We start from the raw sequence: 57,671 nt of genomic DNA, 5'->3' as shown, positions 1-57,671 counted from the left end.
ACGCTGGCTCCCGAGCGGACGCCTCCGCTCGGAGCCGGCCCCGAGGTGATGGCGATCTGGAACCTGTGCGCGGGCGGCTACCTGTCGGTCGCCGAGGTGGCCGGCCACGTGGGACTGCCGGTGGGCGTGGCCCGGCTGCTGCTGACCGATTTAGCGGAGCAAGGCCATCTGCTGCGCCGCGCCGAGCCGCCCCGGGCTCAGAACGTTGACAGAGCGACCCTGGAGAAGGTTCTGAATGGACTCCAATCCCTCATCGGCTGAGACGGCCCCTGGATCCATCTACGTCTCCAGCGCGGTGACCAACGCCGCCAAGATCCTGGTCGTCGGCCACTTCGCGGTGGGCAAGACGACCTTCATCGGCTCGCTGTCGGAGATCACTCCGCTGCGCACCGAGGAGAAGATGACCCAGGCGTCACTCCACGTGGACGACCTCAGGGGAGTGACCGACAAGACCACCACCACCGTGGCCCTGGACTTCGGCCGTCTGACGCTCAGCGACGACCTCGTGCTGTACCTGTTCGGCACGCCCGGACAGCAGCGCTTCATGCAGCTGTGGGAGGACATGGCCCGCGGCGCGCTGGGCGCGCTGCTCCTGGTCGATCCCGCCCGGCTGGAGGAGACCTTCCCCGTCATCGACCTCATCGAGCGCTACGGCCTGGAGTACGCCATCGCGGTCAACAGCTTCGAGGCGGGCACGGCGTACGCGGAGGCGGAGGTGCGCGAGGCCCTCGACCTCCTCCCGGACACCCCCGTCGTCTACTGCGACGCCCGTGACCGGCAGTCCTCCGCCCGCGCGCTGATCGCGCTCGTGCGGCATCTGCTCGCCCGAGCCGCCTGACACCCCCGTTCGCCCGGACCCCTCGGCCCGGAGCCACCAGAAGGAACACCCCCATGGACCGCCAGTCAGCCCCCGCCGGGGCCAGATGCCCCCTGTACGACCCCGAGTTCGCCGCCGACCCGCAGCAGGTCTACGACCGGCTGCGCGCCCAGGGCCCGGCCGGACCGGTGGAACTCGCGCCCGGCGTCGACGCCACCCTGGTCGTCGGCCACGAGATGGCGCTGCGCGTGCTGCAGAACACCACGCTCTTCGCCCGGGACGCCCGCCGCTGGAAGGCGCTCAACGAAGGACGGATCGGGCCGGACAACCCGGTGCTGCCGATGATGGCGTACCGGCCCAACTGCCTGTTCACCGACGGCGCCGTGCACCTGCGGCTGCGCAAGGCCGTCACGGAGAGCCTGGCCCGGCTGAACATGACCCGGGTCCGCCGCGACGTCGAGCCCCTCGCCGACTACCTCATCGACCAGTTCAGCGAGCGCGGCCGGGCCGACCTCCTCAACGACTACGCCAAGCTGCTGCCGCTGCTGCTGTTCAACAAGCTCTTCGGCTGCCCCGCCGACATCGGCGACACCCTCACCAGCGCCATGTCGGCGATGTTCGACGGCAACGACGCCCAGCGCGCCAACGAGGACATCTCCGCCTGCCTCATGGAGCTGATCGCCCTCAAGCGGCGCCGGCCCGGCGACGACGTCACCTCCTGGCTGATCCAGCACCCCGCCGGACTGACCGACGAGGAACTCAAGGACCAGCTCGTCATCCTCATCGGCGCCGGCGTCGAACCCGAGCGCAACCTGATCGGCAGCGCGCTGCTCCTGCTGCTGTCACCCGGCGCGACCGGACGCGACTCCGGGATGCTGATCGAGGAGGCGATCGACCATGTGCTGTGGAACCAGACGCCCATCGCCAACTACGCCACCCACTACCCGGTCCAGGACGTGGACCTCGGCGGAGTGGTGGCCGAGGCGGGCACCCCGGTCGTGATCAGCTTCGCCGCCGCCAACAGCGATCCGGCGCTGGCCGAGGCCCGCCGGACCCACAGCAAGGGCGCCCACCTGGGCTGGGGAGCCGGCCCGCACGCCTGCCCGGCCAAGGACCCGGCGCAGGTCATCGCCGTCACCGCGGTCGAGAAGATCCTCAACGCGCTGCCCGACCTGACCCTGGCCGCCCACGAGAAGGAACTCCAGTGGCGGCCGGGCCCGTTCCACCGGGCGCTGGTCGCGCTGCCCGTGACCTTCAGCCCCACCCCGGCCACCCGGATGACCTCCGCGCTGCGCGGCCGTGGCGTCCCGGCCGCCGGGGAGCAGCCGCCGCCCACCGCGCCGGCGTCCGCCGCACGCCAGGAAACCGCCAGGAAGAAGGGCTTCTGGAGCAGCTTCCTCGACATCTTCCGGGTCTGACGCGCCTGCCCCGGGTCCCGGCGCCGGTCACGGAGTGGGCCCCCGCTCCCCGGCCGGCGCACGGCCGCGCTCCGACGACCCGTCAGGCGCCCTCTTCCTCCGGCTCGCCCGCCACGATCACCCGCAGCTGCTCGGAGATCTCCGCGCGCGCCTCGGCGGGCACCCCCGCGTCGGTCACCAGCGTGTCCACCTGGTCCAGCGTGGCGAAGGAACTCAGGCCCACCGTGCCCCACTTGGTGTGGTCGGCGACCACCACGACCCGGCGCGCGGAGTGCACCAGACGCCGGTTGGTCTCGGCCTCCGCGAGGTTCGGCGTGGACAGACCGGCCTCCAGCGATATGCCGTGCACGCCCAGGAAGAGCAGGTCGAAGTGGAGCGCGGCGATCGCCTGATCGGCCACCGGTCCCACCAGCGAGTCCGACGGAGTGCGCACCCCGCCGGTCAGCACCACCGTGGCCGCCCCCTGCCGCTGCCCCGAGGTGCGCTGCGCCGCGTGGAAGACGTCCGCGACCCGCACCGAGTTCGTCACCACGGTCAGGTCGGGGACCTCCAGCAGATGCCGCGCGAGCGCGTACGTCGTCGTACCGCCGGACAGGGCGATCGCCGCGCCCGGGGCCACCAGGCGGGCCGCGGCGCGCGCGATCTCCTCCTTGGCGGTCGGCTCCAGCCCCGACTTCGCCTCGAACCCCGGCTCGTGCGTGCTCGCCTCGACCACCGGCACCGCACCGCCGTGCACCTTCTCCAGCATCCCCTGGCGGGCGAGCGCGTCCAGATCGCGGCGGACGGTCATGTCCGAGACGCCCAGCTTGCGGGTCAGTTCGTTGACCCGTACCCCGCCCCGGCGCCGGACCTCGTCCAGGATCAGGGCGCGGCGCTGCTCCGCGAGGAGGTTCTGATTCTCGCTCACGTACGCTCCGGTCCTTTCGCCGCCAACCGATCCGACACGCCCGGCGCACCGGCTCCCACCAGGAACGTCCACCCGTCGGGCGGTGCGCGGGCGTCCCATCTTTCCACGGCGCCGCCCCAAACGCGTCACCGCCCGCCGGACCGTCCGCCGTGACCCGCGTTCGAGGAGATTCCGTGACGACGGGTGCGCGCGGCCCCCGGACCGGAGATCCTGACACCCGCACCACACAAGACGTCGGGGCGTCACGGGGGATGTGCGAGAACAGTGGAACGCGCGCAGGACCGCCCAGCGGGGCGGCACGGGGACCGGTCCGCAGACCACCGGCGGCACGAGGGCCGGCCCGGGGACGGCGACGAGGGGTACGGGGGCCACGGGGACCACGCGGGCGAGGTGGACCGTACGGCCGGGCGGCCGGGGCGGTCGGAGACCGATCTGGAACTGCTGGTGCACGGAGTCGGCGGCACCACGCCCGACGCCATGCTCGGCGACCCGCGCACGGTCCGGGTCGCGGGCGACGACACCGCCGCCGTCTTCCGGCGCACCGCGGACGCCGAGGACCCCAAGGACGCCGGAGACACCAAGGACGCCGGGGGCGCCCCGGCCGGGCGGGAGTCCCGCGACGGCCCGGTGCAGGAGGCGTACGTCTGGTGCAACCTGACCTCCGGTGACGGCAGCCGCGCGCTGTGGCTGTTGCTGCTGCCGTTCATGGTCGTCAACCTGGCCCACTGGATGCGTCCCGCCGCCTCGGACCGGCCCCGCACCGTCCGGCTCTACGGCCTCCTGGTACGGCTGGCCGCCCTCACCCTGACCGTGCTCCTGGTCGCCGCCGTCTGCGAGGTCGCCCTGGACCTGGTGGCCTGGCAGTGCGCGGGCGTCCCGGCGTGCGCCCGACGCCACTCATGGCTGGGCTTCCTGGCACCCTCGGCCCCCGGCGCACCCGCCGGGTCCGGCGGCTGGTGGAGCGCGCCGGGCCGCCGGCTGGCCCTCGCCGCGGTGCTGCCGGTCGCGCTGACCGCGCTGCTGTGGTACCTCTCGCACCGCACCTGGGCCGCCTACGAGTCCCAGCAGCCGGTGTCCGCACCGGAACCCGGCCCGGACCCCGACGCGCCCGGCCCGGACCCCGACGCATCCGCGCCGGACCCCGACGCCTCCGGGGCGGACCCGCACGTCAGCGCGCTGGCCCGGCCCGGCTTCTGGTACGGGCGCCGGCTGGTCTCCCGGCTGCGCGCGGCCCACACCGCGGCGGGACTGCTCACGGTGGCCGCGGCCGTCACCACCCCGGCCGCCCGCTTCGACCACCGGCCCGGCGGCCCCGAGATCCTGGACGCCCTCGGCTGGGCCCTGACCGCGGCCCTGCTCGGCTGGGCGCTGGTGGTGGTCTGGGTGGTCTGCCGCCGGGGCCGCAGCGAGCACCGGCTCGACCAGCGCCTCGACCGGCACCTCGTCCGCTCCCTCAAACTGGGCGCGCTCGCCCTGCTGCTGCTCGCCGCGGTCTACGCCGGCTGGTCCCGGCCCGGCTGGCGGTCCACCGGCCGGCTGCCCGGCGACCCGGCCTTCGGCGCCCTCATGCTGGCCCAGGTGCTGCTCGTCGTCGCCCTCGCCGCCGTCGCCCGGCTGCTGTACCGGCGCCGCCCCGACGCGCGCGCCGGGATGCGGGGCCTCGGCGGACCCGCCGTCGCCCTGCTCGCCTGCGCGCTGGGCGGGGTCATGTCCGGCGGTCTCGCCCAGCGCGTCGCCGACTGGCTGGACGGCACCCGCTCCCTGCTCACCGGACCGCCCGTGCTGCTGACCTGGCAGGCGTCCGCCATCCCGCTGTTCCTCGCGGTGCTGCTGCTCCTGGCCGTCCGGCTCGCCGCGCGCACCGCCCGGCTCGCCCGCGCCGAACGCGCCCGCGTGCGCCGCGAGCACCCCGGCGAACCCGAGGACCCGTCCCGCACCCGCGCCATCGCGCACGCCCGCGCCATGGCCACCCTCACCGACCGGATGCCCCTCGTCGTCGGCGTCCTGACCGCCACCACCCTCCTGCTCGGCGCCTTCTCCCTGGCCGGCGCCCTGAGCACCGGCGAGACGCCCGACGGCGCGGCCGACCGCACCCCCCACCTCGTCCGGGCCCTGGCCGAGACCTCCCAGGCGCTGGGTTCCTGGCTGGTCGGGGTCGGCTTCCTGCTCTTCGTGACCTGGGGCAGGCGGGCCTACAAGGACACCTCGGCCCGGCGCACCATCGGCATCCTGTGGGACGTCGGCACCTTCTGGCCGCGCGCAGCCCACCCCTTCGCGCCGCCCTGCTACGCCGAGCGCGCGGTGCCGGACCTGACCTGGCGCATGGTCACCTGGACCCGGCGCACCGGAGGCCGGCTGGTGCTGTCCGGGCACTCCCAGGGCAGCGTCCTCGCCGCCGCGGCGGCCTGGCAGCTCCCGCCGTCCGTGCGCGCCCGGGTCGCCCTGCTCACCTACGGCTCCCCGCTGGAGCGCCTGTACGGCCGCTGGTTCCCGGCGCACTTCGGCCCGCCGGCGCTCGCCGCCCTGCACCGCGACATCGCCTGCTGGCGCAACCTCTACCGCCGCACCGACCCCATCGGCGGCCCGGTCCACGTGTCCGACGGCACCACGCCGGACGTCGACCACGAGCCCCTGCCCGACCCGCGCGGCTACGGCCGCACCTCCGACCACCCGCTCCCGGCCCCGATCCTCGGCCACTCCGCCTATCCGTCGGACCCCGTCTTCACCCGCGAACGCGCACGCCTCCTCACCCGCCTGCGCCCCGGACTCCCCGGCCAGCGCCCGGACCCCGGCCGGCCGGATTCCTGACCGGCCGGGCTCCTGACGGACCGGACTCCCGGCCGACGGCGGGAGCGGGACGAGACCAGGAAAGTCGGCTAATCAAGTTTTACTAGTTGCGTAGAGCGGTATACGCTCTCGGCACGCGCCACTAGACAAACTTGACTAGCAAGCCCCGAAGGAGCCCGCATGACCCACCTGCCCGACACCGGATACACCCCGACCGCCGAGGACCGCGCCGGCCTGGACGCCTGGTTCGCGGAGTACGACGCGGCGAGCGGCCGGCGTGACGTCCCGCGGATGGCGGACATGGCGGTGTTCCCGCTCAACCTCGTCAGCGACGACTCCGCGGGCGACGGCCGGGCGGCGCAGTGGGACCGCGAGCGGTTCCTCGCGACCATGAGCGGGGTGATGGGCGAAGGGGACCAGGACATCACCTTCGAGTCCACCCGGACACCGGTGTTCCTGTCCTCCTCCATGGCCGTGGTCTTCACGGACTCCACCATGACCGCCGACGGCCACTCCCAGCGGCTCCGTTACGCCGACATCCTGCTCAGGCGCGACGGCGAGTGGGCGTTCCAGACCATGATCCAGCCCGGCTGGGGAGACAACCTGTAGCACCGGCGAACGGCCCGGGACATCCGCTCCCGGGCCGCTCGGGCCGCTCGGGCCGCTCGTGCCGCTCAGGGCAGCTCCGGCAGATCCTCCGCGTACAGCAGGGACAGGTCGTCGGTGCTGGGGTCGGGGAGCTGGGCGACGCGGCTGGCGTGCCGCTCCACCATCGCCTCGAACGTCTGCCGGGCCGTACGGCCGTTGCCGAACGCCGGACCCTTCGGCAGCGCCGTGAAGTACTTCAGCAGCGCCTCGGACGCGCCCGGCGCCAGCCGGTACTCGTGCTCGTCGGCCTGCTGCTCCACGATCCGCAGCAGCTCCTCGGGGCCGTAGTCGCCGAAGGTGATGGTGCGGGAGAAGCGGGACGCCACACCCGGGTTGACGGAGAGGAAACGCTCCATCTCCGCGGTGTACCCGGCGACGATCACCACCACCGCGTCCCGGTGGTCCTCCATCAGCTTCACGAGCGTGTCGATGGCCTCCCTGCCGAAGTCCCGCCCGGCGTCCTCCGGGGAGAGCGCGTACGCCTCGTCGACGAACAGCACACCGCCACGTGCCCGTTCGAAGGCGTCCTGGGTGCGGATCGCCGTGGAACCGATGTGCTCCCCGACCAGGTCGACCCGGGACACCTCGACCAGGTGGCCCTTCTCCAGCACGCCCAGCGAGGCGAGGATCTCGCCGTACAGCCGGGCGACCGTCGTCTTGCCGGTGCCCGGAGAGCCGGTGAAGACCAGATGCCGCTTGACCGAGGCGGCCTTCAGGCCCGCCAACTGCCGGCGCCGGCCCACCTCGATCATGTCGGTCAGCGCCCGCACCTCGCGCTTGACGCTCTCCAGGCCCACCAGCGCGTCCAGTTCGCCGAGCACGTCCTTCGACGTCCGCGCCGGCGGCACCGGCTCCACGGTGCCGCCGGACGGTTCCGGCTCCGCCGCCCGCTGCCCCGGGAACGCGCCGAGCAGACCGCCGGCCGGCGGCACCGTCTGCACGGCCGGCTCCGGCAGCGCGGGCGTCCGGGGCCCGCCGCTCTCGTCGCTGGTGCAGTCCTCCGCGACCGGACCCGTGCCGGAGCCGGCGTCCGGACCGCCGTCGGCGAACTCGTACCCCCCGCGCGCGCACCGCTCCGTACGGCATCTGCGCAGGGTGGTGCGGCAGCCGTCGATGATGTGGAAGCCGTAGCCGCCGCTGCCGGTGACCCGGCAGTGCAGGAAGCTGCCCCGGCCGCCCGCGGAGACGTAGAAACCGGCCTCGGCGGGCGAGTCGACGGTGCACCGCTCGACGGTCGGGTCGGCGCCCTTGGTGACGATCACCCCGGTCTGCGTGCCGTCCAGGGTGCAGTTGTTGAGCGTGCCGCCGCTGCCGTGGTCGCGGAACCAGGCGCCGGTGGCCGCGTCCCTGATCCGGCAGTCGTCCAGTTGCGCGGTCGCCCCGTCGCTCACCGACACGGCCGTGTTGCGCACCTGGGACAGGTCGCTGTCGACGACGTCCGCGCGGGAACCGCGGTCCAGGACGAACAGCGCGTCCGGCACGTCGTGCACCCGGCAGGAGTCGAGCACGGCGGTGGCCCCGTCGCTCACCCACACCGCCGGATAGTCACCGGTGCTGTCGAAAATCTCGCACTGGTTGGCGTCCACCCGGGTCCCCGGGTCCCACACCGACAGGCCGTTGCGCCCGAACCGGCGGACCGTCGTCCGGGTCAGCGTCAGCACCGAGCGCGAGCGCAGGTCGACCGCGTTCTCCGGGATGTCGTGCAGGCGGCAGTCGGCGAGCGTGAGCACCGCGTCGGTGTCCAGGGTGATCCCGTCGGCGGTGGTGCGGTGCACATCGCAGTCGGTCAGATGCGCGGTCGCCCGCTGGGTGACCTGCACCCCGGAGCCGCGCACCTCGTAGATCTCGCAGCCCACCGCCTCCAGCGCCGAGTTCTCGCCGGTCGCGGTGATCCCGGTGCCGGAGGCGTGGTGCACCCGGCAGCGCTCCAGACGCGGATGGGCGCCGCCGCGGACCGCCACGCCCGCCTGCCCGGCCGCGACGACCTCGCAGTCCTCGAACACCCCGCCGGCGCCGTCGAGCACGGCGATGCCGACACCGGCCGGATTGTCGACGGTGCACCGGCGCACGGTCGGACGGGCCCCGCCGCGCACCTCGATGCCGACGGCGGACCGCGTGACGATCCGCACGTCCATCAGCTCGGGCGTGCCGTCCTCCACCAGCAGCGCGGGCGCCGCCGCGTCCTGGCCCTCCACGTGCACGTCCTGCACCACGGCCGAGGCCCGCACGGTGAGCGGCACCCCGTCCGGGGGCGCGATCCGCACCGAGCCGGCCGAGCCCTCGGACCCGCGCAGGGTCACCGCCCGCTGGACGACGAGGTTCTCCCGGTAGGTGCCGGGGGCGATGGTGAGGACGTCGCCGTCGGCGGCGGCCTCCAGGGCGGCGGCGAGCGAAGCGTACTCACCCGTGCGGCGCCGCCACCGCGATGTACCGGTGTGCGTCACCTGGACCGTGCCCTGTGCCATGGCGTTGCTGTGCCCCCACCTCGTCGTCCTGATGGCCCGCCGCCCGTCGGCGCGCTGCCGCCGGTGTCCGGACCGCGGCCCTGCCCGGACCGCGACCGTGCCCGCCCGCGGGCGTGAGCGCGTTCGCGGGCCGGCGCCGACAGCGCTTCGGCCGGTCCACCGTAGCGCGTGCGTGCGGCCCGGCCGACCACGGCCGCGGGACCGTCAGCAGCCGGTGCCCGCCTTGCCCCAGTCCGGGCCCGCCCGCTCCCACGCCTGGTCCCAGCGCGCGTACCGCCGGCGGACCAGGCGCCACACGGTCAGCCGCCTGCCGGTCTCGACCAGGGCCGCGGTCAGCAGGGCCGCGCCGAGCCCCGCGAGCACCGCGTGGGTCATCGCCGTCGCGGAGTCCAGCGGGCGGGTCGTTATCCGGCCGCTCGGATCGGTCCAGAGCCGGAAACGGTCGCCCCGGTGCGGCGACTTCAGGTCCGAGAGGACCTGGCCGTGCCGCGCGGTGCCGTCCGGCCCGGTCCAGTACGCCAGCACCCGGCTGCGGGTCGTGCTCCCGGAGGCCGTCTCGGGGTCGACCTCCGGCAGCGCGCCGCCCGACTGCCGGACCACGGTGGCCGTGACGAGCCGGCGCGCGTGCTGCTGCTGCCGCGCCGACCGCTGCAGCGAGTCCTGGGCGGCGGACCCGGCCAGCCAGCCCGTCACCGGCGCGACCACGGCGATCAGCAGCAGCGCGACGAGGGCCGCCCACGCCTCGGCCAGATCGGTCGCACGGCGCAGCGGATTGCGCCGCCAGCGCCACAGCCCACTGAGGGCCCGCATGTCCCCACCCCCTTCCGGTCCGTCACCACCCCGCGGCGGCGCTCGTCCCGGACCGGACCGGGAGCAAGCGGCGTCATCCCCGCCGTGGTGACCGACGCACGCGGCGTCCCACGCATTGCTCACCGTCCCAACGACCGGGACCGCGCCCCGGGTTCCCGGCCCGGCGCATCAGGACCGGCCGGCCGCCAGGGCGTCGCTCTCGGCGGCGTCGAGCACGCGCACCGGGTCGCCGACGGTGAGGGTGCCGGGGGAGAGGGGAACGAGGTTCAGCCCGAACAGCAGCCTGCCGCCGGTGCGGCGGTGGCGTGCCAGGGTGTGCAGCGGTTCCCGGCCGCGCGCCGCGGTGTCCTGGTCGGTGGTGGTCACGACGCACCGGCCGCTCGGCCGGGCCGCCCGGAAGACCACCCCGCCGACGGAGATCCGTCTCCAGCGGTCCTCGGCCCAGGGCTCGGTGCCGGCGACGACGACGTTGGGCCGGAACCGGTTCATGGGCAGCGGGCCCTCGTGGGCGTACGGCCCGGCGGCTATCAGGGAGTTCAGCGCGTCGAGCGAGGCGGCCGTGGTGACCAGCAGCGGATAGCCGTCGGCGAAACTCACGGTCTCACCGGGCAGGGCGTACTCCGGGTCGACCGGGCGGCGGACGGCCGGGTCGTCCATGTGGACCAGGCGGACCTCGGCGCCCAGGAAAGCGCCGCACCAGGCGTGCGCGGCCGCGGCAGCCGGGACGCCCGCCACCTCCGTGCCGAACACGTGCACCGGCACGGTCGCCGCCGGCTCCGGCACCTCGACCGTCAGCGGCTCGCGGCCGGGCGCGGACAGCCGGACGCCGCCGCCGGCCAGAGGCTCGGCGGCGGTCAGCGCGAGGCGCGGCTGCTCGCGCTGTGTGACGACCTTTCCCCCGTTGTCGATCAGCGTCCAGCGCCGGTCACCGGCCAGGCCCCAGGGCTCCACCACGGCCGTCCGGGGCGACACCCCCCGCAACGCCTTGACCGGATGGACGTGGATCGACTGCACCGTGGCGTTTCCCATGCCGTCCATCGTGCCAGGCGGCACCGACAGCCGGGACGCGCCTCAGTAGCCGCGGTACTGCTGGTTGTTGTACGGGTCCTGGTAGGGAGCCGGCGCGGGCCGCGGCGCGGCCGGACGCATGGCCTCGTACCCGGCGCCCTGCGCCGTCGGCCGCTGCTGCTGCTGCGGGGCCTGCGGGCCGGGATAGCCGCGCGGGGCGCTCGCCTGCTGCGGGATGTACGCCGTGGGAGCCTGGTGCATCGCATGCACCGGTGTGGGCTGCTGGGTCTGCGGGTAGCCGTAGCCGTAGGCGGGAGGCTGCTGGGGTGCCGGGGCCGCCGGGAGGGCGGGCAGTGCCGACGGCAGGGCGGGCAGGGCGCTGCCCGTGTCGTAGGCGGCGGGGACCCGGATCGGGGCGATCTGCGGGGTGCCACGCTCGGCCACGAGCGAGTCGTAGATCGGGGTGTCCGGGAAGGAGGCGGAGTAGTAGCCGCCACCATAAGTGGAGCGGGGGGAGGTCATGGCACATAAGTTAAGCCCACGATGTGCTGGTTGGGGAGACCGATAAGACGGTTGTTTTCCGTGTCGTCGGGAGCCTGGTATCCCCAATCCGAGCGAACGCGGCAAAAAGGGACGCCAGGCAACGTTTGGATCGTGTAAAGGCCGAGTTCCTCCCGGGTTACCGGCGGTTGGCCGCCGATCTTCCTGTGCCGCTGCCGGACGCGCGCCGTCCCCGGGAATAGGTTGTGCGGGTAGGGACGGCACGGGCCCGCCACGGCCCGCGCCGGCAGGCGAACCCGCGAGCCGATACGCGATGGGGGCGGACATGTCCATGCCGAAAGGATCGAACACACCGGTGCCGGCCGCGGCGCTGCGCGTCGAAGTGAGCCGGGGCTCCGGACCCGGGGTGCCGGACGCCGACGCCTCGGCGCTGCTGCTCGTCTCCGGGAAGGTGCGCTCCGACGCGGACTTCGTCTTCTACAACCAGCCCGTCCACCCCTCCGGCGCGGTGCGCCACGAGGGCAAGCGGACGGCCGGCGGACGGGTCACCGAGACCCTGCTGGCCGACCTCCCGCGCGTGGAGGGCGCCATCGACCGGATCGTCCTCGCCGCCTCCGCCGACGGCGGCACGTTCGGACAGGTCCCGGACCTCCGCATCGAGGTGACCGACGCCGCCTCCGGCCAGGTGGTCGCCCGCTTCGACAGCACCGGCGCCACGGTGGAGACGGCCTACGTGCTCGGCGAGTTCTACCGCCGCCAGGGCGGCTGGAAGTTCCGGGCCGTCGGCCAGGGCTACGACAGCGGGCTCGAGGGACTGGCCACGGACTTCGGCATCACCGTGGACGAACCCCAGCACGCCGCACCACCGCCGGCCCCGGCCACCCCGCCGCCCTCCGCGACTCCGCCCGCCCCGCCGAGCCCCGCGACCGCGTCCGCCCCGCCGCCCTCTACAGTCCCGCCCGCCCCCGCCCCCGCCGCCCAGCCGGTCCGTCTGTCCAAGGTCACGCTGACGAAGGCGGCCCCGTCCGTCTCCCTGACCAAACAGGGCGGCACCTCCGGCGCGATGCGGGTGAACCTCAACTGGCAGTCCCGCACGCAGTCCACGGGCTGGGCCAGCCGCTGGGGCGGCCGGGGCAACGTCGACCTCGACCTGTGCGCCCTGTACGAACTCGCCGACGGCCGCAAGGGAGTCGTACAGGCCCTCGGCAACGCCTTCGGCTCGCTGAGCCGGCCGCCGTACATCCATCTCGACGGCGACGACCGCACCGGAGCCGTGGCGAGCGGCGAGAACCTCACCATCAACCTCGACCACCGGGACGACTTCCGGCGCATCCTCGTCTTCGTCACCGTCTACGAAGGCGCCCGCTCGTTCGCCGACCTGAACGCCACCGTCACCCTCCAGCCGCAGCACGGCGCGCCCATCGAGTTCTCCCTGGACGAGTGCACCGTCGCCTCCCCGGTCTGCGCCCTCGCCCTGATCACCCACACCGGCGACGACCTCGTCGTCCGGCGCGAGGCGCGCTATCTGGTACCGGAACGCGGATCGAGCCCGCAGCGGACCATAGACCGCGCCTACGGCTGGGGTATGAACTGGACACCGGGCCGCAAGTGACCGGGCCGGTCCGGCCGTGAGCCGGGAGGTGGTCGGGGCCGGACGTGAGCCGGGAGGTGACCCGGCCGGGTGTGACCCGGTCGTGCGCGGCCGGGCTCAGCCCTCCTCGGGCACGGCGTCCGGGCGGGCGTAGGTGCGGCCCTTCCACGCCGCCCCGCGCCCCCGGTAGTGCTGCACGGCGGAGTCCACCGTCATCAGCAGGTACAGGAGCGCGGTGAACGGCAGCAGCGGGGCGAGCCACCACGGCTGCCGGTAGTAGCGCAGCATCGGCAGATACGTGCCGGCCAGCACCGCCCACGCCGCCGCCCCGACGAGCGCGGTCACCGTACCGCCGCCGGCCGCGCCCACGGCCACGGCGGCCGGCGGCACCAGGTACACCAGCGCCAGCCCGGCGACCGTGCCGAGCAGCAGCAGGGGGTTGTGCCGAAGCTGGGCGTAGGCGCTGCGCGAGACCATCCGCCACAGGTCGCGCAGGTGCGGATAAGGGCGCACGCTGTCCACCCGGTCGGCCAGCCCCAGCCAGACCCGGCCGCCCGAGCCCTTCACCGCGCGGGCGAGCGCCACGTCGTCGATGACGGCGTGCCGGATGGCGTCGGGGATACGCGCCTGCCGCGCCCTGTCCGCGCGCAGCAGCACACAGCCGCCCGCCGCCGCGGCCGTGCGCGAACCCGCGCGGCCGATCCACCGGAAGGGATACAGCTGCGCGAAGAAGTACACGAACGCCGGCACCACCAGCCGCTCCCACCGGCTCGCCACCCGCAGCCGCGCCATCTGCGACACGACGTCGAAGCCGCCGGTGCGGGCCGCCGCCACCAGCTCGCGCAGACTGTCCGGCGCGTGCGCGATGTCCGCGTCCGTCAGCAGCAGGTACTCGGGGTCCCGCGCGCGTGCCAGCCCGATGCCGTACCGCACCGCCCACAGCTTGCCCGTCCAGCCCGCCGGCGGCTCACCGGGCGACGCCACCGTCAGCGGCAGCCCGCCGTGCCGCCGGGACAGCTCCCGGGCCAGCTCCCCGGTGCCGTCCGTGCTGCCGTCGTCCACCAGGAAGACCTCGGCCCGCCCCGGATAGTCCTGCGCCAGCAGCGACGGCAGGCTGGCGGGCAGCACGCCGGCCTCGTCCCGGGCCGGTACGACCACACAGACCGGGGGCCACTCGTCCGGCTCCCGGCGCGGCGGCAGACGGACGTCCGTGCGCCAGAAGAAGCCCTGGCCCAGCAGCAGCCAGGTCCAGGCGGCCAGCGATACGACAGTGATCCACAGGAAGGCGCTCACGGCCGAAGTCTGCCCCACCCGAACGGTGTGCGAGTGCCCATCGTCTATCGTGAACAGGTGAAGATCGCGCTCATGGACTCCGGAATCGGCCTGCTGCCCGCCGCTGCCGCGGTACGTCGACTGCGGCCCGACGCGGACCTCGTGCTGTCCTGGGACCCGGACGGCATGCCCTGGGGCCCACGCACCCCTCAGGACATCACCGAGCGTGCCCTCGCCGTCGCCGCGGCCGCCGCCGCCCATGAGCCCGACGTCCTGATCGTCGCCTGCAACACCGCCTCCGTGCACGCGCTGCCGGCGATGCGGGCGCGCTTCGAACCGCGACTGCCGCTGATCGGCACCGTCCCGGCGATCAAGCCGGCCGCCGCCGGCGGCGGACCCGTCGCGATCTGGGCGACCCCGGCCACCACGGGCAGCGCCTACCAGCGCGGACTGATCGAGCAGTTCGCCGACGGCGTCGCCGTGACCGAGGTGGCCTGCCCCGGTCTCGCGGACGCCGTGCACCACGCGGACGAGACCGCGATCGACGCCGCGATCGCCTCGGCCGCCGCCCGCACGCCCGACGACGTGACCACGCTCGTCCTGGGCTGCACCAACTACGAGCTGGTCGCGGAGCGCATCCGTACCGCCGTCCAGCAGCCCGGCCGCCCGCCGCTCGTCCTGCACGGCACCGCCGGAGCGGTGGCCGCCCAGGCCCTGCGCCGGATCGGCGTGGCACCGGACCCGGCCGCGCCCGCCGACGGCGGCTTCACCGTGCTGCTCAGCGGCCGTGAGGCGACACTCCCCGACACGGCGCTGTCCTACGGCGAAGGCCGCTTCCTGCGCTCCGCCAGCCCGGTGCGCTGACCGGCGGGGCCGAACGGCGGACCAGCCCACCGCGCCGGACCCGGGCCGGCCGGCCCGCGCCACGGCCTACCGGAGCGCCGAAACCTGGGTAACCTCATAAACATGAGGGACCACCCCGACGCCGACGACGAACGCCTCCCGGACGTCTGGACGGGACGGGCCACCAACCGCGTCCAGTGGCTGCTCGCCATGGTCGGAGCGGCCTGCATGGCGCTCGGCATCGAACTGGCCGTCGACTCGGCCTGGACGTCCGGCATCGCCCCGCTCGCGATGTCCGTCGTGGGCTGCATCGCGGCCGGCCTGCTGGTGCTCTTCGGCACGCTGGCCTTCGTACACGTCGATCTGAAACTCGACAGGGAATCCCTGGAAGTGCGCTGCGGTCACATCGGGCTGCCGCGCCGCCGCATCCCGCTCTCCCATGTGGCCGGCGCCGACTTCACCGCCCTGGTCACGCCCCGGCACTGGGGCGGCTGGGGCTACCGCTGGCGCCCCGAGAAGGGCACCGCCGTCGTCGTGCGCCGCGGCGAGGGCATCGTGCTGCGCCTGTGGGACGGTCACACGTTCACGATCACCGTGGACAACGCGGAGGCCGCGGTACGGGCCATCCGGGACCGCCTGGGCACGATCCGGCCGGGAACGGCGGGCTGACGCGGACGCCCGCGTTCCGGGGATTCGCGCCTGCTTGCGCCCGGTTCCGGCGGCGCGTCCCACGCCCCGCGTCCGGCTTCCGGCTTCCGGCTCTTCGGCGGTACGGCGCGCTCAGCGGCCGGGGCGCGTGCTGTCCGGCGCTGTTAACGGACGTGCCGTGGCCCAGCCCGCGAGGAGTCCGGCGCCCGCCGTCACCGGCGTGAAGCTCAGCGCGTCGCTCACCGACGCGAGGACGGCCAGCGCCGTCAGGGCCGCGCCCGCGGTGAGGGCGACCGGTGTGGAGCGAGGGGTGCGCCACAGCGCGTACAGCAGCCAGCAGAACACGGCGGCCAGCAGCAACACCCCGACCAGACCCTGCTCCGCCGCCTGCTGCAACGGGGCCGAGTGCGGTGTGCCCTCGGCGGGCGGCGCCGGCGAGACGACTCCGCCCAGCTCGCCGAACCGGCCCGGGCCGACTCCGAGACCGCTGTGCCGCTCCGCCAGCCACAAGGCGTCCCGCCACCTCGGCACCCGGTGCGCGGTGAACCGGCCGTCGAGCGCCCCGGCGATCCCCACGGGCAGCGCGTCCGCGGCGACCGCCCAGAGCGTGACCACCGCCAGGCCCGCCGCCACCGCCAGCCCCGCCAGCCACGGGCCCCGGCCGCGCGCCACGCCCGCGGCCAGCGCGCACAACAGGACGACCGCCCCCGCCCCGCAGCCCGCCACCGACCCGAGCGCGATCCCGGCCGGCACCGACGCGCAGGCCAGCCCGCCCAGACCCAGCCGCAGCGCAGGCCCGCCCGCCGCCCAGGCGGCACAGCACGCGGCCCCGGTGGCCAGCGCCAGCAGCGCGGCCGTGGCACCGGCAGGCCCGAGCGGGCCGGCGTACCAGGGGCCGGGTGAATACGAGGGCAGCGCCACGGCCAGGGCCAGGCCCGCCGCCGCACCGGCGCAGGGCGCGGCCACCGGCAGCAGCGCGCCGGAGACCCGGCCCGCCGCAAACCCGGCGGCGACCGCGAGCACCGCAAGCAGCATGCCCTCGGGCCGCCCGTCGTGGACCGCCGCGGTGATCAGCGACCACGCGGCACAGGCCCCGAGCAGGATCATGCCCGTCCCGTCGGAAACGTTTCTTCGTGTCTCGCAGACCTCCGCACCGTACGCACCGGTCACAGACTGCGTCCCCGTCGACCCCACCCGCCGCCCCTCGTACCCCGTCCCCCGACCTGTGGCAGGCCACGGCCGCGGGCCGGGACCGGCCGCGCCGCCGAGACTGGGCACACCGTAACGGCTCCCGACCGCTTCGGGGGCGAGAAGCGGAGAAACGGCACGATTCCGCCAGGTAACCGACACCGTTTCCGCCTGGCACGGGCAGGCTCGCGCACCAGCGTCGAGCACCACGCCGGCCTTCCGGGCCCGGCACTGGGCACCCGCCGGCGGTGACCCGCCGGATACCCCGCTCGACGGGCGCTCACCGACGGACGACCGCGTCGGTCTTCCGGCCCCGGTGAACGGCCGCTCACCAGCGATGACCGCCGATCGACCGGTGTCCGGCCGTGCTGTCGGCGGTGGCGTGCACCGCCGTACACTCACCCGGGTGACCGTCACCGCACCTTCCGTGGACCAGCCGGACCGGCTCGGGCCGCGTCCCGCCTCCACCGCCCGCCGTGGCCGATTGCTGCGGCTGGTCCCGGCCGTCGCCTCCGCCCTGTGCGGCGTGCTGCTCTACGTCAGCTTCCCGCCGCGGACCCTGTGGTGGCTGGCCCTGCCCGCCTTCGCCGGGTTCGGCTGGCTGCTGCGCGGCCGGAGCTGGAAGGCCGCCCTCGGCCTCGGCTACCTCTTCGGGCTGGGCTTTCTGCTGCCGCTGCTGGTGTGGACCAGTGTGGAGGTCGGGCCCCTGCCCTGGGTGGCCCTGGTCGCCATCGAGGCGCTCTTCGTCGCCCTCGTCGGGGTGGGCGTCGCCGCCGTCTCCAGGCTGCCCGCCTGGCCGGTGTGGGCCGCTGCCGTGTGGACGGCGGGCGAGGCGGCACGCGCGCGCGTGCCGTTCAGCGGGTTCCCCTGGGGCAAGATCGCCTTCGGTCAGGCGGACGGCCTGTTCCTGCCGCTCGCCGCGGTGGGCGGCACGCCCGTGCTCGGTTTCGCGGTCGTCCTGTGCGGATTCGGCCTGTACGAGGCCGGGCGGCTGTTCGCCGCCCGGCGGCGGACCCGGACCGTACGGCGCGCCGCCGCTGCCGCCGCGCTGCTGAGCGTCGCCGTACCGGTGGCGGGCGCGGTCGCGGCCCGCGCGCTGGTGAGCGACGAGGCGGAGGACGGCACCGTGACCGTGGCGCTCATCCAGGGCAACGTGCCGCGCGCCGGACTGGAGTTCAACGCCCAGCGGCGGGCCGTGCTCGACTACCACGCGCGCGAGACGCACAAGCTGGCCGCCGACATCAGGGCGGGCAGGACCGCCAGGCCCGACTACGTCCTGTGGCCGGAGAACTCCTCCGACCTCGACCCCTTCGAGTATCCCGACGCCGCCGCCGTCATCGGACAGGCGGTCCAGGACATCGGCGTGCCGGTCTCCGTCGGCAGTGTGGTGGAGCGGGACGGCAAGCTGCTCAACGAGCAGATCCTGTGGGACCCGGTCAAGGGCCCGACGCAGACCTACGACAAGCGGCAGATCCAGCCCTTCGGCGAGTACCTGCCGCTGCGCCGGCTGGTCGGCGCGATCAACAAGAACTGGACCGACATGGTCCACCAGGACTTCAGCCGGGGCGACGGACCGGGCGTGTTCGACATCGGCGGCACGAAGGTGGGCCTGGCCACCTGCTACGAGGCCGCCTTCGACTGGGACGTGCGGGACACGGTGACGCACGGCGCGGAGATGATCTCCGTGCCGAGCAACAACGCCACCTTCGACCGCAGCGAGATGACCTACCAGCAGCTCGCCATGTCCCGCGTCCGCGCCGTCGAGCACAGCCGGACCGTGACCGTGCCGGTGACCAGCGGCGTGAGCGCGGTCATCATGCCGGACGGACGGATCACCCAGAAGACGGGCATGTTCGTGCCCGCCTACCTGGTCCAGAAGGTGCCGCTGCGCACGTCCACGACGCCGGCCACCGAGCTGGGCGTCCTGCCGGAGATCGCGCTCGTGCTCCTCGCCGCGGGCGGCATCGGCTGGGCGATCGGATCCGGCCTGCGCGCCCGGCGCACCGGCGACGCGTAGCGGACCCTTCCGGTAGCGCCGCCGTCGTTCCACCGCCGTATGCCCGTACGGCGGTGTGACTGTCATATGACCGTACGGCAATGTGACCGTCGTACGCACCCGAACCGGCCGGGTGCCGTCCGGCGTTCCGACTAGGGTCTGATCATGGCCATTCCCGAATTCCTCCGCACCCTCAGGGCCTCCGCCGGACAGCAGCTGATGTGGCTCCCCGGAGTGACCGCGATCGTCTTCGACGACGACGGCAGGGTGCTGCTCGGCAGGCGCTCCGACACCCGCAAGTGGTCCGTGATCGGCGGCATCCCCGAGCCGGGGGAGCAGCCCGCGGCCTGCGCGGTGCGGGAGGTCCAGGAGGAGACGGCGGTGCACTGCGTGGTCGAGCGGGTGGTCCTGGTCCAGGCGCTGCCGCCGGTCACGTACCCCAACGGTGACGTCTGCCAGTACATGGACATCACCCTCCGCTGCCGGGCGGTGGGCGGCGAGGCCCGGGTCAACGACGACGAGTCACTGGAAGTCGGCTGGTTCGCGGTGGACGCGCTGCCCGCACTGCACGAGTTCGCCCTCTTCCGGATCAAGCAGGCCCTGTCTGATGCACCCACATGGTTCGACCCTATGACTCTCGGCTGAAGTATGGGTGGGCACCATATGTGGTGACCGTGGGGTTCCACTTAGGGTCGGCCCATGACCTCGTCCCTCCCGCTGCCCGGACCCGGCGCCCCGCCTCAGCCCCTCGCTCTCGACCTCGACGGCCGGACCGCACTCGTCACCGGCGCCGCCAGCGGCATCGGCCGCGCCTGCGCGCTGCGGCTGGCCGCCGCCGGGGCCGAGGTGCGCGCCGTCGACCGGGACGCGGCCGGCCTGGCCGAGCTGGCCCGGCAGGCCGAACGGACCGGCGGCCTCACGGGCACCGTCGTACCGCGGGTCGTGGACCTCACCGACCTGGACGCCGCCGAACGCGCCGCCGCCGGCACGGATGTGCTGGTCAACAACGCCGGGCTGCAACTCGTACGGCCCATCGAGGAGTTCCCGCCCGAGGTGTTCCACACAGTGCTCACCGTGATGCTGGAAGCACCCTTCCGCCTCATCCGCGGCGCCCTCCCGCACATGTACGCGCACGGCTGGGGCCGGATCGTGAATGTGTCCTCCGTCCACGGTCTGCGCGCCTCGGCCTTCAAGTCCGCCTATGTGGCCGCCAAACACGGTCTGGAAGGACTGTCCAAGACGGCCGCACTGGAAGGTGCCGCCCACGGTGTGACCTCGAACTGTGTGAATCCCGCCTATGTGCGCACCCCACTGGTCGAGAAGCAGATCGCCGACCAGGCGGAGGCCCACGGCATCCCCGAGGAGCGCGTGCTCTCCGACATCCTGCTGAAGGACAGCGCGCTGCGGCGGCTCATCGAACCCGAGGAGGTCGCCGAGGCCGTGGCCTACCTGTGCAGCCCGCAGGCGTCCTTCGTCACCGGCACCTCGCTCGTCCTCGACGGCGGGTGGACGGCCCACTGACCGGCCCGGCAGCTCCGGCTCCGGGAGTTATCCACAGGGCTGCCGGACCGGGCGGCCGATACGGAATCCTGTGACCATGTCCCGCGATCATCTCCAGCCGGCACTCAACGGCAGCGCCGAGGCGCCGTACCTCGGCCTGCTGGCCCGTGACGCCTCCGTCGAGGCCTATGAGCAGCCCGTCCTGCTCGCCCGGGCCGCGGGCGCACCGGCCGGCCGGATCGCCGCGCTCGAAGAGGCCAGGGCGCTGGCCCTGCGCGTGCGCGCCGAGCTGGAGGGACGCCGGCGGCGCGAGGCGGAGCTGTCGGCGCTCTTCGAGACCGCCCACGACCTGGCCGGACTCCGCGACGTGGACGCCGTGCTCCAGGCGATCGTGCAGCGCGCCCGCTCGCTGCTCGGCACGGACGTCGCCTACCTCAGCCTCAACGACCCCGTGCGCGGCGACACCTATATGCGGGTCACGGAGGGCTCCGTCTCCGCCCGCTTCCAGCAACTCCGCCTCGGCATGGGCGAAGGGCTCGGCGGGCTCGTCGCCCAGACCGCGCGGCCGTACGTCACCGACGACTACTTCCGGGACGGCCGCTTCCAGCACACGCGTACCATCGACGCCGGCGTCCGCGACGAGGGCCTGGTCGCCATCCTCGGCGTCCCCCTGATGCTCGGCCCGCACGTGATCGGCGTCCTCTTCGCGGCCGACCGGCGGGCCAGGGTCTTCGAACGCGAGCAGATCGCCCTGCTCGGCTCCTTCGCCGCGCTCGCCGCGGCGGCCATCGACACCGCCAACCTGCTCACCGAGACCCGCTCCGCCCTGGCCGGCCTGGAGCGCGCCAACGAGATCATCCGGGACCGCAGCGCCGTCATCGAACGGGCGTCCGAGGTGCACGACCGGCTCGCCGAACTCGTCCTGCGCGGCGGCGGGGTCCACGACGTGGCCGCCGCGGTCTCCGAAGTGCTCGACGGAGCAGTCGAGTTCACCGAGGCGGCCGCGGCGCCCGCCGCACCGCTGGAGGTCTCCCGCGCCGGGGGTCATGCCGTACGGCACGGCAAGGACTGGATCGCCGCGGTGGCCGCGGGCGGTGAACTCCTCGGCGCCCTGGCCCTGCGCGGCCACCCCGGTCTGGACCCGGTCGACCAGCGCACCCTGGAGCGCGCGGCGATGGTCACCTCCCTGCTGCTGCTCGCCCGCCGCTCCGCCGCCGAGGCCGAACAGCGCGTGCGCGGCGAGCTGCTGGACGACCTGCTCGACGTGCGCGACCGGGACCCGCGCCTGCTGCGCGAACGCGCCAGCCGCCTCCAGGCGGACCTGGACGCCACCCATGTGGTCCTCGCCGCCCGTCTCGACGGCCCGGCGGCCGACGCCGACGAGGAGGCCGCGGCCCGCCGCCGGCTGTGGTCGGCCGCCTCCCACCTCGCGGCCACCCGGCGCGGTCTCGCCGCGGCCCGCGACGGCGGCACCGTCCTGCTGCTGCCGCTGGACACCGGCGCCACCGCCACGGAGGTGGCCCGCCGCACCGCACGCGACCTGGGCACGGCCGTCCACCAGCCCGTCACGGTCGGCGCCTCCGCACCCGTCACCGACCTGGCCCGGCACCCCGAGACGGTGGCCGCCGCCTACGCGGAGGGCCGCCGCTGTCTGGACGCCCTGCGCCTGCTGGGCCGGGCCGGGGACGGCGCGGCGGCCGAGGACTTCGGCTTCCTCGGCCTGCTCCTCGCGGGCGAACGGGACATCGCCGGGTTCGTCGAGCGGACCATCGGCCCGGTCGTGTCGTACGACGAGCGGCGCGGCACGGACCTGGTGCGCACCCTGGACGCGTACTTCGAGGGCGGGATGAGTCCGGCGCGCACGAAGGACACCCTCCACGTCCACGTCAACACGGTGGCGCAACGGCTGGAGCGCGTGGGCCGCCTGCTCGGCGCGGACTGGCAGAGCCCGGCCCGCGTACTGGAGATCCAGCTGGCCCTGCGACTGCACCGCCTGGCCGCACCGGCACGACGCTGACCGGCCCCGCGAGCCCGGGCCGGTCGGCGGCGTGGGCTGTGGGGCCGGTCGGTCTGCGGTGTGGGCTTTGGGGCCGGTCTGACGTGGGCTGCGGGCCGGTTGGCAGGGGCTAGGGGTCGCGGGGCCGGTCGCGGCAGTGGCTCGGGGCGCGGGGCCGGTCGCGGCAGTGGCTCGGGGCGCGGGGCCGGTGCCGCCCCTCCCGCCGGGGCGGGCAGGGGGCAGGTGGTCAGACGGTCCGGGCCTCGGTGGCGGGCGCCGCGCCGGCGGGCTCACCGTCCTCGCCCTCGACGCGGGCGAGATCCCGGTGCCGTGTCTCCCGGGACAGGGTCACCGCGACCAGGGTCAGCACGACGGCGGCGATCACATACAGCGCGATCGGGGTGGAGCTGTCGTAGTCGGAGAGCAGCGCGGTGGCGATCAGCGGGGCGGGCGCGCCGGCCGCCACGGACGCGAACTGCGCCCCGATCGACGCACCCGAGTACCGCATCCGGGTCGCGAACATCTCGGCGAAGAAGGCGGCCTGGGGCGCGTACATGGCGCCGTGCAGCACCAGCCCCACGGTCACGGCCAGGATCAGGTACCCGAACGAGCCGGTGTCCACGAGCGCGAAGAACGGGAACATCCAGAGCCCGACACCGGCCGCGCCCAACAGGTACACCGGCCGCCGTCCGACCCGGTCGGACAGCGCGCCCCAGGCCGGGATGACGGCGAAGTGCACGGCGGAAGCGATGAGCACGGCGTTCAGCGCGGTCTGCTTGGAGACGCCGGCGGAGGTGGTGGCGTAGACGAGGATGAACGCGGTGATGACGTAGTAGCTGATGTTCTCCGCCATCCGGGCGCCCATCGCCACGAGGATGTCCCGCCAGTGGTGGCGCAGTACGGAGACCAGCGGCGGCTTCTCGTCCGCCTCGTCCCGGCGCGCCTCGGCCCGCTCCAGCGCCTCCTTGAAGACGGGCGACTCGTCGACGGACAGACGGATCCACAGCCCGACGAGCACGAGCACCCCGGAGAGCAGGAACGGAATCCGCCAGCCCCAGGTGCCGAAGGCGTCGTCGGACAGTACGGCGGTGAGCAGCGACAGCACACCGGTCGCGAGCAGTTGCCCGGCCGGCGCGCCGGTCTGCGGCCACGAGGCCCAGAAGCCGCGCCGCCGCGCGTCCCCGTGCTCCGACACCAGCAGGACGGCACCGCCCCACTCGCCGCCGAGCGCGAAGCCCTGCACCAGCCGCAGCAGGGTGAGCAGTACGGGCGCGGCGGCCCCGACGGTGGCGTGCGTGGGCAGCAGCCCGATGGCGAACGTCGCCCCGCCCATCAGCACGAGGCTGAGCACCAGCAGCTTCTTCCGCCCCAGCCGGTCACCGTAGTGCCCGAACACGAGCGCCCCCAGCGGGCGGGCCGCGAATCCGACCGCGTACGTCAGGAACGACAGCAGCGTCCCGACCAGCGGATCGGAGTCCGGGAAGAACAGCTTGTTGAACACCAGCGCGGCGGCGGATCCGTAGAGGAAGAAGTCGTACCACTCGATGGTGGTCCCGATGAGGCTGGCGGCGACGATGCGCGGCAGGCTCGCCGGGGGTGGGGGAGCGGTGGTCGGGGATGCCATGTGCGCCACTTCCTCGTGTGCGGTGGGGACGGGTGGGTGTCGGCACACGGTAGGAAGACGCAGGTCAGGGGCACATGTGGTGGGACACCATAGTTCGGGGGGCAGCTATGCGTGCTGCCACCATGCCGGGGCGGGGGAGGGCGGTGCTGGCCGCCGCACCGTTCAGCCGGGCATGGACCGTCGGGCGCCGATAGCCGGCCAGGCAATGGGCATGTGAGTCCTCTCGAGGATCACTTCCAGTACTCGCTACACCCTGGGACCCACCGCTGCGAACAGTCAACGAACGATCTGTCCGGGATACTGAAGATGATCTCCTGCTCCGGGCGCTTGGGGGTGCTCTCGGCGACAAAGGGCTGTCCGCCGTTGGTGATGACGACCGAATGCACCTCCGTGTCCGTGTGCGTATAGCGAGCTCTGAGGTTGAACGTGCACCGCGCCGTCCCCGTTGCTACTTCGAGTCTCACCAGCCCCGGTGACTGGGTACCACCGATAGCGATCCCGTGGCGCGAGAAGTACGGCTTGCCTGCGTCGGGTGCGTCGTGGTCGGTGTTGATCGGGGTTTTCGGGCGAGAGTCCAGATCCAGCAGCAGGCCGGCCGCACTGACCTCGCCCTGACTGGGGAACCTGATGACGGTCTTTGCGGTGGGGATGTCTCCGCATCGCACGTTCATCGCTTCAAGGCCGTTGATGGTCAGAGCGTCGTCCTTCTCGCTGTGTATGTTCAGCTGGTAGACGCTCGCGGTGGCGAGCATAGCGGTATCCCATGATGGCGCGTTCACGCGTCGCGCCTTGCGTTCCGCCATCATCGAGTCGAAGTCCTTGATGTCTTCTGGATCCTGCATATTGAGTGCGATGAGCTTGCGCAGCTCGGCCGACGTGAAGGGACGGTCGATGAGGAGATCGGGTTGGTACTCGTCTTCAGCGAGACGCTCCACGACGACTGTGAAGGGTGCCCTGGTTTCGTCGAAGCGGGACTGAGCCGCTTCGTCTTGACGCATGTGTTCGTCGGCTCGCCACCAGTTCCAGAGGTCCCCGCCCCACAAAGTGAGCACGGATAGAGAGACGGTCACTGCAACCACCAGGGCCACATACCGCCACCGTTTCCATCCCGTCAGTGCCCCGGCGCCAGGTGCGAGAGTTTCTGCGACGCCACTCGCGAACGTGTCCTGAGTGGAAGGTGGCGTTGTTGCGGCAGCAAGCGGCGCCGCCGGAGCTGTAGCAGGGGGTGTGGCTTGAGGCGGATCGCTGCCTGGAGTGGTGGGTGTCGTCAACGTTCTCCCCCCTGACTGCCGTCGGTTTGCCAGGCAACAGGGTGGCAGAGCGCTCAGGAGGATGAATGAATTCCGGACACGGGGACCTTGCCCGGGGCCCGCGTTGAAGCGACGGCGTCCGCTGTCTCACCGCGATGTACCCGCAGCTCTGGTGGCCGAACTGTTGCGCCGCTTCTCGACTTTCTCGCGGTGCAGGAGGGACTCATTTGGCAAGCGAGGCGGCGGCCGAAGCATTCACCCCCGGGCTCCTGAACCTCGACTTGCCGGATCACGTATCCATCGGTGGCCAGCTCGAAGCAGAACCAGATGACTTCTCCCCGGCAGCGACGTGGTCGCGAAGCCGGGCAGCGGAGTCGCCGGCAGCGAGGGCTGTTCCGATGTCGAGGATGGCGTGGATGCAGCGGCGGCCGTGGGCTCCGTAGCTACCCGTTCCGACGCTCCCGTGCTGACTTGCTACTGGCTGATAGTGCATGCTCCCGCCACCCCCCTCATTGCCTCGCGAACCGCCCCCTCAGAAGTTGATCCCGACTGAGTCGGCAGCACCAGTGACCGAACCTTCGGTCATCATTTGCGTGGCGAACCCGGATATTGCGCCTGGAGGCGGGGTGCCGATGGTGACGATCTTGCTGTACTCGATTCCCTTCTGCGTGAGAATCCCCACCACCTGGTCGAAGAGATTGACGATGAGGGATCCGCTGTCGCCGCTTTCTGCAAAGATCGGCTGATTGACTACGTCGTCGGTATAGATTTCGAATGAATTAGGAGGAGTGCCGATCCCGAGCGGCTGTAGACCCACCGCACTCACACGGCCGGTGGTGAGCAGTGTCCTCTTGCCCCGCTTCCGCACTGCATCTCCCAATGCAGCCCGAGACATACCGCTATAAGCTCCGATATCAGCGATGGCCCCATCGATGGCGATGGCATCGTCGAACGTGAACACAGCCGTATCGGTGGCGTCTTGCCAGCGGTGGAGTCTACCGATCTTGCGGTTCAGGCCGGGCTGGTATATCGGGTCCCCTTGGGCGATGTTCACTGACTCCGTGCTACTCGCGATTACGTGCGCGCAGGAAACCCCGACTCGCCCACCGAACATCGCGTCGTTCGCAATGCCACCCAAGGTGCCGCCAGCAGAGAGGAATCCACCATGTTCCGCCTTCACGGTGCCTCCACCGATCACGGGGTCGTAGGTGGTGTCGTCCGCCAATGGAGTGAAGTCGCGTTGTACAACCGTGACGGGGAAAGGGGTGTCGGCCGTCAGGGCGTCCAGCTGACTGGGCACGTTGTCCCCGTCAGTGACCAAGACCCGAATGGCGACTTCATCCGTCAATTCGACCCCATCCTGGCGAAAGCCGATATCTACGCCCGCCACGCCAGGCAGGAAGGGCAGTGCCTGCCGCAAAAGGGTGGCAAGCGCATCCTTGGCTGCCAGCATCTCAGGTGATACGTCCATTCCACCGCGACCTTTCTCCGCTCATACCGGATGCCGTCGGCAGGGGAAGAAGCCGCATTTTTCTGCCGAACACTCCTGGCGCTCCTACATCCTGAACATCGCACCCGGCCCTGGCCCGGACTGACTGAACAGCAACCGCATATGCCTATAAGGCATACTCCTCCCGCGCCCATCACGCCCACCTGCACGCCGGTCGTCCCTGAGTCCGGAGCGCAGAAAGGATGTCGTCCGCGGCGGGCCGATGCGGAAGAGTCGTGAGTGCACAAGACGATTGCGGCTGTGGCGCCATTCCGCGCGGCCGGCCATCGCGTGGGCCGACAAGAACCCCGCTTCCAAGGGTTTCGCAGCATACGGTCGCCTGCAACCGGAGGGTCGGCCCTCGTCGTTGGGCGGGTTCAGCGGCCTCGGGACCGAGCCGAACGGTCAGGAGGTCGTCCGGTACCACCTACATCTCCGCCGAGGCTCGCTCCGCAGACGTCGAGAACGCCCGCCGTGAGGGCGACCGGGCCGCCGCCGGGGCCGTCCAGGGCGAACAACGGGAAGTGGACCCGCTCGCCACCGACTTCTTCTTCCACTCCGGCCCGGTTGCGGGCTGGCTCGACGACGTTCACGAGCACACGCCGCACCCTGCTCCCGGCCGACGAGACGGCCGGCGGCTGGCCGACCGCCCACGCCGTCCAGCTCGCCGCCGCCGGCCTCTGCGTTCTCGGCGCGCTGCCACCCCTGGCCGATGTCGGCGTTCTCGTCCTCGCCGAGGTCCGACGGCTGCTTCCGCACGTCACCTGCCGGTCCCCGGATCAGGCGCCGACCGAACAGATGAGCCTGTCGCGCCGACTCCTGGGCAGATGGGCAGACGATTCTCTCGATGGCCCGGCGTGACCCCGGGAGCCCCGCGCCATGGACACCCTGGCTCACTTGCTCACCGGGCCGTCCTGCGAGCCGGCGTTGATCCTGAACGGGAGCGGCGGCGCTCTTGCGTCAGTACAGCGGTCCGCAAGCGCGTGGAGCCGGCGGTGAGGTGTGCGCTGCTCGTGCAGGGGCTGTCTTTCTCGTTGTTCGTGATCAGTCCTGGTCGGCCTGGGTGATGGCCGTGTGCAGCAGCGCGGCCATCGAGCGGCCGGCCACGCGCAGCGGTTCCCGATCACGGGCGGCCCGGCTGAGCATGAAGGCTCCCTCCAGCATCATGACCATCGAGTACGCGAGGGACTGCGCCGTCTCCGGTTCGGCCACCCAGCGGCCGAACCACCGCGTCGCCGTACCGACCCACTCCTCGAAAACCTCCGCCGTCGCGACCCGCAGCACCTCATTGTTGTTCGCGACCTCCAGAGCCACCGTCCCGATCGGACATGCGTCGGCATAGTCGGTCGACCGCCCGGTACTGGTCGTCTGGGCGACCGAGGACTGGCTGATGCCGCGTGAACACGGCCCCCGGCTGGCCGAGCTGTACCCGCAGGGCCGACTGGTCGAAATCGCCGACTCGTCCACCCTCATTCCCGAGGACCAGCCCGAGCGACTCGCCCAAGTACTCACCGACTTCCTGATCCACACCGGAGCAGAGCCGGCCCGGCACGTCTCCTGAGCGCGGGGGCGGCAGGCGGAACCGGCAGCCGCTACCGCCCTCCCAGCATGTGGTAACAAGACACGTGCCTCACTGATGACGACCAGCCTGCTCCACCCCCCTCTCACTCGGTACAGCGCTCTGGCGGCAGCCCGTTCCCGAATCCGCACCACGGATGCGAGGGCGACGATGACCACGGCCTGGCCGCCCTGGCGGCTGCGCGCCGCCCGCCCGCCCGTGCACACCGGGGATGCTGTCCGCGCTCGCCTGCCTGGTCCCGGCCGCCGCGCCCGCGCCCGGCCGGCTGGCGCTCGAGGTCCGGCCTCGCCGCCGAATCCGAGGCCACCGCCGACCTCGCCGCCCTGCTCACCAGTGCCATGGACAACGCCAACGAGCGCAGGAAGCCCCGTCGGGGCAGGGTGACCGAAAGGTCCCTTGCCCCGACGGGGCTCGGTCGGCCGGGCGGCGGGTTACCGCTGCCCGGCGGAGGCCCGTGCTATGTGTGACGCTCTCCGGCTCAGCCGAAGTTCACGTCACTGCACCACATGTACGCCTGGTCGAGGTGCGAGGCCTGCCAGATCGTGAACAGGATGTGGTGTCCGGTGTAGCCCGAGGTCTGGACGGGGAACGTGATGTCCTGCGCCGGGGCGAAACGGCCGGTTTGCGTGATGAAGTCGAGGTTGCCCCAGCCCAGGGTCTGGGTCTTGGGGTTGAAGCCCTGCTTGCTCACGTAGACCTTGAAGTAGTCGGCACCGTGGGACGCCTGGTCGTACAGGTGGACCGAGAAGTTGTTGCCGACGGTGGTGGTTTTCCACGGCCCGGGCTTGTCCAGGCTGGCGTTCCTCGAGAGGTTGTTGCTGCAGAGCGTCCCGTCGGGGGTCCGCGCCTGGAACTGGCCACCGAGGCCGTCGCGGAGCGCGCTCATCCAGTTCCACATGGTGTCGGGGTTGGCCTGGAAGGCCTGCCAGCACATGGGGTCCTCGGTCTGCATGGCCGGGTTCGTGTGATTGCTGCCCCACGTCTTCCAGCACTGGTACGCGCGGGAGGCGGGGTCGACGATGGTGCCGTGAGCCTGGGCGGGGGCCGACCAGGTCAGTGCGCCGACAACCACGGCGAACAGCATGGCGAGCGCCTGGAGAGGCCGGCGCAGGGGCGACCGCGAACGCCCGGTTAACGGAATCTGTTTGCGCATGTGGGGGGAACTCCTTCCAGTTGCACAGCTATGGGAGCGCTCCCAACGGTAGGACTTGTGAGTGAAATGTCAATGAAAAGAACGGAGTTGCTCGCAGGAGTAGGCAACGAGCCGGGAGCCGGGAGCCGATCCCGGGACCGGACGGCGAGGATGTGCCGCGGCGTCACGTGTCGCACCAAGAAGTGCAGCGGCCCCTCGCCCCTGCCCAGCCGGACTGGGGGCGGAGGCAGCGGCCGGGTGGCCAGCGGTGATCGCACGCGGGGTGCGCGGTGAGCTGCGCCGCCTACCGATGGGGACACCGGTGGCTCGACGCAGTTCAGCTGGTCTGCCAGTTTGTGAGGTCCACCAGGAGATCGCAGTGGGGATCGGCGGGAGACGGGTGTCGGTACTGGTCTTCTTCGATGAGGCTCGGCAGGGAGCTGATCAGCGCAGTAGGAGCAGTGGTGAGACGGATGTCGGCGCCGATGACGCCCGGCCGGTCGGGGCGTTGCACGTACAGACGAAGCCTGTGGTGTTCCAACGGCAGGAACCCGAGGAGGAAGGGGTTCTCATCGTCATTGGGGTCCGCCAGGGCGCGCAGGACAGTGAGTGCCTGGCCTTGTTCGGGCTCTGGGTCCGGGGTGATCTCCTCGGGGCGCAGACGGATGACGGTCATCCCCATGGCTTCACTGACGTCGCTGGAGCTGTAGAGCTGGGTACCGGCCAGGACAGTGCGCAGGATGCCGGGGATGTAGTACGGGGCCACGGTGTCGTGCGGGATCTCGTACAAGAAGGTGACGGCGTCCTCGGCATCGCCCGCCTGGACGGCAATCCGGACGGCTCCCGGGGCGGGCAGCACTCCACGCAGGCGGCAGCCCTCGGCGAGGGGCGCGTTGAGGTAGTACAGCAGCAGGCGACTGACAGCCGCCTGCTGCTCCCTGTCTTCGGGGTCAGTCACTAGTTCATCCATGCAGGGCACTTGTTGTGTGGCTGGTTGCGGCAGAAGGCGTGACGACACCGACCTTCGGTCCTCGTCCGGCGTCGAACCTTTTGTCCTTGGTCTTGCGCGTGTACTGAACGGCTACCACAAACCTCACCTGCGGCGGACGGCTACCGGCCCTGATTGCAACACCGTCGCACTCCAGGAGCCCGTGTCCGTCGTTGCCCTCGACCTTGTCCTTGAGGGCCGCATCGAGGAGCGAACATTTCTTGATGTTGTGTCGGTGAGTGAAGTGCTGCCAGCCGAGTTCCGAGTTTCGAGTTCCCGAACCGTGTGACGACGTTGCGCCCGTCAGGACCGGTCGACGTGCAGTGAACCCTCACGTCGAACGGGTCCGGCATAGTGGGATCAGGGCTCGGCCTGGCAGTGGGCCCGGGTCCGCGTCGGCTGGTCATGCGGTCGTCAGGCACGGGTGTAGCTGAGGAAGACGGTGCCGCTGGGCAGCACCGTGTGCCCGGTCATCGTGAACGCGCGCGGATTCGTCTCGGACTTCCCTGCGAACAGCGGGATACCCGCGCCGATCGTGACCGGGTTGACCTTGAGGACGAGTTCGTCGATCTCCGGATAGAGGGCGCCGGCCAACTCGGCGCCGCCGACCAGCCAGATCCCCTTGCCGTCCTGGGTCTTGAGTTCGCGTACCTTCTCCAGCGGGTCGGTGGAGATCACCTCGACGGCCGCGTCGGGGCTCTTGGTCAGGGTGCGGGAGAAGACGTAGTGCCGCAGGTGCGGGTAGGCGTCGGTGATGCCCGCGTCCAGTCCGAGCTGATACGAGCGGCGTCCCTCCAGGACGGTGTCGAAGCGAGTGCCGGACGCGGTCACGCCCAACGCCGCACGGGCGGGGGCCGGCAGTGTCTCCGGGTAGTGCGTGACGATGTGTTCCAGGTAGTCGGGAGTGACGGTGAAGAAGCCGTCGGGTCCGCTCGGATCGCCCCCGCTCGGGCCGGCGATGAACCCGTCGAGCGTGGTGGCGGCGTAGTAGGTCAGGGAGCGCACGGCGATCATCCTGTAATGGCGTAGGAGTGGAGGTTTTCGTGGGAGAAGGTGCGGCGCAGATGCTATCCAGAGCGCGCTGGGCGGCGACGTTGTTGTGGGCCATGTCGGCGGGAACCCGCCGCACCCGTGCCTCGGCGAAGCCGTGGTACAGCAGGGCATGCAGCGCCTCGGTGGCATAGCCGTGGCCCTCTGCCTCCTGGGCGACGCCGTAGCCGAGGCGCTCCGAGCAGTAGGCGTAGAGGACGTTGCGGTGCTCGAAGTCCGTGGCGCCGTCCGGGTCGTCGTCGCAGGTGTACTCGCCCGCGGCGATGTTCGGTGAGGTGACCAGCGGGTTGAGGAACACCACGCGTACGTGGGCGGGCAGCGGGTGTGCGGTGGTCGGGTCGAGGGACAAGGCCGCGGGGTCCTTTGTGTGGTTGCGGGATGTCGCACAGGGCCCTGTGGGAGCGTCGCCGCCCAGGTTCGGATGGTCAACGGCTTTTCGCGGAGGCCTCGTTCGAGGCGGTGACCGCAGCTGCATCGGTGGAACGTCGCGGCGCCGCCGAGCCTTCCGCGGGCTTGGACCTCGCCAGCCACAGGCCGGTGAACACGGCGGTGGCCAAAGTGACGGTGCCGGCGACGAAGAAGGCGCTGTCGAGGCCGGTCTCGAAGGAGGCGCCGTCGGATTGCCGGGCGCGGACGACGGCTCCGAGCACCGCGACACCGAGCACCGCGCCGATCTGCCGGGTGGTGCTGCTGATGCCTGATGCGAGGCCGCCTTCCTGCGGGCTGACCGCCTGGATGGCGGCGCCTGTCAGGGGGGACAGGGTCAGGGCGAAGCCGATGCCGGCGAGTCCCAGCCGCCACCACACGTTTCCGTAGCCGGTGTCGGCGTGCACCATGCCGAGTGCCAGCAGTCCCAGGCCGGCCAGGGCCAGGCCGGTGGTGACCACGATGCGGAAGCCGTGCCGGGCGGCGAGCCGGCCCGCGTACGGGCTGACCACCACCATGGCGAGGGACAGCGGCAGGGTCTGGAGGCCGGCGCGCAGGATCGAGCTGCCCTGGACGTGCACGAAGAACTGGGAGAAGAAGAACGACGAGCCCATGAGCGCGAACCCCACCACGACCATGGCGGTGTTGGACACGGTGAACAGGCGCTGCCGGAACAGCCGCAGCGGCAGCATCGGAGCGGAACGACGCGATTCGACGGCGACGAAGGCGGCGAGGAGGATCACCGCGGCGGCGAAGCTGCCCAGGATGACCGGTGAGGTCCAGCCGCGGGCACCGCCCTCGATCAGCCCGTAGGTCAGCACCCCCACGGCCAGAACGGACAGCGCCGTGCCCGGGATGTCGATCGCGGGGGCGCTCGGGTTGCGGGACTCGCTGAGGTGGCGCAGGCCGACCAGCAGCAGGACCACGCCGATGGGCAGATTGACCAGGAAGATGGCGGGCCAGCCGAAGGCTTGGGTCAGCACGCCACCGGCCACCGGGCCCGCGGCCAGGCCGATTCCGCTGAGTCCGGCCCACAGCCCGATCGCCTTGATTCGTTCCTGCGGCACGGGATGGGCGGCGGCGAGCAGGGCGAGCGAGGCAGGGCTCAGCGCCGCGGCCCCGATGCCCTGCAGCACCCGGCCGGCGACCAGCCAGCCGAGCGAGGGCGCGAGGCTGCACAGCAGCGATGCGGCGGTGAACACCGCCACGCCGGTCAGGTACACCCGCTTGCGGCCGAACCGGTCGGCGAACACACCGCCGGACAGCAGCAGCATGGCGACCAGCAGTACGTACGCGTCGACGATCCACTGCAGTCCGGTCAGCTGAGTGTGCAGTCGGTGCTGCATGTCGGGCAGCGCCGCGCCAACGATCGTGTTGTCGAGCAGGACCATGAACTGGCCCAGGCAGGTCACCGTGAGCAGCACGGTCCGGCTTGATCGACTGCCTGCGGTCGCATGCGATGCGGCCATGGGTCCCCCTCAATCGTTGGTTGCGCCCGGCCACGGTCGACCCAGGTGGCGACAGACCGAGCACTCTAAAGCAGTCAGTGACTGCGTTAGGCGACTGTAAAAGGCTTGTGCCGTAAACGCAAGTGCTGACTGCGTTAAGGTGGGGGCATGAACGAGCGACAGCGAGCCCGGCGGCCCGGCGGGCGCAGCGCCCGCGTCGGCGCGCAGGTGCACCAGGCCGTCACCGACCTGATCAGTGAGCGCGGCTACGGCCACTTCACCGTCGGCGACGTCGCGGCCCGCGCCGGCGTAGCCGACAGCAGCATCTACCGCCGGTGGGGCAGCCTGGAAAGCCTGCTCACCGACGTGGCGCTCACCCGCCTGAACGCGCAGTCGCCGATGCCCGACACCGGGAGCCTGGCCGGCGACCTGCGCACGTACGCAGCCCAAGTGGCCCGCGAGATCACCGGACCCGACGGACCGGCGGTGCTGCACCTGGCCGTCGCCCTGTCGAGCAGCGGTCAGCGCGGCCTACAGGCTGGTGCCGCCCTCCGCGCCGAACGCACCCGGCAACTGCAGTCCATGCTCGATCGCGCCCGGGACCGTGGCGAGCGCGCACCCGACGCGTTCGACGTGCTGGACCACATCCTGGCCCCGATGTACATCCGCGTCCTGTTCGGCATGGTCCCGCTCACCCCGGACTACATCGACGGGCTGGTCGACCGATTGCTGTGACCTCAGGCCGGTTCGATCAGCATGCGCTACCCCGGCGCGGCCCTTCCGCAATGCACCGCCAAGGTGCCCAGGCAGCCCGCCTGGTTCAGCCGTGGAGGGTGGTGAGCCAGTCAGTCAGCAGGCTGTTGACCTCGTCGGGGCGTTCCTGCTGGATCCAGTGGCCGCAGCCGTCCAGGAGGTGGGAGGCGGACAGAGCGGGGAGAGTGGTGGGGTAGGCGTCGATGGCGTCGGCCATCCAGGTGGTGGAGGCGTCCAGGGCGCCGCCGATGAACAGAGCGGGCTGTTTGATCGGGGCGCCGCGGTGGGGGGCGAGGTCTTCCCAGTCGCGGTCCATGTTGCGGTAGCGGTTGAGGGCGCCGGTCAGGCCGGTGCGCTCGAACTCCCCGGCGTAGACGTCGAGGTCGTCCTCGCTCAGCCAGGCCGGGAGCGGGCCGGCGGGGAAACGGTCACGCAGCCGACAGCCCGGGGTGACGAAGTGCGGGTCGGGTTCGCCCTCGGCCGGCATGGTGTCGGCGGACAGGGCCGCGTAGAAACCTGCGAGCCAGCCCCGGACGTCGGGCTCGATCTCCGCCTCGGCGCGGCCGGGCTCCTGGAAGTACGAGACGTAGAACTCCTGCTCGGGGCCGCCGATCTGCCCGAAGATGTCGGTGGGGCGGGGGCCGCCGGGCGGCGTGTACGGGACGCTCAGCAAGCCGACCGCGCGGAAGACTCCGGGGTGGAGCAGGGCGGAGGCGGCGGCGATGTTGGCGCCCCAGTCGTGGCCGACGACTACCGCGCTTTCCTCGCCGAGGGCGCGTACGACGGCGACGTTGTCCTCCACCAGGTCGAGCATGCGGTAGGCGTCGGTCGCGGAGGGCTTGGAGGAGCGGCCGTAGCCGCGTACGTCGATCGCCACTGCCCGGTACCCGGCCGCGGCGAGGGCGGGGAGTTGGCGGCGCCAGGAGTACCAGGACTCGGGGAAGCCGTGCACGAGCAGGACCAGTGGGCCGGTGCCCTGCTCTGCCAGGTGCAGGCGCCCGGCAGGGGCCTCGACGGTGCGGTGGCGGAGTGCGGCGGTCGGCTCTGATCGCATGGGGACTTCTCCTCGGTTCGCGGGCGGCCGGCGGTCCCCATCGATCATGCGGCTCGGCAGCCACTCGACGCGATGAGTGTTGCCGATTTGGCAAGTTCCAGGACAGGGGGGTGCAGCGGCACGGCGGGAAGGAACGGGGCCGGTGGCAGGCGTCGGCGTGGCACAGACGCTGGGGGTGTTGGGGCCCCGGCTGCGGGTTGTGCGCGTGGCCGCAGTGGCTTCGTTGATGCCGGGAACGGCGTTTGTCGACTGGTTTCGGAGTCAGTTGGGGATCATGCGGTTCGTGAAGGTCGAGCAGAAGTGACGGCGTTCTCGCGGGGCGGCGAGAAAAGGGAAGGCGGAAGCCGACTGGCCGTTGGCAGGATGTCCGCGCTGAATCCCCGAGGGAAAGGACCCCACGACCGTGGCTCGTGCCGTCACTTTGATCCGCTCCGCCGCCCTGTCCGACGTCGCCGAGTACGCCTACGCGGCCACGGCGCCCGCTGGGTCACGCCTGATCTACCTCGCAGGGGCGTGTCCGCTGAACGACGACGGCTCCACGGCGGCGATCGGGGACTACGCGGGCCAAGCGGCGAAAGCCATCGAGAACATGCAGGCCGCTCTTACCGCCTCGGGCGCGTCACTCCAGGACGTCATCAGCACACGGGTTCTCGTCGCATCGGCCCGGCGGGAGGACCTGGTGGCCGCCTGGCAGGTTGTCCGGGACTCGTTCGCTGACCATGACGTCCCGAGCACGCTGATGGGCGTCACCGTGCTCGGTTACCAGGACCAGCTCGTCGAGATCGAGGCCGTCGCCGCCGTGCTTGATTGAGACTTCTTCCAAGGGCACCGCAGACGCGGGATGGCCAGGCGTCCGCCAGGACGGCTGGCCATCGAGGAACGCAGCAGGCTGAGCCGCTCCTTGGAGCTGGTTTCAGCGGCTGTCGATCACCAGGTGACCGGCAACGCCCGTAGGCCGCGGAAGACCAGTTCCGGTATGTAGGTGAGTTCGGACTCGTCGACGGCGAGGCGGAGTCCCGGATACCGTTTCACCACGGAGCCGATCGCCACCCGCATCTCCCGGCGGGCCAGTATCGCGCCGAGGCAGAAGTGCGGCCCGTGTCCGAAGGCGAGGTGTGCTGCCGGTCCTTCGCGTGTGATGTCGAAGCGGCCGGGATCCGGGTACACACCGGGGTCGCGGTTGGCCGCGACGATGACCGGCAGCAACGGTTCGCCCGCCCCCAGACCGACGCCCTCCAGTTCGACGGGCTCGGTCGTGACCCGGACCTCGGCCGAGGTGAAAAGCCTGCTGTAGCGCAGCAGTTCGTCGACCGCCGGTCCGATCAGGTCCGGTGACGATCGCAGCAGCGCGAGTTGGTCCGGGTGGCGCAGCAGGGTCAGCAGTGAGTTGCCCAGCTGGTTGACGGTCGTCTCGTGGCCGGCGATCAGCAGGCCTTCGAGGTTGGCCAGCAACTCGGGTTCGGTGAGGTGGTCGCCCTCGTCGTTGGCGGCGACCATCGCCGAGATCAACCCGTCGTCCGGCCGCGCCCGCTTCTGGCGCACCAGTGCGGCGAGCCAGTCCTGCATCTCGCTCTGCGCGGCCCGCAGTTCGTCCGGAGTGATGTCCGTCACGAACAGCCGTCTGGTCCATCTGCGGATGGCCGCCGCCTCGGAGTAGGGCACGCCGAGCAGCTCGCAGATGACCATCAACGGCAGGGGAGCGCAGAGACCTGCCACAAGATCGGCGGTGGGATCGAGGGAGTCGAGCAAGGAGTCCACGATGGACTGCACGCGTGGTTCGAGCTGGTCGACCATGCGTGGGCTGAACGCCTGCGCCATCAGCTTGCGCGGGCGGGCGTGGCGCTCGCCGTCCTGGCTGGAGATCAGCAACGGGTCGGCGGCTACGGACAGTTTCAGCGGGCTGCCCGGAAGCGTGGCCGCCTCCCGGCTGAACCGGCTGTCGCTCAGGACCTGGCGCACCGCCTTGTAGGAAAGGGCGAGCCAGACCTCTGCCGTACCCATCGTCGCGCGGACGACCGGAGCCTGCGCGAGCAGAGCCTCGGCTTCGGGCTCGTTGTCGAGGTGGTGTGGTGTGGTGAGGGGGAACGTGGCTTGCATCGCTGCCTTCTGACTGGGTGCCACCGGGGCCGGGCACCGGGTGCCGGGCGTGAGCGGCCGGAACCGGTGCACGGACTGGTGACAGTCGGGTTGATGCCGCCGGAGGCGGTGGCGCTTCGCCGGTCGTCTCGAAGTCGATGGGGGTCGGACGGTTCAGCCGGAGCTGTCGGCGGCGCCGGTGGTCGGTTCGCTCGATCCGGGTGGTGATCGCCGTACGGGGGTTTTCCCGGGTGGCCGGATGCGGGTCGAGGACGTTCTTCTACGCGAGTGCGAGTGGGGATTCTAAGGCGTTGTCGCCGGGGGCGTCGATGGTGCCCATGATCCCGGCCCGGTCGTGGCGGTGCGGGGCGTGGACGGACTTCCCGGGCCGCACCGGCGGGTTCACCGGCAGCTGCGCCGGCGGATCCGCCGGCGGACACGGCGACGGGCCGTCCGTACGAAGCGACGCGCTTCATGCAACAGGGGTCGGATTTCGCCACGATGTCTTTGTCGTGCAGGCATATGACGTTGTGATGTGCTTCCTTTGAGACAGCCTTCGCCTGGCCTATGGCGATGGCGTGATGTTGCTGCCATGCTCGTCTGCGCGGCGGGCCGATCATCATCTCGGCCCCTACGCGCTCAGCTCACCAGCGCATTCTCCTCAGAGATCGCCAACGCTGTCGCTTTCGAGGACCGCTCCACTGATCCAGGCGCCCGAAGCGCGGTCGAGTCCGGGTTCGGGTACGACCGGGTCACCGGGCTGCCCGCGCGCTCGAGGATCCGGCCGCCCGCGCGGCCGGATTCGCACCGTCGGGACTGCTACGGAAGCACCCCGCCTGCCTTCGTTCCCCGGCTCACGAGGTGTCGATGTGATGCGCTTCCCCTTGGATTCGGACGCTGATCGTGTCGCTGTCATCGGCATGGCGGGCAGGCTGCCGAAAGCCCCCGATCCGGAGGCGTTCTGGCGCCTGCTGTGCGACGGGACCGACGCGATCACCGCGCCGCCCGTGGGTCGGCAGGGCGTACGGCACGGCGGCTACCTGGACCGGGTGGACGGCTTCGACGCGGCGTTCTTCGGTGTGTCCCCGCGTGAGGCCGCCGGCATGGACCCGCAGCAGCGGCTCATGCTCGAACTCGCCTGGGAGGCCCTGGAGGACGCCCGGATCGTGCCGGACACGCTGACGGGCGGCCCGACGGGGGTGTTCGTCGGCTCGATGTGGGAGGACTACACGTCCCTGGCCTACCCCCGTCACATCACGCCGCACACGCTGACCGGCACCAGCCGGGGCGTCATCGCCAACCGCGTCTCGCACTTCCTCGGTGTGCGCGGACCGAGCATGGCGGTCGACACGGCCCAGTCGTCGGCGCTGGTCGCGGTGCATCTGGCGGTCGAGAGCCTGCGCCGCGGCGAGTCGGCGCTCGCCCTGGCCGGCGGGGTGAACCTCAACCTGACCGCCGCCCGCGAGGAGGGAGCGGCAGAGTTCGGCGGCCTGTCCCCGGACGACCGCTGCTTCACCTTCGACGCCCGGGCCAACGGCTTCGTCCGCGGCGAGGGCGGCGCCTTCCTCGTCCTGAAACCACTGGACCGGGCCCTGGCCGACGGGGACCGCGTCTACGGTGTCATCCGGGGCAGCGCGGTCAACAACGACGGCGCCACACAGAGCCTGACCGTGCCCAGCGCGCAGGCCCAGGAACAGGTCATCCGCGAGGCACTGGCCCGCGCCGGCGTGCGTCCCGCCGAGGTGCAGTACGTGGAGCTGCACGGCACCGGCACCGCTGTCGGCGATCCCGTCGAGGCGGCCGCCCTCGCGGCGGCCTACCGCGACCCGGCCGAGTCCGGCGCCGCCGGGGGCGACGCCGACAGCGCCCTGCGGGTCGGCTCCGCCAAGACGAACGTCGGCCACCTGGAAGGCGCCGCGGGCATCGTCGGTCTGCTCAAGACCGTCCTCAGCGTGTACCACCGCGCACTGCCGCCGAGCCTGAACTACGAGACCCCCAACCCCGGCATCCCGCTCGACGCGCTGGCGCTGCGGGTCCAGACCGCTCTGACCCCCTGGCCGCGGCCGGACGCGCCCCTGCTCGCCGGCGTGTCGTCGTTCGGCATGGGCGGCACCAACGCGCACGTGATCGTCGAGCAGGCGCCCGACACGGCCGCACCGCCGGCCCGGCGGCCCGCCCCCGGGGCCCGGCCGACGCCGTGGATCGTCACGGCGCGGACCAAGCAGGCGCTCCGGGCGCAGATCGCGCGCCTGCACGAACACGTGCGCACCCACCCGGACCTGACCGACGCCGAGGTCGCGCACGCGCTGGCCACCACCAGAACCCGCTTCGCGCACCGCGCGGTCCTGCTCGACTCCGCCCAGATCGCCGCCGGCCGGGCCGGCACCCCGGGCCGTACCGTCTTCGTGTTCCCCGGCCAGGGCGCGCAGTGGGTCGGCATGGGCCGGGAGCTGTACGCCGCGTACCCCGTCTTCCGGGCCGCCATGGACGAGTGCGCCGAAGCCCTGGCGCCGTACACCGACTGGTCGCTGGCCGATGTCCTGGACGGCGCCCCGCTCGACCGCGTGGACATCGTGCAGCCGGCCCTGTTCGCGGTGATGGTGTCCCTGGCGGCGCTGTTGCGCTCCTTCGGTGTCGAGCCCGACGCGGTGGCCGGGCACTCGCAGGGCGAGATCGCCGCGGCCTGCGTCGCGGGCGCGCTGTCGCTGTCCGACGCGGCCCGGATCGTGGCGCTGCGCAGCCGTGCGCTGGTGGCGCTGACCGGCCGGGGCGGCATGGTCTCCGTGGCCCTGTCCGCCGAGCGGGCCGAGGACTACGTGGCGCGCTGGGGCGGCGCGCTGACGGTCGCCGTGGTCAACGCCACCGGTTCGGTCGTGGTGTCCGGCGACACGCAGGCCCTGTCCGAACTGGCCGAGTCCTGCGCGGCGGACGGTGTCCGCGCACGCGTCGTCCCGGTGGACTACGCCTCCCATTCCGCGCACGTCGAGGCGATCCGCGAGCGGCTGCACACCGAACTGGCCGGTGTGCGGCCGCGGCAGGGCACCGTCCCGTACTACTCCGCGGTCACCGGCGGCCTCCTCGACGACACCACGGAGCTCGACGCCGGCTACTGGTACCGCAACCTGCGCGAGCCGGTCCGCTTCGACCTGGCCACCGCCGCACTGCTGGCGGACGGACACGACGTCGTGGTGGAGGTCAGCCCGCACCCGGTGCTGCTGCCCGCCCTCGAACAGGCACTGGAACAGGCCCGCGAGCGGACCGGCGGGTCCGGCGTCGCCACCGGCACGCTGGGCCGTGACCGGGGCGGCCCGGACGACTTCCTGACCGCGCTGGCCCGGCTGTTCGTGGCCGGCGTGCCGGTCGACTGGTCCCCGGCCGTCGCCGGGGCCGCGCCGGCCGACCTGCCCACGTACGCCTTCCAGCGCCGCTCGTACTGGCTGCCCGAAGCGACGGCCGGGCAGAGCGGACGGACCCCCGCCGACCCGGGGACGCACGCCGCGGAGACCACCGCGTCCGGCCGGCCGGACGGCGGCCCGGAGACCCGCGACCCGGGCGCGCGCGGCCCGGACACGGGCGACCCCGAGCCGGGCGACACGGTCGACGCGGCAGCCGTGGTCACCGCGCAGATCGCGCTCGTGCTGGGCCACGAGGACCCCGCGGACATCGATCCCGCGCTCACCTTCAAGGACCTCGGCTTCGACTCGGTCACCGGGCTCGAACTGCGCAACCGCCTGGCCGGCGCCCTGGACCGGCAACTCCCCTCCGGTCTCGTCTTCGACCACCCGACGCCCGCGGAGCTGATCGACTGGCTGCGCACCGGCCCCGGCGACCGGCCGGCCCCCGCCGCCCCGGCCGCCCACGACGACCCGGTCGTCATCGTGGGGATGGGCTGCCGCTTCCCCGGCGGGGTGGCCTCGCCGGACGACCTGTGGCGGCTCGTCGCGGAGGGGGCGGACGCGATCGGCGACTTCCCGGACGACCGCGGCTGGGACCTGGGCGGCCTGTACGACCCGGAACTGCGCGGCGCGGGCACCACCTACACCACCCGGGGCGGGTTCCTGGAGGCGGTGGCCGGCTTCGACGCCCCGTTCTTCGGCATCTCGCCGCGCGAGGCGCTCGCCATGGACCCGCAGCAGCGGCTCGTGCTGGAGACGGCCTGGGAGACCTTCGAGCACGCCGGGATCGACCCGGCCTCGCTGCGCGGCAGCCACACCGGCGTGTTCACCGGCGTCTGGTCGTCCGGCTACGCGACCGGGCCGGGCCTGCCGGAGGACCTGGAGGGCTATCTGTTCACCGGCGTCGCGACCAGCGTCACGTCCGGCCGGGTCGCCTACCACCTCGGGCTGCGCGGTCCGGCGCTGTCCGTGGACACCGCCTGCTCGTCGTCCCTGGTCGCCGTCCACCTGGCCGCCCAGGCCCTGCGCGCGGGCGAGTGCTCGCTGGCGCTCGCCGGCGGGGTCACGATCATGGCGACACCGCTGGGCTTCACCGAGTTCTCCCGCCAGCACGGCCTCGCGGCGGACGGCCGCAGCAAGCCCTTCGCCGCCGCGGCCGACGGCACCAGCTGGGCCGAGGGCGCCGGCCTGGTGCTGCTGGAACGCCTGTCGGACGCCCGCCGCAACGGCCACCGGGTACTGGCGGTCGTCGCGGGAAGCGCGGTCAACCAGGACGGCGCGTCCAACGGCCTGACCGCGCCCAACGGCCCCTCCCAGGAACGCGTCATCCGCCAGGCGCTGGCGAACGCCGGGCTGGAGCCGTCCGACGTGGACGCCGTCGAGGCCCACGGCACCGGCACCACCCTCGGCGACCCCATCGAGGCCCACGCCCTGCTGTCCGCCTACGGTCAGGACCGGGACGAGCCGTTGTGGCTGGGGTCGGTGAAGTCGAACATCGGCCACACCCAGGCGGCGGCCGGCGTGGCGGGCCTGATCAAGATGGTCATGGCGATGCGCCACGGCGAACTGCCGCGAAGCCTGCACATAGACGCCCCCACCCCGCACGTCGACTGGGCCGCCGGCGGTGTCCGGCTGCTCACCGAGGCCCGGCCGTGGCCGGACTACGAGCACCTGCGCCGCGCCGGCATCTCCGCCTTCGGCATCAGCGGCACCAACGCCCACCTGATCATCGAGCAGTTCCCCGACCCGGACCCCGGCCACCTCCCCGAACCCGCCGGCCGGGCCGCCCCCACCGCCTGGCTGCTGTCCGCGAAGACCGACGCCGCGCTGCGCGCCCAGGCCGAGCGACTGCACGCGTACGCGACCGCCCACCCCGACGTCCCGGCCGCCGCGATCAGCCACGCCCTGGCCGCCCGCACCCGGTTCGAGCACCGGGCCGCGGTGGTCGGCGCCGACCGGGACGAGCTGCTCTCCGGCCTGGCCGCGCTCCCGCCGGGACTGCCGGGCCGTACCGGTGGGACCGTGTTCGTCTTCCCCGGCCAGGGCGCGCAGTGGGCGGGCATGGGCCGTGACCTGTACGAGCAGTCCGAGGTCTTCCGCGCCGGCATCGACGCCTGCGCCGCCGCCCTGGCCCCGTACACCGACTGGTCGCTGGTCGACGAACTGCGTCACGGCTCGCTGGACCGCGTCGACGTGGTGCAGCCGGCCCTGTTCGCCGTCATGGTGGCGCTGGCCGGCCTGTGGCGGTCCCACGGCGTGCAGCCGGACGCCGTGGTCGGCCACTCCCAGGCGGAGATCGCCGCCGCGTACGTCGCCGGCGCGCTGTCGCTGCCGGACGCCGCCAAGGTCGTGGCGCTGCGGTCCAGGGCACTGGCCGTCCTCGCCGGCCGGGGCGGCATGGTGTCCCTCGCGCTCTCCGCCGAACAGGCCGCCGGCTACCTGGCCCGCTGGGGCGGGCGGCTGACCACCGCCGTGGTGAACGGACCCGCGGCGGTCGTGGTGTCCGGCGGCCCCGACGCGCTGGACGAACTGCTGGCCGCCTGCGAGGCCGACGGCATCCGCGCCCGCCGCCTGCCCGTCGACTACGCCGCCCACTCCGCGCAGGTCGAGACGATCCGCGAGCGACTGCTCACCGACCTGGCCGGCCTCACGCCCCACCCGGCGGCGGTCCCGTTCTACTCCACGGTCACCGGCGAACCGGTCGACACCTCCGCCCTCGACGCCGGCTACTGGTACCGCAACCTGCGCGAGCCCGTACGGTTCGACCTGGCCACCGCCCGGCTCACCGCCGACGGGCACGACCTGTTCCTGGAGGTCAGCCCGCACCCGGTGCTGGTGCCCGCGCTGGACGTCGCCGCCACCGGCACACTGCGCCGCGAGCACGGCGGCCTCACCGAGTTCCTCGCCGCGGCGGGACGCCTCTACGCCGCCGGAGCCGACGTCGACTGGCATCCGGTCCTGCCCCGCACCGCACCCAGGGCGGACCTGCCCACGTACGCCTTCCAGCGCGAGCCCTACTGGGTGACCGCGACCCCGCCGGTGCCCCGGGACGACTGGCGGTACGAGGTGGCATGGGCGCCGACGAGCGCCACCGCGGCCCCGGTGGACCCGGCCCGCTGGCTCGTCCTGGCCCCGGCCGGGCACCCGTGGGCCGAGGCCCTGCGCGAACGGGGCTTCGCGGTGGCCGACACCTGGGACGCGGCCAGCACCTGGGACGTGGCCGGCACCTGTGACGCGGCTGGCACCCGGGACGTGGCCAGCACCCGGGACGCGGCCGGCACCCGGGACGCCCGGACCGGGCCCGACGGTGTGCTGTCGCTGCTGGCCCTGGACGAGGAGCCGCACCCCGACCACCCGGTGCTCCCGGCGGGCCTGGTCCGCACCCTGGAACTGGTCCGCACCCTGGACCCGGCGCGGACCCCGGCCGTCCCGCTGTGGTGCGCGACCAGCGGCGCCGTGAGCACCTCGGGCACCGACCCGGTCACCCGCCCGGCCCAGGCCCTGGCGTGGGGCACCGGCGCGTCCGCCGCACTGGAGTTCCCGCACGGCTGGGGCGGCCTGGTCGACCTTCCCGCCGTGCCCGACGAGGAGAGCGTGCACGCGCTGCTCGCCGTGCTCGCCGGCACGGGCGAGGACCAGGTGGCGATCCGCGGCACCCGGCGTTTCGCCAAGCGGCTGCGCCGCAAGGCCGCGTCGGGCCCGGCCGCGCGGCCCTGGCGGCCGCGGGGCACGGTGCTGGTCACCGGCGGCACCGGCGCGCTCGGCGGACACGTGGCCCGCCGCCTCGCGCGGCAGGGCGCGGAGCACATCGTGCTGGCCGCCCGCCGCGGCCCCGACGCACCCGGCGCGGCCGGCCTGCGCGACGAACTGGAGGCAGCCGGCGCGCGGGTGACCGTGGCGGCGTGCGACGTGGCCGACCGGGACGCCCTGCGGGACCTCGTCGAGCGCGTCGGCGACATCCGCGCCGTCTTCCACACCGCCGGCGTGATCAGGGCGACCAGGCTGGCCGACACCACACCGGCGGAGTTCGCCGAGGTCATCGCGGCCAAGGTCGCCGGGGCGGCGCATCTGGCGGAACTCCTGCCGGACCTCGACGCCTTCGTCCTGTTCTCCTCCACCGCGGGCGTGTGGGGCGACGGCCACGGCGCGGCCTACGCCGCCGGCAACGCCTTCCTCGACGCCCTGGCCGCACAGCACCGCGCCCAGGGCCGCGCCACGACCTCCGTCGCGTGGGGCATCTGGGCCGAAGGCGGCATGGCGGCCCTGGAGTCCGTGCAGCGCCAGCGCACCCTGCTCGGCCTCGGCGAACTGGACCCGGGCCGGGCACTCGACGCGCTGCAGGACGTCCTCGACCACGACGAGGCCCTCGCGGTCGTCACCGAGGCCGACTGGGCGCAGTTCGCCCGCGCCTACACCCACGCGCGGCCGAGCCGGCTGCTGCGGGACCTGCCCGAGACCCACAGCCGGCCGCAGACCTCCCGGCCCGCGCCCCCCGCCGACGGCACCGGCCTGCTGGAGCTGATCACCACCCACGTGGCCGCGGTGCTGGGACACGCCACCCCCGAGCGGCTCGACCCCCGGCAGGCGTTCAAGGACCTGGGCTTCGACTCGCTGACCGCGGTGGAGCTGCGCAACCGCCTGACCGCCGCGCTCGGGGTGAGACTGCCCGCCACCCTCGTCTTCGACCACCCCACCCCGGCACGGCTGGCCGCCCACCTGTCCGGCGAGCAGGACGCGCCGCAGGCCCCGGCCACGGCCGCGACGGACGAGCCGATCGCGGTCATCGGCATGGGCTGCCGCTTCCCCGGAGGCGTCGGCACCCCCGAGGACCTGTGGCGGCTGGTCGCGGACGGCGTGGACGCGGTCGGCGACTTCCCGGCCGACCGGGGCTGGGACACCGACCGCCTGTACGACCCGACGGGCAGCCGCCCCCGCACGTCGAGCACGTCCCAGGGCGGCTTCCTCGACGCCGCCGGCGACTTCGACGCGGCGTTCTTCGGGATCTCGCCCCGCGAGGCGCTCGCCATGGACCCGCAGCAGCGCATCCTGCTGGAGACCGCGTGGGAGACCATCGAGTACGCCGGTATCGACCCGACCACGCTGGAGGGCACACCCACCGGCGTGTTCACCGGCATCTGGTCCACCGGCTACGCCGCCGGACCGGTCCCCGACGACCTGGAGGGCTACCAGGTCACCGGCACCGCGTCGAGCGTGGGGTCCGGCCGGCTGGCGTACCAGCTCGGCCTGCTCGGCCCGGCACTGTCCCTGGACACCGGCTGCTCGTCGTCCCTGGTGGCCCTGCACCTGGCCGCCCAGGCGCTGCGCTCGGGGGAGTGCTCCTTCGCCCTGGCCGGCGGCGTAACCGTCAACGCGGCACCCACGCTGTTCACCGAGATGTCCCGGCAGGGGGCGAGCGCGCCCGACGGCCGCAGCAAGTCCTTCGCCGCCGCGGCCGACGGGGCGGGCTGGGCCGAGGGCGCCGGCCTGCTGCTGCTGGAACGCCTGTCCGACGCCCGCCGCAACGGTCACGAGGTGCTGGCGGTCCTCCGGGGCTCCGCCACCAACCAGGACGGCGCCTCCAACGGCCTGACCGCGCCCAACGGCCCCTCCCAGGAGCGGGTGATCCGCCAGGCCCTCGCCAACGCCGGGCTGGAGCCGTCCGAGGTGGACGCGGTGGAAGCCCACGGCACCGGCACCACGCTCGGTGACCCCATCGAGGCCCAGGCACTCCTGGCGACCTACGGTCAGGGGCGGGACGAGCCGTTGTGGCTGGGGTCGGTGAAGTCGAACATCGGCCACACCCAGGCGGCGGCCGGCGTCGCGGGCCTGATCAAGATGGTCATGGCGATGCGCCACGGCGAACTGCCGCGCACCCTCCACGTGGACGCGCCCACCCCGCACGTCGACTGGGCCTCCGGCGCGGTCCGCCTGCTCACCGAACCGGTCGCCTGGCCCGGGACCGGGCGGCCACGGCGGGCCGCCGTCTCCGCCTTCGGCATCAGCGGCACCAACGCCCATGTGATCCTGGAACAGCCCGCCGAGGCCGACTCCGCCGCACCCTCCCCCCAAGGCCGCGCGGACGACCAGGTCCTCTGGCCGCTGTCGGCCAGGTCGGAGGCGGCGCTGCGGGAACAGGCGCGCCGGCTGGGCGCCTTCACCGCCGTACATCCCGAGGTGAGCCCGGCGGCGGTCGGGGGCGCTCTGGCCGCGCGCACCGTGTTCGAGCACCGGGCGGTGGTGGTGGGCACCGCCGCCGCCCTGGACGCCCTGGCCGAGGGCGGCACGGCGCCGGGCCTGGTCACCGGGACCGCCCGCCCGCTGGGCCGGTCGGTGTTCGTGTTCCCGGGGCAGGGTGCGCAATGGGTGGGCATGGGCGGGGAGTTGTACGGCTCGGAGCGGGTGTTCCGGGAGGCGATCGACGCCTGTGACGCGGCGCTGGCGCCGTACACCGACTGGTCGTTGGTGGAGGCGCTGACCGACGGTGCCCCGCTGGGGCGCGTGGATGTGGTGCAGCCGGCCCTGTTCGCGGTGATGATCGCGCTGGCCGAACTATGGCGCGCTCACGGTGTGGAGCCTGATGCGGTCGTCGGGCATTCGCAAGGCGAGATCGCGGCGGCGTACGTGGCCGGCGCGTTGTCCCTGGACGACGCCGCCAAGGTGGTCGCGCTGCGCAGCAAGGCCCTGGTCGCCCTGGCCGGACACGGCGGCATGGTCTCGGTCGCGCTGTCCGCGGACGCCGCCACCGGCTACCTGGGCCCCTGGGGCGACCGGATCACCGTCGCGGTGGTCAACTCCGCCTCGACCGTCGTCGTGTCCGGCGAACCCGGGGCCCTGGACGAACTGCTGGCAGCCTGCGCCGGGGACGGCATACGCGCCCGCGCCATCCCCGTCGACTACGCGGCGCACTCGGCGCAGGTCGAGGCCGTCCGCGAGCAGTTGCTGACCGACCTCGCCGGCATCACACCGCGCCCGGCGACGATCCCGTTCTACTCCACCGTCACCGCGGAACCCGTCGACACCTCCGCCCTCGACGCCGGCTACTGGTACCGCAACCTCCGCGAGCCCGTACGGTTCGACCTGGCCACCGCCCGGCTCACCGCCGACGGCCACGAAGTGTTCGTGGAGGTCAGCCCGCACCCGGTGCTGGTGCAGGACCTGGACGGCTTGGCGACCGGCACCCTGCGCCGCGACCACGGCGCCCTCGGGGAATTCCACACCGCCCTGGCCCGCCTCCACGTCCAGGGCGTCGCCGTGACCTGGCCGCACGACCGCCCGCACGGCGTCAGACTGCCGCGCTACGCCTTCCAGCGCAGCACCTACTGGCTCACCCCCGCGGCCGGCGACCACGGCACCGGGCACCCGCTGGCGGGCACCACCGTCGAACTGCCCGACGGAAGCACCGTGCACAGCGGCCGTGTCTCCACCCGCACCCACCCCTGGCTGGCCGACCACGCCGTCGACGGCACGGTCCTGCTGCCGGGCACCGCCTTCCTCGAACTCGCCACCCTGGCCGGCGGAACCCTCGACGACCTCGTCCTGCACCTGCCCCTCGCGCTCTCGGACACACCGACGGACATCCAGGTCTCGGTCGGCGCCCCGGACGACGCCGGCCGCAGCCCGGTCACCGTGCACTCCAGGGGCGGCGACGGCTGGGTCCGCCACGCGTCCGGCACCCTCGGCGGCCAGGTGACGGCCGGACGCCTCGACTGGCCCGCGAGGAACGCCGAACCCGTGGACCCCGAAGGGTTCTACGCCTTCCTCGCCGGACTCGGATACCAGTACGGACCCGCGTTCCGGGGCGTGCGGGCGCTGTGGCAGGGCGAGGACGAGCTGTACGCCGAGGTGTCCGTCCCCGACGGCGCCCCATTCGGCATCCACCCGGCGCTCCTGGACGCCGCACTCCAGCCGCTGATCCTGCTCAGCCCCGACACCCGGGTCCGGCTGCCGTTCTCCTACTCCGGCGTCGCCGTGCACACCACCGGTGTGTCCTCCGCCCGGGTCCACCTGGCCCGCACGGGCACCGACACCTACCGCGCGACACTGACCGACCCGTCCGGCAACCCGGTCGCGGACATCACCGCGCTGACCGTCCGCCCGGCCGCCGAGGCCCGGGCCACGGTGCTGCACACCCAGTGGGTGCCCCTCACCGCGAGCACACCGACCGAGGTGGTGCCGAGCCCGGTCCTCACCGCCGAGGCCGACGCCGACTCCGTGCACGCCCTCGTCCAGCGGGCCCGCGCGCTCGTCCAGGACTTCCTGGCCGGGCAGCCGGAGCGGACGGCCGCACGCCTGGCCGTCCTGACCCGCGGCGTGGCCGGCGCGGCCGTACGCGGCCTGGTCCGCAGCGCCGCCGTCGAGCACCCCGGCCGGTTCGTCCTGGTCGACCTGGGCGACGCGTCCGAGGAGGACGCCGTCCGGGCCGCCATGACAGCCGGCGACGAACCCGAACTGGCCCTGCGCCGCGAAGGCGTCCTCGTACCGCGGCAGACCGGGTACGCACCGGAACTGACCGCCCCCGACGGCGCGTACCGGCTGAGCGAGTCCGGCACCGGGCAACTGGACGACCTGGCCCTGCTGCCCTGGCCCGAGGCCCCGCTGGAACCCGGACAGGTACGGGTCGCCGTACGCGCGGCCGGCCTGAACTTCCGCGACGTGCTCGTCGCCCTCGGCATGTACCCGGACCGGCCCCCGCTGGGCGGCGAGGGAGCCGGCACCGTCCTCGAGACCGGCCCCGGCGTCACGGCCTGGCGGCCCGGCGACCGTGTCGTGGGAATGATGCCCGGCGCCTTCGGGCCGCGCGCGGTCGCCGACCACCGGCTCCTGACGGCGATCCCCGACGGCTGGAGCTTCACCGCGGCGGCGTCGGTGCCCATCGCGTTCACCACGGCCTGGTACGGGCTGTTCGACCTCGGTGAACTGCGTCCCGGCGACCGGGTCCTGGTCCACTCCGGCGCGGGTGGTGTGGGCATGGCCGCCATCCAGCTGGCCCTGCACCGCGGCGCGGAGGTCTTCGCCACCGCGAGCCCCGCCAAGTGGGACACCCTGCGGCGCCTCGGACTGGCGGACGATCACATCGGTTCCTCCCGCGACACCCGGTTCGCCGACCGGTTCCCGGCCATGGACGTCGTCCTCAACTCGCTCGCGGGAGAACTCACCGACGCCTCCCTGCGGCTGCTCGCCGACGGCGGACGGTTCGTCGAGCTGGGCAAGACCGACGTCCGCTCACCCGAGGGACTGATCTACCGGGCCTTCGACCTCAACGACGTCGACCCCGCGCGGCAGGGCGACATCCTCTCCCGGGTCGTGGCGATGGTCGCCGACGGGACGCTGGAGCCGCTGCCGGTCACCGCCGCGGACCTCCGCCAGGCCGTCGCCTCCTTCCGGCTGATGAGCCAGGCCCGCCACACCGGCAAGACGGTCCTCACCGTCCCCCGGCCGATCGACCCCGACGGCACCGTGCTGATCACCGGCGGCACCGGCACCCTCGGCCAGGCCGTCGCCCGGCACCTGGTGTCCCGCCACGGGGTACGGCACCTGCTGCTCCTCAGCCGCGGCGGCGGCGCGGTGCCGCACCTGGAGCCGCTGGAGGACGTCGACGTGCGGGTCGTGCCCTGCGACGTCGCGGACCGGGACGCGCTGGCGGCCGTACTGGACGCGATCCCGGCCGCACACCCGCTCACCGCCGTCGTCCACGCGGCCGGCGTACTCGACGACACCGTCGTGGAACGGCTGACCGCGGAACAGCTCGACCGGGTGCTGCGGCCCAAGGTCGACGGCGCCTGGCACCTGCACGAGCTGACCCGCGAGCACCACCTCGCCGCCTTCGTGCTGTTCTCGGCGGCCGCGGGTGTACTCGGCAACGCCGGCCAGGCCGGCTACGCGGCCGCGAACGCCTACCTCGACGCGCTCGCCGCACACCGGCAGACCCTCGGACTGCCCGCCGTGTCGATGGCCTGGGGCTACTGGGAGCAGGAGAGCGGCATGACCGCCCACCTCACCGCGGCCGACCGCCAACGCCTCGCCCGCAAGGGCATCCGCCCCCTCGGCACCGAACGCGCCCTGGCCATGTTCGACACCGCGCTGGCCGCCGGACGGCCCGCGCTGACCACGGCCGACCTCTCGATGCCCCAGCCCCTGCCGACGCCGAAGGCTCCCGCGTCGGACCTGCTGTCCCTGGTCGCCGCCCACACCGCCACCGTCCTCGGCCACTCCGACACCACCGCGATCACCCCCCAACTCGCCTTCAGCGACCTCGGCTTCGATTCCCTCACCTCCGTCGAACTGCGCAACCGCCTCGCCGGCGCCACCGGCCTGCGGCTGCCCGCGACCCTCGTCTTCGACCACCCCACCCCCGCCGACCTCGCCGCCCACCTCACAGCCGAACTTGCGGGTGCGGGGCGGAATGTGGAGTCGCCGGTGGTGTCGTCGGTGCCGGTGGCCGGCGGGGCTGATCCGGTGGTGATCGTGGGTATGGGGTGCCGGTTGCCGGGTGGGGTGGGGTCGCCGGAGGAGTTGTGGGGTGTGGTGTCGGGCGGGGTGGATGCGATCGGGGAGTTTCCTTCGGATCGTGGGTGGGATGTCGAGGGGTTGTTCCATCCGGATGCGGATCATCCGGGGACGTCGTATACGCGGTCGGGTGGTTTTCTGGCGGATGCGGCGGGGTTCGATGCGGATTTCTTCGGGATTTCGCCGCGTGAGGCGTTGGCGATGGATCCGCAGCAGCGGGTGTTGTTGGAGACGGCGTGGGAGACGTTGGAGGACGCGGGGATCGATCCGACGTCGTTGCGGGGCAGTCAGACGGGGGTGTTCACCGGCATCTGGTCCTCCGGCTACGTCGGCAGCCCCGACCAGGCGCCGCCCGACACTGAGGGCTACCTCGCCACCGGCATCTCGCCGAGCATCACCTCCGGCCGGGTCTCCTACCTGCTGGGCCTCCAGGGCCAGGCCGTGTCCGTAGACTCCGCCTGCTCCTCGTCACTGATGGCGATCCACCTCGCCGCGCAGGCACTGCGCTCGGGGGAGTGCACACTCGCCCTGGCCGGCGGGGTGACCGTGAGCGTGACCCCCTTGCAGTTCACGGAGTTCTCCCGCCAGCGTGCCCTGGCCCCCGACGGCCGGTGCAAGCCCTTCTCGTCGACGGCTGACGGCACGGCGTGGGGTGAGGGTGCGGGGCTGGTGCTGCTGGAGCGGCTGTCGGACGCCCGTCGCAATGGTCACCGGGTGCTGGCGGTGGTGCGGGGCTCGGCGGTGAACCAGGACGGTGCGTCCAATGGGCTGACCGCGCCCAACGGCCTCTCCCAGGAACGCGTCATCCGCCAGGCGTTGGCGAACGCCGGGCTGGAGCCGTCCGAGGTGGACGCGGTGGAGGCGCACGGTACGGGGACGACGCTCGGTGATCCCATCGAGGCGCAGGCGCTGCTGGCGACGTACGGCCGGGACCGGGAGGCGCCGTTGTGGCTGGGGTCGGTGAAGTCGAACATCGGGCACACACAGGCGGCGGCCGGTGTGGCGGGTGTGATCAAGATGGTCATGGCGATGCGGCACGGCGAACTGCCGCCGACGCTGCACGTCCAGGAGCCCACGCCGCATGTCGAGTGGGACACCGGTGACATCCGGCTGCTCACCGAGGCCCGGCCGTGGCCGGAGACGGGGCGCCCCCGCCGCGCGGGCGTCTCGGCCTTCGGGGCCAGCGGCACCAACGCCCACGTCGTCATCGAACAGTTCCCGGAGGAAACCCCCGGACAACCCGCCGCGGACGACCCCGCGGAGCCCACCGTGTGGCTGCTGTCCGGCAAGACGGACGACGCCCTCCGCGCCCAGGCCCGACGGCTCGCGGACCACATCACCGCCCACCCCGGACTCCGGCCGGCCGCGATCGGCCGGGCCCTCGCCACCACCCGCACCATGCACGCCCACCGGGCGGCCCTGGTGGGCAGCACCCGGACCGACCTCATGGCGGAACTGTCCGCCCTCGCCGACCAGGACCCCCGCGTCATCACGGGCGTGGCCGGTGCGCTGGGCCGGTCGGTGTTCGTCTTCCCGGGGCAGGGTGCGCAGTGGGCCGGTATGGGTGGGGAGTTGTACGGCTCGGAGCCGGTGTTCCGGGAGGCGGTCGACGCCTGTGACGCGGCGCTGGCGCCGTACACCGACTGGTCGTTGGTGGAGGCGCTGACCGGCGGTGCCCCGCTGGAGCGCGTGGATGTGGTGCAGCCCGCCCTGTTCGCGGTGATGATCGGGCTGGCCGAGCTGTGGCGCGCTCACGGTGTGGAGCCTGATGCGGTCGTCGGGCATTCGCAGGGGGAGATCGCGGCGGCGTATGTGGCGGGGGCGTTGTCCCTGGAGGACGCCGCCAAGGTGGTCGCGCTGCGCAGCAAGGCCCTGGTCGCTCTGGCGGATCAGGGCGGGATGGTGTCGGTCGGCTTCGGGCCCGAGCAGGCGGCCGAGTTCGCGGCCCGCTGGGCCGGCCGGCTGACCGTGGCGGTGGTCAACGCCCCGGGTTCGGTCGTCGTGTCGGGCGACTTGGATGCGCTGGACGAGCTGCTGGCGGTCTGCGAGGCCGACGGCATCCGCGCCCGCCGTCTGCCGGTGAACTACGCCGCCCACTCCGCCCAAGTGGAGGCCATCCGCGAGCAGTTGCTCACCGACCTGGCCGACATCACACCGCACCCGGCGACGATCCCGTTCTACTCCACGGTGACCGGCGAGGAGATCGACACCTCTGCCCTCGACGCCGGTTACTGGTACCGCAACCTCCGCGAACCCGTACGCTTCGACCTCGCCGTCGAGGCCCTGACGCAGGACCGGCACGGCGTGTTCGTGGAGGTCAGCCCGCACCCCGTACTGGTGCCGGTGATGGACGGCGTGGTGACCGGCACGCTGCGCCGCGGCAGCGGCAGGCAGGAGTTCCACCTCGCCCTGGCGCGCCTGCACACGCAGGGCGTGGCCGTCGACTGGACGCCGGTCTTCCCCGGCGAGCCCCACCACGTCCCGCTGCCGACCTACGCTTTCCAGCACCGGCCGTACTGGTTGAACCCCGCCGCCGCGAAGGGCGACGTGTCGGCGGCGGGACTGGACTCGGCCGGGCACCCGCTGCTCGGGGCCGTCGTCGAACTGGCCGGGGACCAGGGCGTCCTGCTCACCGGGCGGCTCTCGACGGCGACCCGGCCATGGCTGGCCGACCACGTCGTCCTGGGCTCCGTGCTGCTGCCCGGCACCGTGTTCGTCGAACTCGCCCTGCACGCCGGACGGCAGGCCGGCTGCGAGGTCCTGGACGAACTGGTGCTGGAAGCCCCCATGATCCTGCCGGACGACGGTTCCCTGCCGGTCCAGGTCGTCGTCGGCGCACCGGACGGGACGGGCCGGCGCCCCGTCACCGTGCACTCCCGGACGGACGGCACCTGGCTGCGGCACGCCACCGGCATGGTCGCGACCGCCGGCCGCCCCCGCCCGTACGACACCGGCGAGTCCTGGCAGCCGGCCGGTGAACCCGTCGACCTGACCGACTTCTACGACACCCTCGCCGCCCAGGGCTACGAGTACGGGCCGGTGTTCGCGGGCGTACGCGAGATCCGGCGGCACGGCGACGAGCTGTATGCCGAGGTGGCGCTGCCCGCCGACACCCGCGACCGCTTCGGCCTCCACCCCGCGCTGCTCGACGCCGCACTCCAGCCGCTGACCCTGCTGGCGGCCGGCCGCCTGCCGTTCTCCTTCGCCGGGGTGTCGATGCGGGAAGCCGGCTCCACGGCCCGGGTCCGCCTCACGCCCATCGGCCCCGACACCTTCCGGGTCGCGCTCGCCGACGAGTCCGGCCCGCTGGCGGTGATCGACGCGCTGACCGTGCGCCACCGGCCGCCGGGCATGCCGGTCGCCGGGACCGACCAGCTCTTCCGCCTCGACTGGGTGCCCGTCGAGAGCACCGGCGAACCCCCGGCCGTCCACCACGTCACGCCCCCGGCGGGAGACCCCGTGGCGGCCGCGCACACCGTCGCCGCCGAGACGCTGGGCGTGCTCCAGGACTTCCTGCGCGACGGGGACGGCCGGCTGGCCGTCGTGACCCGCGGGGCGGTCGGACCGGACCCCGTCGACCTGCCGTCCAGCGTCGTCTGGGGCCTGGTCCGCGCGGCCCAGGCGGAACACCCCGACCGGTTCGTGCTCGTCGACACCGACGACCGCGCCCTCGTCGCGGGGGACGAACCGCAGCTCGTCGTCCGCGACGGCGCCGCCCACGCCGCCCGCCTGGTACGGGCCGAAGCGGCCCCGGCCCCCGGCCCGCTCGACCCGGACGGCACCGTGCTGATCACCGGAGGCACCGGAACACTGGGCCGCCTCGTCGCCCGGCACCTGCGCGACCGGCACGGCATCCGGCACCTGCTCCTGCTCGGCAGGACCGCGGCGGAGGTGGACTTCGACGCCGAGGTGGTGGCCTGCGACGTGGCCGACCGGGACGCGCTGGAGGCCGTACTGGACGCGATCCCGGCCGCGCATCCGCTGACCGCGGTCGTGCACGCGGCCGGCGTGCTCGACGACGGCGTCGTCGAATCCCTCACGCCCGCCCGGATCGACCGGGTGCTGCGGCCCAAGGCCGACGCCGCCTGGCACCTGCACGAGCTGACGAAGGACCTCGGCCTGAGCGCATTCGTGCTCTTCTCGTCCGCCGCCGGTGTGCTGGGCGGCCCGGGCCAGGCGAACTACGCCGCCGCGAACGCCTTCCTGGACGCCCTCGCCGTGCACCGGCGTGCCCTGGGTCTGCCGGGCGTGTCGCTGGCCTGGGGCCAGTGGGCCGAGGCCAGCGGGCTGACCGGACACCTCACCGACACCGACCGCAAGCGCCTCGCCCGCGCCGGCGTGCTGCCGATGCCCACGGACCAGGCGCTGGCACTGTTCGACCTGGCCCTGGGCGCCGCCGATCCCGCGCTGGTCCCGGCGCACCTCGACCTGTCGGCGGCGTCCACCCGGCCCCTGCTCAGCCGCCTCACCCGTACCCGGCCCGCCCGGCGCACGGACCGGCCGGGCCTGGGCAGGGAACTGGCGGCCCTGCCCGAGACCGAGCAGCACAGCCGCGTCCTGGAACTGGTCACCGGCCAGACGGCCGCGGTCCTCGGCCACACCGACACCGCGGCCGTCGGCGCCGAGCGGGCCTTCAAGGACCTGGGCTTCGACTCGCTCACCGCGGTGGAACTGCGCAACCGCCTGTCCGCGGTCGCCGGGGTACGGCTGCCCGCGACGATGGTCTTCGACTACCCGACCCCCGACGTGCTGGCCGGCCACCTGCGGGACCTCCTGGTCGGCGCCCGGCGCCAGGCCCCTGCCTCCCCCGTGCCGGCTCCGGTTCTGGTGTCGGGTGATCCGGTGGTGGTGGTGGGGCTGGGGGCCCGGTATCCGGGTGGGGTGGGGTCGGCGCAGGAGCTGTGGGGGGTGGTGTCGGGCGGGGTCGATGCGGTGGGGGAGTTCCCGTCGGATCGTGGGTGGGATGTGGGCCGTCTCTACGATCCGGCCGGTGGTCCGGGGACGTCGTACACGCGGTGGGGCGGCTTCCTCGACGCCGCCGGCGGCTTCGACGCGGCGTTCTTCGGGATCTCGCCGCGCGAGGCGTTGGCGATGGATCCGCAGCAGCGGGTGCTGCTGGAGACCGCCTGGGAGACGTTCGAAGACGCCGGGATCGATCCGACGTCGTTGCGGGGCAGCCAGACAGGTGTCTTCACCGGCATCTGGGCATCCGGCTACGGCGCCGGGGCACAGCCGCCCGACCTGGAGGGCTACCTCTCGACGGGCACGGCGACGAGTGTGACCTCCGGACGGGTGTCGTATCTGCTGGGGCTGGAGGGCCCGGCGGTGTCGGTGGACACGGCGTGCTCGTCGTCGCTGGTGGCGATCCATCTGGCCGCGCAGGCACTGCGCTCGGGGGAGTGCTCGCTGGCCCTGGCGGGCGGTGTGACGGTGATGGCGACGCCGGCGGGGTTCGTGGAGTTCTCGCGGCAGCGGGGGCTGGCGGCCGATGGGCGGGTGAAGGCGTTCGCCGAGGCTGCTGATGGTACGGCGTGGGGTGAAGGTGCCGGCTTGGTGCTGCTGGAGCGGTTGTCGGACGCCCGTCGCAACGGCCACCGGGTACTGGCGGTCGTCCGGGGCTCGGCGGTGAACCAGGACGGGGCGTCCAATGGGTTGACCGCGCCCAACGGCCCCTCTCAGGAACGCGTCATCCGGCAGGCGTTGACGAATGCCGGGCTGGAGCCGTCCGAGGTGGACGCGGTGGAGGCGCACGGTACGGGGACGACGCTCGGCGATCCCATCGAGGCGCAGGCGTTGTTGGCGACGTATGGCCGGGACCGGGTGGAGCCGTTGTGGCTGGGGTCGGTGAAGTCGAACATCGGGCACACGCAGGCAGCGGCCGGTGTGGCGGGTGTGATCAAGATGGTGATGGCGATGCGGCACGGTGAGCTGCCGCCGACGCTGCATGTCGACGCGCCGACCTCGCACGTCGACTGGGACTCCGGCAACATCCGGCTGCTCACCGAGGCCCGGCCCTGGCCCGACAACGGCCACCTGCGTCGCGCGGGCATCTCGGCGTTCGGCATCAGCGGCACCAACGCGCACGTGATCCTGGAGGCACCGGCCGAGTCCCCGGCCGCTCACGATCCCGCTTCCGAGTCTCCGTCACCTGCCGCTCCCGCTCCCGAGTCCCCTGCCGTCGTGCCGGTGCCGTGGCTGCTGTCGGCGAAGTCGGACGCGGCCCTGCGCGACCAGGCCCGCAGGCTGCGCGGGTTCCTCGCCGAGCACCCCGAGGTCACACCGGCCGAGGTGGCCGCCGACCTGGCCGCGCGGGCTCGGTTTCCGCACCGTGCCGTGCTGACGGACCCGGCCGGCCTGGACGCGCTGATCGACGGAAGACCCGGAATCGTCACGGGCACCGCCTCCCCGGGCAAGTCGGCGTTTGTGTTTTCCGGTCAGGGTGGTCAGTGGGTGGGGATGGGCCGGGGTTTGTATCGGGTGTTTCCGGTGTTTGCCCGGGTGCTGGA

General features: G+C 73.0%; 33 protein-coding genes and 2 pseudogenes (1 of these 35 running past the window's edge). 17 read left to right on the top strand and 18 right to left on the bottom strand.

Translation table 11 applies throughout. The features are described from left to right. The 3 genes in view from ACH4OA_RS33060 to ACH4OA_RS33050 are tightly spaced (at most 53 nt apart) and all read left to right on the top strand, a layout consistent with a single transcriptional unit that may run on beyond the window. Positions 1-261, top strand: partial view of a DUF742 domain-containing protein gene (locus tag ACH4OA_RS33060; RefSeq protein ID WP_365880547.1) — the 3' portion only. It extends 114 nt beyond the left edge of the window; only the last 261 of its 375 coding nucleotides appear in the window; its start codon lies beyond the left edge, outside the window; it ends in the stop codon at positions 259-261. Next, the gene (locus ACH4OA_RS33055) at positions 236-838 is read left to right on the top strand and encodes a GTP-binding protein (RefSeq protein ID WP_397939381.1); all 603 of its coding nucleotides are present in this window, start codon (positions 236-238) and stop codon (positions 836-838) included. Before ACH4OA_RS33060 ends, ACH4OA_RS33055 begins: the two co-directional genes overlap by 26 nt. A 53-nt stretch (positions 839-891) precedes the next feature. Next, complete coding sequence (locus tag ACH4OA_RS33050; protein WP_397973076.1) at positions 892-2,235, top strand: cytochrome P450; 1,344 nt, start codon at positions 892-894, stop codon at positions 2,233-2,235. Between the two features lie 82 nt (positions 2,236-2,317). Here the strand turns inward: ACH4OA_RS33050 and ACH4OA_RS33045 are convergent, their stop codons facing one another. Beyond that, complete coding sequence (locus tag ACH4OA_RS33045; protein WP_365880553.1) at positions 2,318-3,142, bottom strand: DeoR/GlpR family DNA-binding transcription regulator; 825 nt, start codon at positions 3,140-3,142, stop codon at positions 2,318-2,320. Between the two features lie 390 nt (positions 3,143-3,532). Here ACH4OA_RS33045 and ACH4OA_RS33040 point away from each other — a divergent pair, with 390 nt between their 5' ends. Both ACH4OA_RS33040 and ACH4OA_RS33035 read left to right on the top strand, forming a co-directional pair. Beyond that, a complete protein-coding gene (locus ACH4OA_RS33040) occupies positions 3,533-5,950 on the top strand; it encodes a hypothetical protein (RefSeq protein ID WP_397973074.1) in 2,418 nt (805 codons plus the stop codon). A gap of 159 nt (positions 5,951-6,109) precedes the next feature. Beyond that, entirely contained in the window at positions 6,110-6,538 is a 429-nt protein-coding gene (locus ACH4OA_RS33035) for a nuclear transport factor 2 family protein (protein WP_397939375.1), read from the top strand. A 65-nt stretch (positions 6,539-6,603) separates the two neighbouring features. On the opposite strand, the gene ACH4OA_RS33030 is transcribed toward ACH4OA_RS33035, so the two are convergent. From ACH4OA_RS33030 to ACH4OA_RS33015, 4 genes are all read right to left on the bottom strand, one after another. Continuing rightward, positions 6,604-9,042, bottom strand: a complete 2,439-nt coding sequence (locus ACH4OA_RS33030; protein WP_397973071.1) for a right-handed parallel beta-helix repeat-containing protein — start codon at positions 9,040-9,042, stop codon at positions 6,604-6,606. A 204-nt stretch (positions 9,043-9,246) separates the two neighbouring features. Then, positions 9,247-9,852, bottom strand: a complete 606-nt coding sequence (locus ACH4OA_RS33025; RefSeq protein ID WP_365881402.1) for a hypothetical protein — start codon at positions 9,850-9,852, stop codon at positions 9,247-9,249. Positions 9,853-10,020: 168 nt separating this feature from the next. Continuing rightward, the gene (locus ACH4OA_RS33020; protein WP_397973068.1) at positions 10,021-10,881 is read right to left on the bottom strand and encodes an MOSC domain-containing protein; all 861 of its coding nucleotides are present in this window, start codon (positions 10,879-10,881) and stop codon (positions 10,021-10,023) included. A 42-nt stretch (positions 10,882-10,923) separates the two neighbouring features. Continuing rightward, the gene (locus ACH4OA_RS33015) at positions 10,924-11,382 is read right to left on the bottom strand and encodes a DUF6643 family protein (RefSeq protein ID WP_365881398.1); all 459 of its coding nucleotides are present in this window, start codon (positions 11,380-11,382) and stop codon (positions 10,924-10,926) included. Between the two features lie 310 nt (positions 11,383-11,692). On the opposite strand from ACH4OA_RS33015, the gene ACH4OA_RS33010 reads away from it, so the two are divergent. Then, positions 11,693-12,973, top strand: a complete 1,281-nt coding sequence (locus tag ACH4OA_RS33010; protein WP_397973099.1) for a TerD family protein — start codon at positions 11,693-11,695, stop codon at positions 12,971-12,973. Between the two features lie 96 nt (positions 12,974-13,069). On the opposite strand, the gene ACH4OA_RS33005 is transcribed toward ACH4OA_RS33010, so the two are convergent. Continuing rightward, a complete protein-coding gene (locus ACH4OA_RS33005; protein ID WP_397973066.1) occupies positions 13,070-14,263 on the bottom strand; it encodes a glycosyltransferase in 1,194 nt (397 codons plus the stop codon). 39 nt (positions 14,264-14,302) lie between these two features. Here ACH4OA_RS33005 and ACH4OA_RS33000 point away from each other — a divergent pair, with 39 nt between their 5' ends. After that, on the top strand, positions 14,303-15,088 hold the full coding sequence (locus ACH4OA_RS33000; RefSeq protein WP_397973097.1) for a glutamate racemase: 786 nt from the start codon (positions 14,303-14,305) through the stop codon (positions 15,086-15,088). Between the two features lie 102 nt (positions 15,089-15,190). Further along, positions 15,191-15,736: a hypothetical protein gene (locus ACH4OA_RS32995; protein ID WP_397973063.1), complete on the top strand. Its 546-nt coding sequence runs from the start codon at positions 15,191-15,193 to the stop codon at positions 15,734-15,736. A gap of 111 nt (positions 15,737-15,847) precedes the next feature. On the opposite strand, the gene ACH4OA_RS32990 is transcribed toward ACH4OA_RS32995, so the two are convergent. Beyond that, on the bottom strand, positions 15,848-16,822 hold the full coding sequence (locus tag ACH4OA_RS32990) for an O-antigen ligase family protein (RefSeq protein ID WP_397973061.1): 975 nt from the start codon (positions 16,820-16,822) through the stop codon (positions 15,848-15,850). A gap of 487 nt (positions 16,823-17,309) precedes the next feature. Between ACH4OA_RS32990 and lnt the strand changes: the two genes are divergently transcribed. The 4 genes from lnt (at position 17,310) to ACH4OA_RS32970 (ending at position 22,416) form a co-directional block, all read left to right on the top strand. Beyond that, positions 17,310-18,920, top strand: a complete 1,611-nt coding sequence (gene lnt / locus ACH4OA_RS32985) for an apolipoprotein N-acyltransferase (RefSeq protein ID WP_397939367.1) — start codon at positions 17,310-17,312, stop codon at positions 18,918-18,920. Positions 18,921-19,064: 144 nt separating this feature from the next. Then, positions 19,065-19,544, top strand: a complete 480-nt coding sequence (locus ACH4OA_RS32980) for an NUDIX domain-containing protein (protein ID WP_365881387.1) — start codon at positions 19,065-19,067, stop codon at positions 19,542-19,544. A 54-nt stretch (positions 19,545-19,598) separates the two neighbouring features. Then, complete coding sequence (locus ACH4OA_RS32975) at positions 19,599-20,420, top strand: 3-hydroxybutyrate dehydrogenase (protein WP_397939364.1); 822 nt, start codon at positions 19,599-19,601, stop codon at positions 20,418-20,420. Between the two features lie 76 nt (positions 20,421-20,496). Next, positions 20,497-22,416 carry a helix-turn-helix domain-containing protein gene (locus tag ACH4OA_RS32970; RefSeq protein ID WP_397973059.1) on the top strand — a complete coding sequence of 640 codons (1,920 nt, stop codon included), beginning with the start codon at positions 20,497-20,499 and terminating at the stop codon, positions 22,414-22,416. Positions 22,417-22,642: 226 nt separating this feature from the next. Here ACH4OA_RS32970 and ACH4OA_RS32965 read toward each other — a convergent pair whose 3' ends face one another. The 4 genes from ACH4OA_RS32965 to ACH4OA_RS32950 form a co-directional block, all read right to left on the bottom strand. Then, entirely contained in the window at positions 22,643-24,019 is a 1,377-nt protein-coding gene (locus ACH4OA_RS32965; RefSeq protein ID WP_397939360.1) for an MFS transporter, read from the bottom strand. A 230-nt stretch (positions 24,020-24,249) separates the two neighbouring features. After that, positions 24,250-25,107 carry a hypothetical protein gene (locus ACH4OA_RS32960; protein WP_397973057.1) on the bottom strand — a complete coding sequence of 286 codons (858 nt, stop codon included), beginning with the start codon at positions 25,105-25,107 and terminating at the stop codon, positions 24,250-24,252. A 694-nt stretch (positions 25,108-25,801) separates the two neighbouring features. Next, positions 25,802-26,740, bottom strand: a complete 939-nt coding sequence (locus ACH4OA_RS32955; protein ID WP_397973054.1) for a hypothetical protein — start codon at positions 26,738-26,740, stop codon at positions 25,802-25,804. Between the two features lie 1,062 nt (positions 26,741-27,802). Further along, positions 27,803-28,081: a hypothetical protein gene (locus ACH4OA_RS32950; RefSeq protein WP_397973094.1), complete on the bottom strand. Its 279-nt coding sequence runs from the start codon at positions 28,079-28,081 to the stop codon at positions 27,803-27,805. A gap of 25 nt (positions 28,082-28,106) precedes the next feature. Between ACH4OA_RS32950 and ACH4OA_RS32945 the strand changes: the two are divergent. Continuing rightward, positions 28,107-28,319, top strand: a pseudogene (locus tag ACH4OA_RS32945) (alpha/beta fold hydrolase); the annotation flags it as partial. A 496-nt stretch (positions 28,320-28,815) separates the two neighbouring features. Here the strand turns inward: ACH4OA_RS32945 and ACH4OA_RS32940 are convergent. The 5 genes and pseudogenes from ACH4OA_RS32940 to ACH4OA_RS32920 all read right to left on the bottom strand — a co-directional run bounded on the left by ACH4OA_RS32940 (position 28,816) and on the right by ACH4OA_RS32920 (position 33,402). Further along, on the bottom strand, positions 28,816-29,421 hold the full coding sequence (locus tag ACH4OA_RS32940) for a lytic polysaccharide monooxygenase (protein WP_365883919.1): 606 nt from the start codon (positions 29,419-29,421) through the stop codon (positions 28,816-28,818). Positions 29,422-29,806: 385 nt separating this feature from the next. Further along, entirely contained in the window at positions 29,807-30,427 is a 621-nt protein-coding gene (locus ACH4OA_RS32935; RefSeq protein WP_397973052.1) for a hypothetical protein, read from the bottom strand. A gap of 444 nt (positions 30,428-30,871) precedes the next feature. After that, complete coding sequence (locus tag ACH4OA_RS32930; protein ID WP_397973091.1) at positions 30,872-31,462, bottom strand: dihydrofolate reductase family protein; 591 nt, start codon at positions 31,460-31,462, stop codon at positions 30,872-30,874. Between the two features lie 79 nt (positions 31,463-31,541). Continuing rightward, positions 31,542-31,982: pseudogene (locus ACH4OA_RS32925) on the bottom strand (GNAT family N-acetyltransferase); the annotation flags it as partial. Further along, positions 31,933-33,402: an MFS transporter gene (locus ACH4OA_RS32920; protein WP_397973049.1), complete on the bottom strand. Its 1,470-nt coding sequence runs from the start codon at positions 33,400-33,402 to the stop codon at positions 31,933-31,935. The gene ACH4OA_RS32920 and the pseudogene ACH4OA_RS32925, both read right to left, overlap by 50 nt. 147 nt (positions 33,403-33,549) lie before the next feature. Between ACH4OA_RS32920 and ACH4OA_RS32915 the strand changes: the two genes are divergently transcribed. Beyond that, the gene (locus ACH4OA_RS32915) at positions 33,550-34,116 is read left to right on the top strand and encodes a TetR/AcrR family transcriptional regulator (protein ID WP_397937255.1); all 567 of its coding nucleotides are present in this window, start codon (positions 33,550-33,552) and stop codon (positions 34,114-34,116) included. Positions 34,117-34,201: 85 nt separating this feature from the next. Here ACH4OA_RS32915 and ACH4OA_RS32910 read toward each other — a convergent pair whose 3' ends face one another. Next, positions 34,202-35,188 carry an alpha/beta fold hydrolase gene (locus ACH4OA_RS32910; protein WP_397937257.1) on the bottom strand — a complete coding sequence of 329 codons (987 nt, stop codon included), beginning with the start codon at positions 35,186-35,188 and terminating at the stop codon, positions 34,202-34,204. A 142-nt stretch (positions 35,189-35,330) separates the two neighbouring features. Here ACH4OA_RS32910 and ACH4OA_RS32905 point away from each other — a divergent pair, with 142 nt between their 5' ends. Then, entirely contained in the window at positions 35,331-35,492 is a 162-nt protein-coding gene (locus ACH4OA_RS32905) for a hypothetical protein (RefSeq protein ID WP_397949538.1), read from the top strand. Between the two features lie 99 nt (positions 35,493-35,591). Continuing rightward, the gene (locus ACH4OA_RS32900) at positions 35,592-35,999 is read left to right on the top strand and encodes a RidA family protein (RefSeq protein WP_397973046.1); all 408 of its coding nucleotides are present in this window, start codon (positions 35,592-35,594) and stop codon (positions 35,997-35,999) included. Between the two features lie 116 nt (positions 36,000-36,115). Here the strand turns inward: ACH4OA_RS32900 and ACH4OA_RS32895 are convergent, their stop codons facing one another. Next, entirely contained in the window at positions 36,116-37,285 is a 1,170-nt protein-coding gene (locus tag ACH4OA_RS32895; RefSeq protein ID WP_397973044.1) for a cytochrome P450, read from the bottom strand. An 899-nt stretch (positions 37,286-38,184) separates the two neighbouring features. Between ACH4OA_RS32895 and ACH4OA_RS32890 the strand changes: the two genes are divergently transcribed. After that, a partial coding sequence (locus ACH4OA_RS32890; RefSeq protein ID WP_397973042.1) for an SDR family NAD(P)-dependent oxidoreductase occupies positions 38,185-57,671 on the top strand: 19,487 nt, incomplete at its 3' end.

The organism is Streptomyces sp. NPDC017095 (genome assembly GCF_044332325.1).
In the GTDB taxonomy this organism is placed as follows: domain Bacteria; phylum Actinomycetota; class Actinomycetes; order Streptomycetales; family Streptomycetaceae; genus Streptomyces.
The sequence above is the reverse complement of the archived record's forward strand: the minus strand, read 5'-3'. Positions and strand labels throughout refer to the sequence as shown.

Excerpts from the sequence above, each read along its gene's own strand:
- ACH4OA_RS33055 (WP_397939381.1), top strand. The coding sequence starts at position 236 with ATGGACTCCAATCCCTCATCGGCTGAGACGGCCCCTGGATCCATCTAC.
- ACH4OA_RS33050 (WP_397973076.1), top strand. The coding sequence starts at position 892 with ATGGACCGCCAGTCAGCCCCCGCCGGGGCCAGATGCCCCCTGTACGAC.
- ACH4OA_RS33035 (WP_397939375.1), top strand. The coding sequence starts at position 6,110 with ATGACCCACCTGCCCGACACCGGATACACCCCGACCGCCGAGGACCGC.
- ACH4OA_RS33030 (WP_397973071.1), bottom strand. The coding sequence starts at position 9,042 with ATGGCACAGGGCACGGTCCAGGTGACGCACACCGGTACATCGCGGTGG.
- ACH4OA_RS33025 (WP_365881402.1), bottom strand. The coding sequence starts at position 9,852 with ATGCGGGCCCTCAGTGGGCTGTGGCGCTGGCGGCGCAATCCGCTGCGC.
- ACH4OA_RS33020 (WP_397973068.1), bottom strand. The coding sequence starts at position 10,881 with ATGGGAAACGCCACGGTGCAGTCGATCCACGTCCATCCGGTCAAGGCG.
- ACH4OA_RS33015 (WP_365881398.1), bottom strand. The coding sequence starts at position 11,382 with ATGACCTCCCCCCGCTCCACTTATGGTGGCGGCTACTACTCCGCCTCC.
- ACH4OA_RS33010 (WP_397973099.1), top strand. The coding sequence starts at position 11,693 with ATGCCGAAAGGATCGAACACACCGGTGCCGGCCGCGGCGCTGCGCGTC.
- ACH4OA_RS32995 (WP_397973063.1), top strand. The coding sequence starts at position 15,191 with ATGAGGGACCACCCCGACGCCGACGACGAACGCCTCCCGGACGTCTGG.
- ACH4OA_RS32990 (WP_397973061.1), bottom strand. The coding sequence starts at position 16,822 with ATGATCCTGCTCGGGGCCTGTGCCGCGTGGTCGCTGATCACCGCGGCG.
- ACH4OA_RS32980 (WP_365881387.1), top strand. The coding sequence starts at position 19,065 with ATGGCCATTCCCGAATTCCTCCGCACCCTCAGGGCCTCCGCCGGACAG.
- ACH4OA_RS32975 (WP_397939364.1), top strand. The coding sequence starts at position 19,599 with ATGACCTCGTCCCTCCCGCTGCCCGGACCCGGCGCCCCGCCTCAGCCC.
- ACH4OA_RS32970 (WP_397973059.1), top strand. The coding sequence starts at position 20,497 with ATGTCCCGCGATCATCTCCAGCCGGCACTCAACGGCAGCGCCGAGGCG.
- ACH4OA_RS32965 (WP_397939360.1), bottom strand. The coding sequence starts at position 24,019 with ATGGCATCCCCGACCACCGCTCCCCCACCCCCGGCGAGCCTGCCGCGC.
- ACH4OA_RS32955 (WP_397973054.1), bottom strand. The coding sequence starts at position 26,740 with ATGGACGTATCACCTGAGATGCTGGCAGCCAAGGATGCGCTTGCCACC.
- ACH4OA_RS32940 (WP_365883919.1), bottom strand. The coding sequence starts at position 29,421 with ATGCTGTTCGCCGTGGTTGTCGGCGCACTGACCTGGTCGGCCCCCGCC.
- ACH4OA_RS32920 (WP_397973049.1), bottom strand. The coding sequence starts at position 33,402 with ATGGCCGCATCGCATGCGACCGCAGGCAGTCGATCAAGCCGGACCGTG.
- ACH4OA_RS32915 (WP_397937255.1), top strand. The coding sequence starts at position 33,550 with ATGAACGAGCGACAGCGAGCCCGGCGGCCCGGCGGGCGCAGCGCCCGC.
- ACH4OA_RS32910 (WP_397937257.1), bottom strand. The coding sequence starts at position 35,188 with ATGCGATCAGAGCCGACCGCCGCACTCCGCCACCGCACCGTCGAGGCC.
- ACH4OA_RS32895 (WP_397973044.1), bottom strand. The coding sequence starts at position 37,285 with ATGCAAGCCACGTTCCCCCTCACCACACCACACCACCTCGACAACGAG.